The organism is Maricaulis sp. CAU 1757 (genome assembly GCF_054482675.1).
Map to the genome: position 1 here is coordinate 53887 of NZ_JBTLRI010000005.1, position 55271 is coordinate 109157.

The following is a 55271-nucleotide window of genomic DNA, read 5'->3' on the forward strand; positions in this document are numbered from 1 at the left end:
GGCGGTCCGCCGCTGGTCAAGGCTGCCACTGGCGAGGTGATTTCGGCTGAAGACCTGGGTGGTGCCGACGTGCATGCCCGGGTGTCCGGCGTCGCCGACCATTATGCGGCCAATGACGAGCACGCCCTGCACACCGTGCGCCGTATCGTGGCCAATCTGAATTCGACCAAACCGACCGAACTGGACGTGCGCGATCCGCGCGAGCCGAAGCATGACCCCGACGAGCTGGGTGGTGTCATCCCGACCGATACGCGGGCCCCGTTTGATGTTCGCGAAGTCATCGCCCGCATTGTTGATGGTTCGGAGTTCGACGAGTTCAAGAAGCTGTACGGCGAGACGCTGGTGACCGGATTTGCCCGGATTTACGGCATGCCGGTTGGCATTATCGCCAATAACGGCATCCTGTTCTCGGAGAGTGCCCAGAAGGGCGCTCACTTTATCGAGCTGTGCGCCCAGCGAGGTATCCCGCTGGTTTTCCTTCAGAATATCACCGGGTTCATGGTCGGCTCGAAATATGAGGCGGGCGGCATCGCCAAGGACGGCGCCAAGCTGGTGACCGCGGTCTCGACCTATGCCGGGCCTAAATTCACCATCATTATCGGTGGCTCCTATGGTGCGGGTAATTACGGCATGTGCGGTCGCGCCTTTTCGCCGCGCTTCCTGTTCATGTGGCCGAATGCACGCATCTCGGTGATGGGCGGCGAGCAGGCCGCCTCGGTGCTGGCCACGGTCAAGCGCGACGCCATGGAAGCGCGTGGCGAGGACTGGTCGGCGGAGGAAGAGGCCCAGTTCAAGTCGCCGATCCGAGACCGCTATGAGGAAGAGGGCAATCCCTACTTCTCCACGGCGCGGTTGTGGGATGACGGCATCATCGCTCCGTCCGACACCCGGCGCGTGCTCGGCCTGTCCCTGTCGGCGGCGCTTAATGCCCCGATCGAAAAGACCCGGTTCGGGATTTTCCGGATGTAGGGGCGATCCGGGCGGCCGGGCGAGGCGTACAGCAGGTATGTCCCAAGGAGATCCTGCCCATGTTTCGCACCCTGATAGCCGCCGTCCTGGTCCTGGCGGGAGCATCCGCCGTGGCCGCTGAAGAAGCCAAGCATACCGTGGTCGAGCGCGATGGCGCGTTTGAGATCCGCGATTACCAACCGATGATGCTTGCCCAGGTAACGATACCGGGTCCGTTCGACGCGGCCAGCGGCCGCGCTTTCCGGCCCTTGTTCAACTATATTTCCGGTGGCAACAGCGCCCCTCAGGGCGGCTCCGGCGAGATCGCCATGACCACGCCAGTGCTGCAGCAGCGTTCGCAGACCATCGCCATGACCAGCCCGGTGACCCAGCAGGCAAGCGCTGATGGCTGGACAGTGGCCTTCGTCATGCCAGGGCACTTCACCCCGGAAACGCTGCCTGTCCCGAACAATGCCCGCGTGGAAATTGACCGCGAGCCGGCTCGCCGAATGGCCGCGATCCGGTTTTCCGGCCGTCCGGATGCATCGGACTTTGCCCGCCAGGAAGCGCTCTTGCGGGCCGAACTGGACCGGCGTGGTCTGATCGCGCGCGGCGAGCCGGTCTATGCGCGCTACGATGCCCCTTACGTGCCGGGACCCCTGCGCCGAAACGAAGTGATGCTGGAAATCACAGAATAAACCGATGGTTGCCTGATGATACGTGGGGCGGGCTCAAAGTTTCAAGCCGACCCGGCGGGCGAGATTTCAGATGACATCCGGTTAATTCCGGTTAAGGATTGAGGCGTCGCTTTTTGGGAAGGCGAGGGGAGATTCAGTATCCAAAGGGCCGGCCGGGCCATTGCAGCGCTGGGCCAGACCGTACACCTCGACCGGGACCGGCCTTGCAAAGAGGTCCTTTACTCGCGTGTGAGGGGAAGACGCTATGCAAGAGCATTGTTTGTCTAGAACGTTAACCGAGAAGGCCTGTCTTGGGGTAAGGCGGGGTGTACTTCGATGCGGAAGGGGACCGCGTAATGGAAATTCTTGAGTATGTGATGACCTATATCCAGCCGGTCATCGATTTCTTCATGCCAGGCCTGGTGGCCTACGCTGGAGACAGCGCGACCGGATCCGTCAACTGGATGGCTTTGGGAATACAATTGGGCGTCATCGCCCTGGTCCTGGCTCTGCTGATGCGGGAAATGGGGGCCATCCTCATTTTCACCGTGGTCGGGATCATCCTGCATGTCATCGTCGATGTCGTCATGCCGATCGTGCGCGGTGGCGCCGAATTCGACATGGACCTGCTGATGACGCAGTTCACCGACGTGACTTACTATCTCTACCTAGGGGCGCTGGCGATTGGCTACTTCCTGGCGCTGATCCTGCTGTCGATCATCAAGGGTCTGTTTTTCCGCGGCGATTGATCGCGCGGCGATGCATCAAGACTGAAGGGCCGCCGGAGCAATCCGGCGGCCCTTTTTCATTGTTGTGTCCGGCGGCGAAGGCTAAGTCAGGACCAGCCCTCTTCTGAAACGACTGGAGACCAGCCATGTCCGACGCGCCCGTTCTTCTCGATGTAAGCCCGGCCGGCGTGGCCGTAATCACCCTCAATCGGCCCGACAAGCACAATGCGTTCAACGCAGAGGTGATCGAGACCCTGTCCGACATGTTCGAAACCCTGCGCGCCAATACCGACGAGGTGAGGCTGGTCATTCTGCGCGGGGCCGGGCCGAGCTTTTCCGCCGGGGCAGACCTCGAATGGATGAAATCGGCGGCGCATTTCACCGAGGCCGATAATGAGGAAGACGCCATGGCGCTGGCGACCATGTTGCGCCGCCTCTACGAGCTGCCCCAGTTGACCGTGGCGCTTGTTCAGGGCGCGGCCATGGGCGGCGGTGCCGGTCTCCTTGCGGCCTGTGATGTCGGCGTGGTCATGAAGGATGCCAAGATCCGCTTCTCCGAGGTTCGGCTGGGTCTCACCCCGGCCACCATATCGCCCTTCGTGGTGCGGGCCATCGGGCCGAAATGGGCGCGTGCCCTGTTCGCGTCCGGCGAGGGGTTTGACGGAAGTTTCGCCTACCATATCGGGCTGGCCCAGTACGTGGTCGAGAGTGATGAGGAAATGCTGGCCATGGAAGAGCACCTTGCCAAGCTTGCCTTCGCCGCAGCGCCGGGCGCCGTGGCTGACGCCAAGGCGCTGGTCGAGGACGTGGCCGACAAGCCGATCGGGCATTCCCTGTCGGTGCATACGGCGCGCGCGATTGCCAAGCGGCGGTCTTCGGAGGAAGGCAAGGAGGGGCTCGCCGCGTTCCTGGAGCGGCGCAAGCCCAGCTGGGCGGAATAGGACGCTTGCCGGTCGGGTTCGACCCGCGCCGGGCCCTGCACGCCTGGCGGGCTGACCTGCATGCGCGTTTTGTGCGCGGGCCGGTCAGCCAGGGCGTTTTCGAGTTCATTGCCTTTGGCATCAAGCAGGCCTGGGCCTGCCTGTTCGGCGGACTCATGCTGGCCCTGCTGGTGGCCACCTTCCTGTGGTATCCGCCCGACGCCGCGCTGGCCCGCTATGATTTTCTGACGCTGGCCGCCTTCGCCATCCAGGTCGGTCTGATCGCGACGCGGCTGGAAACGTTGGAGGAAGCGAGGGTTATTCTGGTCTTCCACCTGGTCGGCACGGTGATGGAGATCTTCAAGACACAGGCTGGCAGCTGGGTCTATCCCGAGCCGTCCGTTCTGCGGATCGCCGACGTGCCGCTGTTCTCCGGTTTCATGTACGCGGCCGTCGGATCCTATCTGGCGCGTGTCTGGCGCATTTTCGACTTCCGCTTTGACCGTTTCCCGAGCCTGTGGCTGCAGGGCCTGCTGGCGGTACTGGTCTACGTGAATTTCTTCGCCCACCACTACCTGCCGGACATCCGGCTGTTCCTGTTTATCGCCAGCGGGGTCATTTACGGTCGCTGCGTGGTCTGGTTCCGGGCCGACGAAGCGCACCGGCCGATGCCGCTGGTCGTCGGCTTTGTCCTGGTCGCCCTGTTCATCTGGTTCGCCGAGAACCTTGGTACGTTCGCGCGGGCCTGGACCTATCCGGGCCAGGAGGCAGGCTGGCACATGGTCAGCTGGGCCAAGCTTGGCTCGTGGTATCTGCTAATGATCATCAGCTTCGTTCTTGTTGCGGCGGTGCAGAACGGGCGGCTGCGGCGCAAGGACTAGATGAAGCTTGCATATTCCGTCGCGGGCGGGGCTGTGCGATACCCGGTGCGATGCCAGCCACGGGGATGATCATGGCCAAGATCGAAACACTCCTGATTGCCAATCGCGGCGAGATTGCCTGCCGGGTCATCCGGACCGCTCAGAGCATGGGAATCCGCTGTGTTGCGGTGTATTCCGAGGCCGATGCCAGCGCGCCGCACGTGCGCATGGCCGACGAGGCAGTGCTGCTGGGGCCGGCGCCAGCGTCGGAGAGCTATCTGCTGGGCGACAAGATCATTCAGGCGGCCAAGGATACCGGCGCAGACGCGATCCACCCGGGCTATGGATTCCTGTCTGAGAACGCTGCTTTCGCTGAAGCCTGTGCCGAGAATGGTGTCATTTTCGTCGGTCCTTCGGCCAAGGCGATCCGGGCCATGGGTCTGAAGGACCAGGCCAAGGCGCTGATGGAGAAGGCCGGTGTGCCGGTCACGCCGGGCTATCATGGCGACAATCAGGATCCGGCCCTGCTGGCCGAGGCGGCTGGCGCCATCGGTTATCCGGTGTTGATCAAGGCGGTCGCCGGTGGCGGCGGCAAGGGCATGCGCAAGGTCGACAAGGCCGAGGATTTTGCCGCGGCCCTGGACAGCTGCAAGCGGGAATCGTCGAAGAGCTTTGGCGACGACCGGGTGCTTATCGAGAAATTCATTACCAATCCCCGTCATATCGAAGTCCAGGTGTTCGGCGATACCCGTGGCCGGGTGATCCATTTGTTTGAGCGCGATTGCTCGCTGCAGCGCCGGCACCAGAAAGTGATTGAGGAGGCGCCGGCACCCGGCATGACGCCGCAGGTGCGCGCAGCCATGTGTTCAGCTGCCATCAATGCTGCGCGGGCGGTCGATTACGTTGGCGCAGGCACGGTCGAGTTCATCGTCGACGGATCCGGTCCGCTGCGCGAAGATGGGTTTTATTTCATGGAGATGAATACCCGCCTTCAAGTCGAACATCCGGTGACGGAACGGGTCACGGGACTGGATCTCGTGAAGCTGCAGCTGCAGGTCGCGGCCGGAGGCTCGGTGCCCGAGCAGGACCAGATCCACCTGACTGGCCATGCCATGGAAGCCCGTCTCTATGCCGAGGATCCGGCGGGTGGTTTCTTGCCGTCGACGGGTCCGCTGGAGCGTCTCGACCTGCCGGAAACGCGCGGCGCCTGCCGGGTTGATACCGGGGTCGAGGAAGGTGGCGAGGTGTCACTGCACTACGACCCGATGATCGCCAAGCTGATCGCCAGTGGCGAGACGAGGCGCGAGGCCGCGGTCAATCTGGCGGCCATGCTGGACGAGTTGGTGGTGTGGCCGGTCAAGACCAATGCCGGATTCCTGCGCCGCACCGTGCTCAACAAGGATTTTCTCGACGCCAAGCTGACCACCGGATTCATCGAAGAGCGCCTCGACACGTTGGTCCCAGGTGGTCTCGACGTCGCGGCGGCGGGCTTTGCGGCGCTGGCCGGGATCGCGGGGGCGCCGGAGCGGGGCGATGAGCGTGATCCTTTCGCCATTGCCGACGGGTTCCGGATGAATGCGCCGGCCCGCCTTCGCCATGGCTTCGAGCTCAATGGCGAATCGCTCGAGGCGGTGTTGGTGTTCGAGGGCGAGGATGTTCTGGTCACGGCCGGCGACGATAACGTGCGCCTGGACGGCCTCGAAGGCGGGGTCGAAGATGGCGGTGCCTGGTTCCGGGCCAGCGCCGACGGGCACGCGGTGACCGCCGAGGTGGAGCGGCGCGAGGACGGATATCTCGTCTCGTCGCGCGGCGAGACACGTCTGTTTGCCTTCGCCCATCCGGAAGCCGCTGCCGATGCGGCCGAAGCCGGCGGGGTCATCAAGGCGCCGATGCCCGGCAAGGTGCTGGCGGTCAAGGTCAAAGCCGGCGACACGGTGAGCAAGGGCCAGGCCCTGGTTGTGCTCGAGGCGATGAAGATGGAACACGCCCTCCCGGCGCCGCGCGACGGGTTGATTTCCGACGTTTCGGTGAGCGAGGGCGGTCAGGTCGCCGAGGGGGATGTGCTGGTCACCCTCGCGGAGGAAGACGAAGCAGCGGCCTAGGGCGGCAACCCAGGGACATCCCTTTCACCCGAACCAAATTTTCAGATCGAATCACACGGCAACGGTCATTCTGGCCAAATGGTCGAGTGACGAGGGAGACGCGGCCCTGATCAGGATATGCGGGCGACGCGGCGGCTTGGGATCCGTCGGATAATATCCCGTTCTACGCGAAACTGGCACCGGTTTTGCTCTGTTCTGGGGCAAACAGTGGAGGTCGGTTCAATGCGCGACACTTTCATGCAGCGGTTTGCCAGCAGCTGGTCGGACGAGGCGAAGCGGAAGTTTCGCCGAGAGCCGATGGTGGTTCGGCACAACTACCACGAACATCACCTGTTCTCCGACCTTGCCCTGGCCGCGTTGATCGAGCGCCATCCACGTGACCTGATCGACTTCTGCACCATGGGCGATGACGCCACCGACCATGACAGCTGGCGGGCTGGCGACCCCGGTTCGCTGAGCGGCCTGGAGTTGCTGGAAGTGGTGCGCACGGGCAAGCTCTGGATTCATTTGCGCCATGCCATGGACGGGGACGCCGAGTACCGGCCGATCTTCGAGGCAATGCTGGAAGACATGTGCAAGGCCTCGCCGGGTTTCCGGCCGCTGCAGTCTGAGGCGGGAATCTTGATCTCCTCGCCGCGGGCCCAGGTCTTCCTGCACTCCGACGTGTCGGAAACCATGCTCTGGCACATGCGCGGGGTGAAGCGATTTCGCACCTATCCGCCACGCCAGCCCTATCTCAATCCGCTGGACATGGAATCGGTGCTGCACCACGACAAGACCGAGGACATTCCCTTCGACCCGGCTTGGGACAAGGACGCCTTCACGGTCGATCTGCACCCCGGCATGGCGACCAACTGGCCACTACACGGGCCGCACCGGATCGAGAACCAGTCGGATCTCAATGTTTCCGTGCCGTTCGAGATATCAACGCCGGAATCGCGCCGTGCCAATGCGGTGCTGTACACCAATGGCTGGTTGCGCCGGCATTGGGGCTGGCAACCAGAGTCGACGCGCACCGACACGGTCGCAGGGCTCGCCAAGCAGGCCTTCGCCATGGCGCTGAAGGTCAAGCTCAAGCTGTTCGGCGCGACCGAGCGGCCGATGCCAAAGAGTGAGCGCACCTTCGACATCGATCCTGATGCGCCGGACGGATTTGTCGACCGAGCCCACGCCTGATGGCGGCAGTACGGGTGCGACCGGCGCTTTGATGGCGCTGCCGTATCGGCCAGACTGAAGCCATGGCCCTGCATCTCATCAAGCTCTGTGTCGGTATACCCTCGGTCGAGGCGCTGGAAGCCGAGCGCGTCCGCGAATCGGCGGCGCGCAAGGCGGCCGGCGAGCCGGACGTGATGATGCACGTGACGCGCATGATGCCGGCGCGCAAGGACGAAGTGGAAGATGGCGGTTCGCTGTACTGGGTGATCGCCGGTTCCATCCAGGCGCGCTCCGAGATTGTGTCACTCGAACGCGTCGAGGGGCGAGATGGCATCAAGCGATGCGCCATCATCATGAGCCCGGAAGTGATCCGTACCGCGCCATCGCCGCGGCGTCCGTTTCAGGGTTGGCGCTATCTCAAACCGGAAGACGCACCGCGCGACCTGTTCGCACCGGGCGCGGGCGGCGAGGATCTGCCACCGGAACTGCGTGCAAAGCTCATGGAGATCGGGGCCTGGTAGCGCGCTCCCGTAGCTGGCCGTAGGGCGTTAAGACCGTGACCGATCAGCAGAATGGAGGACGAGCAACCAGATCAGTGCTTAGGTGTGATTGATCTAGTCGGCTCGCGACACCTGTATCAATCGCACCTCATAGATTTCCGGCCACAGCTTGCCGGTGACGAAGAGGCGGTCGGTTTCTGGATCCCAGGCGATGCCATTGGCAACGGCGTCGCGTTCGCGTTCGAAGCCAGAGGGCACAAGACCGGACAGGTCGACCAGCCCGGTGACCACGCCGCTTTGCGGATCGATGCGCACGATAATGGGGGTTTGCCAGACATTGGCCCAGATCTCGCCGTTGATCCATTCAAGCTCATTCAGACGGCGCACCGGGCGGCCATTCAGAGTGACATCCAGCGTGCCCGTAAGCTGCAGGGTCTCCGGATCGAGGCGGCGCAGGCGGGCGGTGCCGTCGGACAGGATGAGATGGCTGTCATCACGGGTCAGGCCCCAGCCTTCGCCGGGATAGCTGAAGGTGTCGACCGGCTCGAGGCTATCGGCATCAAACATGAAGCCGGTGCCGGACCGCCAGCTGAGCATGTAGATGATGTCGCCGAAACGGGTCGAGCCCTCGCCGAAATATCGCGGTTCCAGCGCATGCTGACGGACCACCTCGCCGGTCTCGAGGTCGATCTGGCGTAGTGTCGACTCGCCATATTGGCCGGTGCTCTCAAACAGCTGCCCATCGCTGAAGAACAGGCCCTGGGTAAAGGCTTCAGGATCGTGCGGATAAGCGGCCAGAATCTCGGCGCGCCAGCGTTCGGGGACGGCAATCGGCGCGGGGGCGGCCAGTGTGGCAGGTGCCTCGGACGCGGGTTCCGCAGATCCCTGCATAGCGGCTTGCCCAGCATCGGAGGAATTTTCTCCGGGAGCCGGAGCCTGGGCGGAACACGCTGTCAGGGCGAGAAGGGCGAGCAGTATACGCATCATGCCGGTCGCGCCGGCCAGTTGTCGATGAGCCGGGTCTTGCCGATGCGCACCGCGGCCAGTACCCGGGCCGGCCGCTCGATGGCGCCGTCGTCGAGGGGGGCGAGGGTGTCCGCATCGCGGGCCTCGAAATAGTCGACGGCGTCGAACACGCCTTCTGCTTCGCTGTTCGCAGTCTTGGTCGCGCTCGCGACCGGCATGCCGCGGCTGAGCGCGTCGGCAAATGCCTGTCCGATGCGGTTCAGGTGGCTGGCGCGTTCGCGTTCTTCGGCGCCGAGATAGGCGTTTCGCGAGGACAGAGCGAGGCCGTCCTTCTCGCGTATGGTCTCGCCACCGATGATATCGATGCCGTAGTCGAGATCGCGCGCGAGCTGTCGGATCACCTGCAATTGCTGGTAATCCTTCTCGCCGAAGAAGGCCATGTCCGGACGGACCTGGTTGAACAGCTTGGCAACGACGGTCGCTACACCATCGAAGAAGTGGGGACGGCTATCGCTCTCGAGGCCCGCGCTCGGTCCGCCGACACTTACCCGGGTGTCGAAGGCGTCCGGGTACATAATGCTCTCGTCAGGCAGGTAGATGAGGCTGCAATCGGCAGCGGCGAGTTTCTCGACGTCGTCGATCAGGGTGCGCGGATAGGTGTCGAGGTCCTCGCCGGCAGCAAACTGCTTGGGATTGACGAATATTGAAACCACGACACGGTCGCAATGAGCGCGGGCCAGTTTCAGCAGCGCCAGGTGACCGGCATGAAGGGCGCCCATGGTCGGTACGAAGCCCACGCGCAGGCGTTCGTCGCGCCAGCTGCGCAAGCGGGCACGCAGGGCTGAAACCGTCGTGGCATGGGGAATCTGGGCGTTGAGCATGGGGCTTCCGGTCGCGACAAGGATAGTAAATACTCAGCAGCCATGATGCATCGATCTGGCCCGACTCGTTCTACACCGCGTGGCATGAAATTTCTGCCCGTTTTTATCAGCCTGCTCGCCGTGACCGCCTGCGCCTCGGCGCCGGATGCACAGCCGTCCAACCCCTATGCGCTGCCGCTCAGCGCACCGCCGACAGCGCAGATGGACCGGGAAGCCCGCCTGGCGATGCTTACCGGCCGCGAACTGATGCGGCTGGCGCAGGAAGACCCGCTGGCCCTGGACCAAGTCGAGGCCGAGCTGGTCGCGCTTTCGCTGGCGCTTGCAGGAGCACCGGTCGCTGAACCGCAGTCAGCGGCACGTAACGGGGCGGAGTGGCCAGAAGCGCCAACGGCCCTGGAAACCGCACCAAGCGTGATGCACGCGGTACACTTGGCATCCTATCGCAGCGAGGCCATGGCCGCGGCAGGATGGCTGGCGCTGCAAGCGCGATTTGAAGGACTGGCGGGTCTGGAGCCCAGGCTGGAGGCCGCAGATCTGGCCGAGCGAGGACGCTTCCTTCGCCTCAAAGCGGGACCGTTCGATAGCCGTGAGGAGGCGCGCCGGGCCTGTGTGGTCATCGAGGCTGCGGGTGAATACTGCCGCGCGGTTGACTTCACCGGGCGGCGCATGGCGGATAACGGTCCGGGGCAGGGAGATTGAAGACGGACCGGCGCACGGCGCCGGCGGACCGGCCTGCTGTCAGGGGTGAAGCCAGATGACGTCACAGACCAGTTTCCGTTTGCCTTCGCGCCCGCTTGGTCGGGTCGGTGACGGTGTCAAGGCGGCGCACGTCATCGTTGTGGGCAATGAAAAGGGCGGAGCCGGCAAATCGACAGTGGCCATGCACCTTGTGGTGGCCCTGATGCGCATGGGCAAGACGGTCGGGGCTATCGACCTCGACCTGCGCCAGCGCACCTTCGGCCGCTATCTGATGAACCGCCAGCAATGGAGCGAGCGCCACAAGCTGTCTCTGCCATGTCCGATCGAGCTGGCTCTGGCGCCCAGCGCCCAGCGCGATCTCGACCTCGTGGAGGAAGAGGAAACCGAGCGCTTCTCAGAGGCGCTGAGCGATCTCAAGACGCGTTGCGACTTCATCGTCATAGATGCTCCGGGGGCGGACACGCTGTATTCGCGCCTAGCCCATTCCAGCGCCGACACCGTGATCACTCCGGTCAATGACAGTTTTGTCGATTTCGACCTGCTGGCGGAGATTGACCCGGAGACTTACCAGGTTGGCCGGCCCAGCCTGTACAGCGAAATGGTCTGGGAGTGCCGCAAGCGCAAGGCGGCCCTCCACAAGCGCTCGATCGACTGGGTGGTCATGCGCAACCGCATCTCGATGCTGGACGCGCGCAACAAGCGGCGCGTTGGCGAGGGACTGAAAATGCTGTCTCAGCGGATCGGCTTTCGGCTCGCGCCGGGATTTGCCGAACGGGTCATTTACCGCGAGCTGTTTCCGCTCGGCCTGACGCTTCTGGACCTGACCGAAGACGGCTCGACGGTAACCTTCACCATGAGCCATGTCGCGGCGCGCCAGGAATTGCGTGACTTGCTGATTGTCCTCAAACTGCCGGGCCTCGAGGGCGCGGCCATCCCGTTCTGATCATGGCTCCTTTTCTGCTCGGTCTTGTGGTTCTGGCTGTGCTCCTAGGGGCGGCGGCCTGGTTCTCTCGGCAGAAAACAGAGCGGGCCTCGCGCATGGTGCGGATGCTTCTGGGCGGCGGCGCGTTGCTGGCCGGACTGGTCATGGTGTTACGCGGCGCGGCGCCGCTGGGCATTCCCGTCGGGTTGTTCGGTCTGTCAATGCTGGGTCTGAGCGTTGGCCAAGGGCGCGGCGCCCAGCGTGGCGGCAACAAGGAGCACCGAGGCGACCGGGACAGCGGGCGAGCGGTGCCGAGAGAGGGGGCCATGACCGAGCGTGAGGCGCGGGAAATTCTTGGGCTCGGGCCAGAGGCCACGGCTGAGGAAATCCGCCAGGCACATCGCAACCTGATGAAGAAATTGCACCCCGACACGGGAGGCGGCTCGACCGGACTGGCCCGCCAGGTCCAGGAAGCACGCGACGTACTGCTCGGGTCGCTGGACGACTGAGCCCTAATTCAAGGTTGTGCATGTTGCTGACCGAATGTAGGGTGGTTCCGTCTTTCGGAGGGCGCTCTTGGCCCGGCCAACTGACCAGGATTGCGACCTGTTCGGCCGTTCACCCGGTCGCGGGCAAGTCGTGCCTCACAGCGGAGCCGAGCTGGCGGCCCGCCTGCGGCGGATCAGTGACGCGGCGCACGCTTCCGGCCTTGCCCGTACTTCGGCTCTGGTCGAGGTCGCAGCGCTAATGGTTGAGCTGGAGGCGGCGGTGCATCAGTGGACGGGTTCGAGGCGCTGAACCAGACCGCCCGGCAGGCGTGCAAGTCTTCCCTCCATCTCCATTTCGAGCAGGGCTGCGGTGACCAGCCCGCTGGGCAGGCCGGCCTGCCGGGCCAGCTCGTCGGGTGAGACCGGAGTTGGAGACAACAGGTCGGCGACGCGATCCACGGCAGCGGCGCGATCAATGATTGCAAGGTCTGGATCTTTGACGGGGAGCGGTTCCGCCGGAGGGTCGCCCTCCGGCTCGAACCCCAGCCCATCCTCGGTCAGGCCAGGGCGGCGCGGGCGCTGTGCAGGCTGGCGGGGTGCAGCTGCGAGGATGGCCAGGATATCGTCCACAGTCTCGACCAGGTGAGCGCCGTCGCGCAGCAAGCGGTTGGAGCCGCGCGCGCGAGGATCAAGCGGTGAGCCGGGCACAGCCATGACCTCGCGGCCCTGTTCGCCCGCGAGGCGAGCGGTGATCAGCGAACCCGAGCGCATGGCCGCCTCGATGACCAAAGTGGCCAGGCTAAGACCCGAGATCAGGCGGTTTCGGCGCGGGAAGTCACGGGCTGTGGGTATGCTGCCCAGTGGCATTTCGCTGACGAGGAGGCCGGTCTCGCCGATAGCGGCGTGCAGCTCGGCATGCTCGGGTGGATAGATGTAGTCCAGACTGCCGGCGAGGACGGCGACGGTGCCGGTCTCCAGCGCTCCGGCGTGGGCGGCGCCATCCACTCCGCGGGCGAGACCGGAGACCACGGAGACGTCTTCCTGGCCAAGGCCATGTGCCAGTTCACGGGCCAGGCGCATTCCGGCCGCCGAGGCGTTGCGGGCGCCGACCATGGCGCAGCACGGCCGATCCAATAGCTTGAGGTCGCCGCGCGCCAGTAGCACAGGCGGGGGATCGGGTATGGCTGCGAGCCAGGCGGGATAGGCGGGGTCGAGTCCGGTCAGGCAGGCGACGTCACCGGCAGCGAGTTGCTCAAGCTCGGTCTCTATACTGTCTCTGCCGGGAGGGCTGGGCGGCGGCCGCCCGGCACGGGCATAGCGGGCTGGCAGGTCATCCAGAGCATCGGCAGCGGTGCCGTAATGGGCCAGGAGACGGGCAAAGCCGACCGGACCGATGCCGCGGGTGCGGGCCAGGCGCAGCCAGGCGATCCTTTCGCCATAGCCGGGCCCGGCACCACTCATGACGCCGGGTCGGGCGGCGGCGCCGTCGTCTCGCTGTCTTCGGCGGCCTTCTTTTCGGCGCCGATGCGGGGCTCGTTACCGGCGAGGATGCGGGCAATATTGGTCCGGTGGCGCCAGTAGACGAGCGCCGTGAGCACAGCTGCCATGAGGGCGACGTCGAGGCGGCCCATCACAGCGGCGGCGATCGGCGCGCCGAGGGCGGCCACGAGGGCGGCGAGCGAAGACATGCGCAACAGGGCGGCGGTGGCCAGCCAGGTAGCGATGACCACAAGGCCGACCGGCCACATGACAACCAGCATGACGCCGACATAGGTGGCGACGCCCTTGCCGCCCCTGAACTTGAGCCACACCGGGTAGCAATGGCCGATGAAGGCCGCGGCGCCGGCAACCAGGCCGGCCGTGGTACCGAGCAGGGCCCAGAACACGGCCGCAGCGATACCGGCCTTGCCCGCGTCGAGCACGAGGGTAGCGGCGGCCAGGTCCTTGCGGCCGGTGCGAAGCACGTTGGTGGCACCGATATTGCCGGAGCCGATGTCGCGGATGTCGCCGAGTCCGGCCAGACGGGTGAGGACCAGCCCGAAGGGGATGGAGCCGAACAGGTAGCCGCCAATGGCGGCGATGGCGATGTTAAGTGCGAGCATGCCTACACCTTCACGTTGTGCATTGTTGCGCCGCCCACGATGGTTTGCAAGACCCGGCCCTGGAAACGGCGTCCGGCCCAGGCGCTGTTACGGCGCGGCGAGCGGAAACGATCCGGGTCACAGACCCAGGGCGCGTCTCCGTCAACGAGAATGAGATCGGCCGGGGCGCCCTCGCTGATGCGGCCCTGCGGCAGGCCGAGTAGGTCGGCCGGGCCGCTGGTGACCACGCGCAGGGCGTCAAGCAGGTCGAGCTGGCCGTCGTGAACCAGGCCCAGCAGGGCGCCAAGCAGGGTTTCCACGGCCAGTGTGCCGGGCGCGGCCAGGGCAAAGGGTTCACCCTTGTCGTCAAGCGGTGTCGGGCGGTGGTCGGACACCACGGCGTCGATATCGCCGGCGGCGACGGCCTCGACCAGAGCCAGGCGGTCGGCTTCGCTGCGCAAGGGCGGATCCATGCGGAAGGCACTGTCGAGGCCGCCCGCATCGACCTCGTTGAGGCTGAGATGGGCGATCGCCACGGTGGTGGCAATCTCGAGGTCGCGGGCGCGGGCCTGGCGCAGCGCTTCCAGTCCGGCTGCGGTGGACAGGCGGTCGATCATCAGGCGTCCGCCCGAAAGTTCGGCAAGGGCGGCGTCGCGGCCGATGGCGATGCGCTCGGACACGGCGGGCTCGGAGGGCAGCCCGAAGCGGGCGGACCAGTCGCTTTCCAGAGCGACGGCGCCACTCGACAGGTCGGCATCGGCCGGGCGTACCGAAAGCCAGGTATCGAACTGGCTGGTATAGGCGAGCAGGCGACGCATCAGGCGGGCATCTGCGACCGGGCGGTCGCCATTGGCGATATAGGCGGCGCCCGCCTTCACCATGAGGCCGATCTCGGCCATTTGCTCGCCACGCAGGCCGGTCGTGGCAGCGGCCGCGGTCAGCACACGCGGACGCTTGGAGGCGTAGCTCTTGGCCATGCCTGCAAATCCACCGGCATTGTCGAGCGGGCTGTCATCATTGGGGGCGAGTACCAGTGTGCCGATCCCGCCCACGGCCGCGCCGGCGAGCAGGCTTTCGAGGGTCTCACCGTCCGGCGTCAGTCCGGCTTCGCGGGCGCAGCGCAGGTCGATCAGGGCCGGGGCGAGAATGCGGCCGCGAGCATCGATGACCTCGTCAGCGGCGTCGCGATCGATCTCTGCACCGACCTGGACGATGCAGCCATTCTCGACGAGCACCCCACCCGGGGCGTCATGGCCGCTGGCGGGGTCAACCAGGCGGGCATTGATGATAGCCAGGCAGTCACTCATCTCCGGCCTCCCGCCGCAGCGTTTCGCCGATCAGTTCGAGCACCGCCATGCGCACGGCGACACCGTTTTCCACCTGTTCCAGGACAACCGAGCGGTCGGGGTCGTCGGCGAGGCGCGAGTGGATCTCGACGCCGCGATTCATCGGCCCGGGATGCAGGACCAGGCAGTCGGGCGAGGCGGCTTCGAGGCGCTCGTGGGTCAGGCCGAAGAGGTGGAAGAACTCGCGCCCGGACGGCACGAAGCCGCCGTTCATGCGCTCCTTCTGCTGGCGCAGGGCCATGACGGCGTCGCAGTCGGTCAGGGCCTCGTCGAGGTCGTGGAAGACGTCGCAGCCCCACTGGTCGACATCGCTGGGCAAGAGTGTGGGCGGTGCGCACAGGCGGATCTCGGCGCCGAGGATGTTGAGGAGACCGATATTCGAGCGCGCCACGCGGGAGTGCAGGATGTCCCCGACGATCAGGATGCGGCGTCCGCCGACCTCGCCCCAGTGGCGGTGCAGGGTGAAGCTGTCGAGCAGGGCCTGGGTGGGGTGTTCGTGCATGCCGTCACCGGCATTGACCACGGCGAGGCCTGTGCGATCGGCCAGGAAGGCCGGGGCGCCGGTGGCCGAATGGCGCACCACCATGATGTCGGGGCGCATGGCGGCGAGAGTTCGTGCGGTGTCGGTCAGGCTCTCGCCCTTGGAGGCGGAGGAGGAGGCCATGGCGAAATTGACCACGTCGGCGCCGAGCCGCTTGCCGGCCATCTCGAAGGAGCCCTGGGTGCGTGTCGATGGCTCGAAGAACAGATTGAGCACGGTCAGTCCGGCCAAGGCGTCGCTGGTGGCGCCGAATGTGGCATTGTGCTGGCGCCAGTGGGCGGCACGTTCGAAGATGAGCTGGATGTCGACGGGGTTGAGATCGGCCACCGACAAAAGGCGGCGGTGGGGAAAGTCGTAGGAAAATTCCGCGCGGCTCATCCCGTCTCCCGAAGTGTGGCCCTTGATGGTCGGTGGCGGCGGTATAGAGGCGGGGGGCAGGCGAGGCAAGGCTTGTCGTGCGAGGGGTGAAATGATGCGCAAAGAGAACGGGATGACGCGGATCAGGACGATGCGGGACGGAGATGCGCAGGCCGTGCTGGCGGTTTACGGCGCCGGGCTGGCAGGCGGCCATGCCTCCTTCGAGGCGGCGGTGCCGGACTGGGCGGACTTTGACGCGGCAAAACTGCCGGAACCACGCCTGGTGGCGGAACGCGGCGGGGTGGTGGTCGGCTGGGCGGCGCTGTCGCCGGTTTCCTCGCGCTGTGTCTATGGCGGGGTGGCGGAGGTGTCGGTCTATGTCGCGCCGGAGGCGGCGGGGCAGGGCGTGGGTAGGCTGTTGCTGGAAGCGTTGGTAGGGGCTTCGGAGGCGGCCGGCCTTTGGACGCTGACGGCGGGCGTTTTCGCGGAAAACGAGGCGTCTCTCCGATTGCACGCGCGCTGCGGGTTCGAGCGGCTCGGCGTCCGGCGCGGTCTCGGCCGGATGAATTACGGGCCGATGGCGGGGCGCTGGCGGGATGTGGTGCAGCTGGAGCGGCGGAGCACGGTGGTTGGGGTGGATTGAGGTCTGCGTGTGGCTTGAGATTTGATCAGGCAGCGCCACGGCGCGGAGTGAGCCATTGTTTCCTTGCCAGCCAGCGGGCCTCAGACGGTTTTCCGGGTCAAGGGGTATACCCGCGCAGCGGCGCTCCGCGCCCTTGACCCGGAAAACCGTCTGAGGCGAAGTCTCGGCAAGGGAAGAATGGTTGGGTGGGCGCGGTTGCGCCCTTTTTCGTACCCGGTGATGCGCAGCTGCTTGGCCGGTGATCCAAGCCCCCTATCAACCCAGCAGCCAGAGCCAGAACGGGATCGTGACGAAGCAGAACAGGGCGCTGGCGGTGATGTCGCCGGCGGAATAGGGGGCGTCGCCGCCGAGTTGCTGGGCCAGGACATAGGCCGAAGCGGCGCCGGGCGAGGCACCGGTGAGGAGAAGGACGGTAAGTTCCACGCCCTCGATGCCGAAAGACCGGCCAATGGCCCAGAACACCAGGGGCCCGATCATCAGCTTGATAAAGACCGACAGGCCGAGCAGGCGCGGGCGGGCGCGCATGGCGGTGAAGTTGAGGCCGGCGCCGACGGCGAGCAGGATCAGCGGCAGGGCGGCCTGGCCGGTCAGGGCGATGGTATCGGCCAGGATCGGGTGGACCGGAATGTCGGCCAGGTTGACGATGCCGCCGGCGGCCGAGCCGAGGATCAGCGGATTGGTGATGATCCGGTAGCCGATCGAGCGCCATTGCGGGGCGGCGCCGGTGCCCCACACCGACAGCACGGCGACGCATTCGATGTTCACCAGCGGGATCGAGGCGACCATGACCAGGGCGACCAGGACCTCGCCGCGATCGCCGAACAGGGCAATGGCGATGGCCAGGATCAGCAGTCCGTTCCAGCGGCTGGTGGCCTGGAACAGGGAGGTGAAGGTCGGGTCGGGGATGCGCAGCAGGGGTTTGAGTGCCAGGGTCAGGGCCGCCATGCCGACAAATCCGAGCATGGCGGCAGCCATGAAGGGGCCGAGCTCGAGCTGGCTCAGGTCGGCAAAGGCGATGGAGGAGAAGAGAAGGGCCGGGGACAGGCCGAGATAGGCGAGCCGGGAGATCGGACCCCAGCTGGATTCGGGCAACAGTGCCGAGCGGCGCAGCAGCCAGCCAAGGAAGATGACGCCGAAGACCGGGACGAGGGCGGAGATGATGGGGGTCATGGACGCGCCTTTCGCCGGGAGCGCGCTGCAGCGTGGTCCTTCCCCTTGATGGGGAAGGTGCCCCGCGCATGCGGGGCGGATGGGGTGAATCCCGGTGCCAGCCGCGTCCAGCACCGGGATTCACCCGCTCCGTCTCGCCGCTGAAGCGGCGATCCACCTCCCCCATCAAGGGGGAGGACCTGGGGCGGTGCGTCGGTGAGAACCTCGGCCTGGCGGCCTCGGCCCCCATCGGCCCGTCGCGGCGCGCCGGGCCACTTCCCCCGCGGGGCGGGGGAAGGAACGGATAGCGCGCTCTCTGTCGAGGCCTCAGTCACGCTGCATCTCCAGACGGTCCAGCGCGCTCTGCAGGATGTTGGCGGCGGCGTGGGCGTCGATGACCTGCTTGCGCCGATCGCGGCGCATGCCGGCGCTGATCAGGTGCTGCTCGGCTTCGAAGGTGGACAGGCGCTCGTCCTGGAAGGCGATGGGCAGGTCGCGCAGCTTGAGCAGGTTGCGGGCCAGCGCCTTGACCGATTGCACGCGCGGGCCGTCCGAACCGTCCATGTTGAGGGGCAGACCGATGACCAGGGCGACGGCCTTGCGCTCGTCATAAAGGGTGAAAATGCGCTCGGCGTCGGCGGAGAACTTGGCGCGCTGGATGGTTTCGACCGGCGTGGCGAGGCCGCGCGAGGCGCCGCAGGCGGCCACGCCGATGGTCTTGGTGCCCGGATCGAGGGCGAGGAGGGGGCCGGCAGGCAGTTCGGCAAGGTCGCAGATGGGCATGCCCGGGTGTTCGCGCGTGCAGGGATTGCCGTCAAGCTTTCTTGCGCTGCAACAAGGGGATTGCTACTCAACGCGCCACGATTATCCGGAGTGCCTGTCCCATGTCCGTCACCGCCGATGACGTGCGTCGCATCGCCCGTCTTGCCCGCCTTGCCGAACCCACCGAACGCGTCGAGACGCTGGTCGGCGAGCTCAATGGAATCCTCAGCTGGATCGAGCAGTTGAACGAGGTCGATGTCGATGGCGTCGAAGCCATGACCACGCCGGTGAAATTCCCCCTGCCGCAGCGCGCCGACGAGATCACCGATGGCGATTGCCGAGACAAGGTGCTGGCCAATGCGCCGAAGTCCGATGAGGGCTTCTTCGTCGTTCCCAAGAGCGTGGAGTAGGCGGCATGAGCGATCTTCTCAAACTGAGCCTTGCCGATGTCTCGCAGAAGCTGAAGAACCGCGACGTGTCGTCGGTCGAGCTGACCCGTGCGGCACTGGACGCCTGCCAGGCGGCGCAGCCGAAGCTGAACGCCTTCACGGCATTTGACGAGGACAAGTCGATGTCCATGGCCGAGGCGGCCGATGCGCGCCTGGCCAAGGGCGAGGGCGGGGCGCTGGAAGGCGTGCCGCTGGCGATCAAGGACCTGTTCGCCGTCGAGGGCGTCGACACGTCGGCCTCGTCGAACATCCTCAAGGGCTTCAAGCCGACCTATGAGTCAACCGTCACGGCAAAGCTGTGGGAGGCCGGCGGCGTCTTCCTGGCCAAGACCTCGATGGACGAGTTCGCCATGGGCTCGTCGAACGAGACGGCCAATACCGGGCCGGTCAACAACCCGTGGACGCGCAGCGAGGGCGAGATGCTCACCCCGGGCGGCTCCTCGGGCGGTTCGGCGGCGGCGTTGGCGGCCGATCTGTGCTTTGGCTCGACCGGTACCGATACCGGCGGCTCGATCCGCCAGCCGGCGGCGTTCACCGGTACGGTCGGGGTCAAGGCGACCTATGGCCGGACGTCGCGCTGGGGCACGGTGGCCTTTGCCTCCTCGCTCGACCATCCCGGCCCGTTCGGCAAGACGGTCAAGGACAGCGCCATCCTGCTGCAGGCCATGTCGGGGCATGACCCGAAGGACTCGACCTCGCTGCCCAATGACGTGCCGGACTTCGCGGCGGCGTGTGGGCAATCCGTGAAGGGGTTGCGCATCGGCGTGCCCAAGGAATACCGCATGGACGGCATGCCGGCGGAGATCGACGAGGTCTGGCAGCAGGGCATTGACTGGCTCAGGGCGGCCGGCTGCGAGATCGTCGACATCACGCTGCCGCACACCAAGTATGCCCTGCCGGCCTATTACATCGTGGCGCCGGCGGAAGCCTCGTCAAACCTGGCCCGCTATGACGGCATGCGCTTCGGCAACCGGGTTGAAGGCAAGGACCTGACCGAGACCTATGAGCGGACCCGCGGCCAGGGCTTCGGTGACGAGGTGCAGCGGCGCATCATGATCGGCACGTATGTGCTGTCGGCCGGCTATTACGATGCCTATTACCTGCGCGCCCAGAAGGTGCGCACGCGCATCCTGCAGGACTTCGACCAGGCCTTCGAGAAGGTCGACGCCATCCTGACCCCGTCGGCGCCGTCGGCGGCCTTCCCGCTGGGGTCCAAGTCGGACGACCCGATCGCGATGTATCTCAACGACATTTTCACGGTGACGGCGAACCTGGCCGGGGTGCCGGCGATGTCGGTGCCGGCCGGGCTCGACAAGGACGGTCTGCCGCTGGGGCTGCAGGTGATTTCGCGCGCCTTGGACGAGGAGACGATGTTCAAGGTCGGCGCGGCGCTGGAGGACAGCGCGGCCTTCAATCACAAACCGAAAGTCTGGTGGTAGCGTCATGAGCGACCTGTCGCCGCCCCCCAAGCCGGACTGGCTCAACCGCTTTATCGCTCTGGCGGTGGCGTTGATGTGCCTGGTCTTCGGCATACCGGTGGCGGCCTATGGTCTGGTGGCGCTGTGGGCGGCGGCGACGACGCTGCAAGTGCCGACCCTGGGCCACGTGCTGGCGCTGGTGCTTGGGCTGGCGCTGGTCGCCGGGTCTGCGGCGATCGCGTGGCGCACTTTCGTGCCGGCTCCGGGCCGCAGCCGCGGAGACAAGTCTTGAGTGCGGTGCCGCATCCGGCGGTCAAGCTGGCCCGACCGGCCTTCCTGGTCGGGGCGCTGTTGCTGCTGGCCGGAGCCGTGGTCTATCGCGGCCTTGTCGAACTGGAGCCGGTGGCCATCTGGACCATCGCGCTGATGGTGCCGGGCTTGGGCTTCGTGCTGTTCGGCCTGACCGTGACCATGGCCGGCCGCGTCCTGACCGCCGCCATGAATACGCCGGAAGATGAACGTCCCGGATGGGATGATGAGGACGAGGAGGATGAGCACCGGACCTAGGTCCTTCCCCTTGATGGGGAAGGTGGGCCGCGCATGCGGCTCGGATGGGGTGAATCCCGGTGCTGGCCGTGTCGGGCACCGGGGTTCACCCGCTCCGTCTCGCCGCTGAAGCGGCGATCCACCTCCCCCATCAAGGGGGAGGACCTCTGTAGCGACCGTCACAGCCCCACCGGCTGACGTTGTACCAGGCTCTCTCCAACGGAAGGAGGCCGGCATGACTGGGCGCTCGGTTCGGATGGCGCGCAACATGCGCAAGGCGATGACGCCGCAGGAAGTTCGGGTGTGGTGTGCACTCAGGGCGCTGAAGGCCGAGGGGTACAAGTTTCGGCGGCAGGTGCCGCTCGGGCCGTACATTGTCGATTTCGCCTGCTTCGATCCGAAGCTCGTGGTCGAGATCGATGGTGGCCAGCATGGCGAGGATGACCACCGCAGGCGCGACGCGGAGCGCGACCGGTGGCTCAATCGCCGAGGATTTGCCGTTCACCGGGCATGGAATTGCGAGGTGGACGAGAATATCGATGGCGTCCTGGAGGCCATCGGGACGTATTTGAGAGGGAAGGGTCAGTCATGACCGAACACAGCTATCGCCTGCCGGGTGTGACCGGGGACTGGGAAGTCGTGATGGGGCTGGAGATCCATGCCCAGGTGGTGTCGAATGCCAAGCTTTTCTCCGGCGCGGCGACGGCCTTTGGTGCAGCGCCCAATACCCAGGTCTCGCTGGTCGATGCGGCGATGCCGGGCATGCTGCCGGTGATCAACGAGAAAGTGGTCGAGCAGGCGGTGAAGACCGGGCTGGGTCTGAATGCCGAGATCAATCTGTGGTCCCGCTTCGATCGCAAGAACTATTTTTACCCGGACCTGCCGCAGGGCTACCAGATTTCCCAATTCGCCTATCCGATCGTCGGCGAGGGCGAGATCGAGTGCGAGCGCGATGACGGGTCGCGCTTCACCGTGCGCATCGAGCGCCTGCATCTTGAGCAGGACGCCGGCAAGTCGATCCACGATCTCGATCCGAACTCGACCTATGTCGATCTCAACCGCTCGGGCGTGGCGCTGATGGAGATCGTCTCCAAGCCGGACATCCGCTCGCCGGAAGAGGCCTCGGCCTATGTCTCCAAGCTGCGCACCATCCTGCGCTATCTGGGCACGTGCGGCGGCGACATGGAAAAGGGCCAGCTGCGGGCCGATGTGAATGTGTCGGTGTGCAAGCCCGGCGCCTACGAGAAATTCCGCGAGACCGGCGATTTCGGCCATCTCGGCACGCGCTGCGAGATCAAGAACGTCAACTCGCTGCGCTTTATCCGCCAGGCCATCGAGTACGAAGCGCAGCGCCAGATCGACATCCTCGAGGAGGGCGGCAAGATCGACCAGGAAACCCGCCTGTTCGATGCCGGCACCGGCGTGACGCGTTCCATGCGCTCCAAGGAAGAGGCGCATGATTACCGCTACTTCCCCGATCCCGACCTGCTGCCGCTGGAGCTGCAGCAAACCTGGGTCGACGAGATCAGGGCCAATCTGCCCGAACTGCCGGACCAGAAGCGCGAACGTTTCGTGCGCGAGCTCGGCCTTTCGGAATATGACGCCGCCGTGCTGGCGGCCGACAAGGACCGCGCCGCCTATTTCGAGGAAGTGGCCGAGGGCCGCGATGCCAAGCTGGCCTCCAACTGGGTCAATAACGAGCTCTACGGCCGCCTCAACAAGGAAGGCCTGACGATCACCGAGAGCCCGGTCTCCTCGGCCCAGCTCGGCGGCCTGGTGGCGCTGATCGAGGACAAGACGATCTCCGGCAAGATTGCCAAGGACGTGTTCGAGATCCTGTGGGCCGAGGGCGGCGACCCGGCCGAGATCGTGGAAGCCCGCGGTCTCAAGCAGGTCACCGATACCGGCGCTATCGAGAAGGTCGTCGACCAGCTGATCGCCGACAATCCGGAACAGGCGGCCAAGGTCAAGGACAAGCCCAAGACGATGGGCTGGTTCGTCGGCCAGGTGATGAAGGCCATGCAGGGCAAGGCCAATCCGCAGGCCGTGAACGAGATTTTGCGGAAGAAGTTGCTGGGGTAGGGTCCGGGGTATCCTCGCGGTTCCAGATCCAATCGGTGTCATCCCGCATGGATGCCCCGCGAATGCGGGGATGAAGTGCGGGACCCATTACCCCGGTGTCGGTTGATGGTGCGCGCTGGTCGGAGAGCGAGGGTATAGGTCCCGGCCCTTCGGCCCGCCTCCGCGGGCCATGCGGCCGGGATGACACCGTTGGGGCGACAGCAACGCGCGACGGCGCGGAGAGGACCATAGATCTCTTGTCGGCCAGCGGGCCTCAGAGGGTGAAAGCTGTCAAGGGCCCGTAGGGCCGCTACGCGGTTGAAACCCTTGACAGCTTTCACCCTCTGAGGCGTCATCTCGGCAAGAGATGAATGGGCAGGTGCGGGCGCGGTGCGTCCGCATCCTTCGTTTCGGGCTGGCCTACATCCCCGGCTGCGGCACGGCCGGGCTGACCGGCTTGCCCTTGCCCTTCAGCAACGGCGGCCAGTAGCCGTACGTCCCGGCGCGCCACAGCCACTCGACGGGGCCCATGGTGAAGACCGACAGCCAGGCCATCGAGAACACCAGGTTGAAGGCCCACATGCCGGCGACGACGTAGTAGAGCTCGTGGCGGGCCAGTTCGCCGAACCAGCCCAGGCCGACGAACAGGATGAGGGCGATGGCCGAGTGGGCGAGGTAATTGGTCAGGGCCATGCGGCCGACGGCGCCGACGCTGGCCTTGAGCAGGCCGATGAGCGGGCTCTTGCACAGCAGCAGGAAGATGCCGAGCCAGAAGAAGGCCAGAGTGTAGCGTCCGATCTCGTAGGTGCGCAGGGACTCGAAGAAACCGTGTATGGTGTAGCCGCTGTCGATGATGGCGCGGGTTTCCATCCAGTTGACCGGCAGGCCGACGGCCCCGGCGGCGATGGTGAGGATGACCAGGGCGCGCACGCTCCAGCGATTTTGCAGCAGGCCCAGACGGAAGGCGATCATGCCGACCAGCATGGCCCCGAGCGGATCGAGGATGGAAAACATCACGAACATGATGACCGGGATGCCGAACCGTTCGCCCATATTGGCCCCGACCAGGCTGGCCCAGCCCGCGTGGGCGTCCAGCGCCTCGGCGATGGCCGCCTCGTTCGGCTCGATGAAGGCGATCTTGTCCGGCCAGGTCTCCAGCAGCTCGACCTGCTCCTCGTCGAGCTCGCCGCCCTCGGCCTGCAGGCTGATGGCGGCCTCGTAGGCCGCGCCCATGCCGGCGAACTTCATGCCGCCGGCGAAATTGAAGCCGGAAATGATCAGCGAGATCAGCACCGCCCAGACCACCAGGCCGCGAATTTTCGAGCCGTAGAAAACCACCAGCAGCAGGCCGGCCACGCCATAGGCGAACAGGATGTCGCCGCCCCAGGCGAGGAGGGCGATGTCGACGATGCCGAGCAGCATCAGGAGCAGCATGCGGCGGGCATACATCTTGGCCCCCATGAGGCCGAGATTCTTCGCCTGCATGCGGTCGAGCAGGAGCACGAAGCCGGCCCCGAACAGCATCGAGAACAGGGTCCGCATCGAGCCCTCGAAGAAAGTCTGGGTGATGAACCAGGTGGTGTGTTCGGCGGGACTGGGTTCGCCAAGCGCCGCCGGGTTGAAATAGGCCGCGAAAGGCAGGCCCATGGCGACGATGTTCATCAGCAGGATGCCGAACAGGGCGAAGCCGCGCACGATGTCGAGGCTGTCGAGACGGTCTGCGCGCCCGGTTGGCGCCAGTGTGGACGGGTTCATGACATGTCCTCCCCTTCAGGTAGTATACCTCAGCCCGCTCGCTTCGGACAAGAACCCGTCCGTCCGCCGGGGGATATCAAATCGAGAAACTCCGCGTGAACTCTCCTCGCCGATGCGCGTTGCAAGCGGACCAACCCCAGCCGTGAGATGCGCCATGACCGACGTCGCGACCTTCACCCTTGAACGCTATATCGAAGCCGATCCGGAGACCGTTTTCGCGGCCTGGACGGAAGCCGCGAAAGCCCGGGGCTGGCTGTTCACCTCGCCGGGGCGCGAAGCGGTGCGCTGTGACATCGACGCCCGGGTCGGCGGACGCTTCATCATCGTCGACCGGGCCGAGGACGGCGACCAGTTCCACGTTGGCGAGTTTCTCGAATTCAACGCGCCGACGCGGCTCAAATTCCGTTATCGGGAAGGGCGTTCCGAAAGCAGCAGTCTGGAGCGGTCGAGCCAGGCCGTGGTCACCTGCATCCCCTTCCGCACGGGCTGCCAGCTGACCTTCGTGCACCGTGCCGATGAGGGCGCTCGAGAGGAGGGCGAAGCCGCGCGGCGGCTCTGGGAGCGCCAGCTCGACATGCTGGCGGCCCGCCTTGGCAGTTACGTGGCCGGTCCGGATGTCGAGCCATTTGACGGTGGCATGGCCGAAGTCTGAACCTCCGGTAGCCGGCGAGCGTGCCCCGGACTGTTTCATGACGCTGACCGGGTGACGAGAAGCGTCCGCTTTCAAGCGGCGGATGCGGCCTCGTGACTGGCGGTCCGGAACTGCTCGAATACTGCACAGGCCGCCCGCTGACAGGCCCTGAACCCGTCAGCATCCAGGCTGTCGATGGCCGGGCCGAGGCGGTGCCAGTTCCGGCGGTCATGTTCGCCGGGGGCCATGTAGGCGGCGGCGTCCAGAAAGCCCGCCGCGGCCAGCTGGCGCCCGAGGATGGCGCCGCCCATCTTCGAGCCGAGATACACATAGCTGGCCCCGAGGGCGGCCCCGGGCCGGATGGGGTCGGGCGGCGTGGTGGCCCGCGGCGCTACAAGAGCGGCGAGCTGGTTGAGGCGAAACAGGCCGGCGGCAGGGAGGGCGAAGGCGTCCGAGTAGACGCGATCCGCGCTTTCATGGTCGAAGCCCGACCAGGCATGCCAGTGCATGCGGAGGACGTGATCGACATCGCGCCGACTGGCCCGGCCGGCGGCCATGCGGGCGAACGGCGGGGCATGGTGCAGCGCCTCGTGCACCTCGGCGGTGGCCTGGCGCAGGGCGAGGAGGCGCGTGGTCCGCATCAGGCCAGCTCGCACGGCAGGAGGTGGGCCAGACAGCCTTCCCCTTGATCGGATCGGATGCTCATCACCCCACCCATCACGCCAGCCAGTTTGTTGGCAACAGAAAACTCCAGCCTGGCGTCTTCCCGTCAGGCCAGGGATGGACCACCCGCCCGAGGTATAACGGGTTGAAACCTCAAGGCGTCGGGGGTTTTGTCGGGAACAAGAGACAGTTCGGCCGTCGGCAGATCGCCTCGAGGCGCCGGCCGGTGTCAGTCGAACAGGCCGATCTCGCGCAGGCGCTGGTTGAGGAAGTCATTCGCCCGCATCGGCTCGGGATACTTGTCCGGATTGTCCGGCCCGGCACAGCCCGGCAGCGTCTCGATCATGTAGTCGGGCCGGTAATGCAGGAAGAAGGGCATGGAATAGCGCGAATGCTCGGTGCGGGCGCCGGCCGGGTTGACGACGCGGTGCTGGGTCGAGGGCAGGACGTCATTGGTCGAGCGCGCCAGCATGTCACCCATATTGACCACCAGGCAGCCGGGCGGCGGGTTCATGTCGACCCATTCGCCGCTGCGGGTCTTCACCTGGAGGCCGGGTTCCTCGGCGCCGAGCAATAGCGTGATGGTGTTGATGTCGCCATGCGCCTCGGCGCGGATGGAGCCGCCCGTATCGCCCTTGACCGGCGGGTAGTGGAGCAGGCGCATCACCGAATTGCCGTCCTTCACCGTGTCGTCGAAGAAGGTCTCCTCGAGGCCGAGGTCGAGGGCGATGGCGCGCAATACCTTGACGCCGAGGCGGTCGAATGCGGTGTACAGGCCGTGCACGACGGGGCGCCAGTCGTCGACTTCGTCGGGCACCAGGTTGGGCGCCATGTCCTGCTCGTACTTGTGGCCGGCCGGCAGATCGCGGCCGACATGCCAGAACTCCTTGAGGTCGACGTGTGACGCGTCCTTGGCGATCTCCTTGCCGAAGGGCGTGTAGCCGCGCGCGCCGCCACCGCCGGGGATGAAGTATTTCATCTTGGCGTCTTCCGGCAGAGCGAAGAATTCCTCGGCCTTGCCGTAAGCGCGGCGGATCAGGTCCTCGTCGAGCCCGTGGTCGGAGATGGCGGCGAAGCCGTACTCGCGGAAGCTGCGGCCGAGCTCGCGGGCGAAGCGCTGCTTGTCGGTCGCCTGCAGCTTCATCGACACCGGTTCGAAACGGGAAAGGGTCGGGTCCTGGGACATTCTTCTGGGCCTGTATCTGGTCTGGCGTGGGGAATAGGCCCTGAGGCCAGTCCTGCCAAGAGGACATTGTGTACACACGCGGCCGTGATCGCAGCGCAGACTTGATCGTCGCGGGCGGGGACCCAATTGTCACGGGTCTAGCAAGGGAGACCCGGCGGCATGGCTGATCCGATAGAACTTTATTACTGGCCCACTCCGAACGGATGGAAAGTGTCCATCGCACTCGAGGAGATGGGGCTGCCCTATGTTCTCAAGCCGGTGAATATCGGCAGTGGCGAACAGTTCACTGCGGAATTCCTGGCCATCAGCCCGAACGGTCGCATGCCGGCCATTATCGATCCGGACGGACCGGGCGGGCAGCCTGTGTCCATCTTCGAGAGCGGCGCGATCCTGCAATATCTCGGTCGCAAGAGCGGGCAGTTCTATCCGCAGGATGATGAGCGGGCGCGCATTGCCGTCGAGGAATGGCTGTTCTGGCAGGTCGGCGGGCTCGGACCGATGGCGGGACAGGCGCATCATTTCCGGTCCTATGCCAAGAAGATCGAACCGGATGAGAGCAAGCTGGAATACGGGGCCAACCGCTACACCAACGAAGTCAATCGCCTGTATGGCGTGGTCGAGCGGGTGCTGGGTCATGGCCGGGATTTCGTGGCCGGCGAGTACTCGATCGCCGACATGGCTATCTGGCCGTGGATCCTGCCGGAAGGCCAGGGCCAGGACATGGAGGAATTCCCGCGCCTCAGCGCCTGGCACGAGCGCATCAAGGCCCGACCGGCGGTCAAGCGCGGCCGCGATCTGGGCCGCGAGCTGCGGGCCCGGCTCGACGAGGACAGCGAGGACGCGAAGAAGGCGCGGGCCCTGTTGTTCGGCCAGCGGGCGCACAAGGGCTGAAGCCTGGATGGCGCCCGCGCTCGCCTGAGACGGGCAATGGCTTGCCAGCATCGCGCGAACACGGTTTGGTCCGGGTCGGAGACGATCTGGCATGGCCGATATCAGTGACATGGGGGACCGGGACGCGGCAGCGCGGCGCTTCTGGGGTGGTGAGCTGACCGCTCGCGAGCGGGCCCGGCTGGCCCGTGTCGAAGCCTTGCGCGCCGACACTGTCTCACCCTTCGAGGCGCCGCTGCTTCGGTTGTTTCCCTGGCTGGTCTGGCGCGCCGTGTTCAAGGGATTCCAGCTGGTCTGGCTGGCGACAGCGCTGATTGTCGCTGGGTGGTATGCGCTGGGTTGGCTGGGCCAGGTCGGCGGTTTGCGCGCCGTTGCAGAATTGCCGCCGGGCGAAGGTGACCGTCTGCAACAAGCGCTCCAGGCCAGCCTTCCGGCCGGGGTGGATGCCTATGACGTGTGGCGCTTGCGGCTCGAGGCGGCACTCGATGGCGAGGTGGTTTCTGCCGACGGGGTCAGCACCTGGCGCCGGGCGGACATGGATGCATTCCGCTCCTGGGCGGCGCTGGGTCCCGATCTGATCGGCCGCGAACGACTGGCCCTGGCGCAGTTGGCAGAGGGTGGTGATCCCGCTCCGGTCGATGCCCGCCTGCGGGCCGGTGCGCTGTGGCACCGCACTGCGTTACTGGACGAGCATTACCGGGCCAGCCTGGCGGCAGGTCGGGCGCGGGAGCTGGAGCCGCCGGAGCTGGTCTTCGCGCCGCCGGAGCTCGTCCAACGATACCAGGACAACCTGTTTTCCGCCTCGGTGGCAGAGCAGGGTGTGACCGATTTCTTTCGCGGTGATCATCGCGGCCAACTTGAACTGTCTGCCTTTCCCGGCGTGATGACCGACCGGGCGCGGGTCGGGCGACTGTATGGCGGGCCGCGGCACCTCGTAATCCAGGCCTGCTCGCTGGCACCGGCGCGCTTTGCCGGCTGTGCCAGCGGCATCGTGCCGCGCGAGGCTCCCGACCGGCTGCGCCTGGCGCTGGCAGTTCTGGAAACCGGCCTGGCTGATCTGCCCGGCACGTCTGACGACATGCGCGAGGGGGCGGAAATCCTGCAGGCGGCGCGCACGGCGGGGCAGCTGGCGCCGGGGCTGGAATCGCAGCTTCTGGGCCTGGTGGACCGCCTGCTGCCACCCGAGCGCGTGCTCGACCATCTGGCGGAGGGGAACGCCCGGCTCGATTTCATCTTTGCGGCGCCGCAACGGGCCCGGGCTGTCCTGGTGCCCATGGCGCTGACCGGCGAGGACGCTGTGGCACTGGCCGAAGTGCTGCGCGATGCGGCGCGCGTCCGCGATGCCATGCGGCCGCTTCTCGCGGTGCGCATTCTCAGTGCCGCCGGGTCGGCCGAGCAATTGCGTCAGCTGACCGGGCTGAGCACTCTGGCCGGGATCCGGACCTTGGCCATTCTGGAACAGCTGGGGCCGTCCGCACTGGTCCCGGTCATGCCGGCGCCGAGTGTGCGCGATTGGCCGCCAGTACCGCGTGGACTGGTGCTGGCACTGGCGGCGGCCTGCCTGGTTCTGCTGTTGACCCTGGTGCGCCTCGTGACTCCGTCCGAGATGCGCAAGGCCAGTCGCTTGAATACATTGGACGCTTGGGTCTCGCATTCATTACTTGGTAGGAAAATCTAACGGATTTAAATACTTAAGGCGTATTATTCCTGATTTCCCTTAACCTTAATGCAATCCTCTTTGCTCAGGATCACATCCGTTCGAAGGCATTCGGACTGGATGGTGGTGCGGATGACAGATCAGAAGATCGGGTCCGCCAGTGTAGAGTAGAAGGGAAGAATCCCATGGCATTCACGGACGTAGAAACGGCCCAGGCGCATGACGCCGCCAACACCGAGCCCAACGGCGAAGACCTGTGCAAGCTGGGCATCCTGTATTCCACGGGCCAGGGCGGCGAGATCGACTATGTCGAAGCGCACAAATGGTTCAATCTGGCGGCCCTGATGGGTTCGGACACCGCGAAATACTATCGCGCCGAAATCTCCGACCAGATGTCGACCTCCCAGGTCGCCGCGGCCCAGCGCGCCGCGCGCGAATGGCTGTCGACCCGCCACTAGGCAACGCTCTCACCAGACAGTCCGCAATGCCGGCGCCGCGCTGACGCGCGCCGGCAGGCGGGACGGCGATGGCAGGGGATGGCTGTCGCGGGGGTTGAGGGGGTTCCAGAAATTGTGGTGCGGACGCGAGCGGCGGCGGCCCGTTCGTGTAACGCTGGAACGCCAGGTCGGGCCTGCGCGCGAAAGCGCGGGCTGAGCCATTGACCCCTTGTCAGCCAGCGGGCCTCATTCGCTTCCGCCGGTCAAGGGCGCCTCTGTCGCCGCTGCGCGGGCATGCCCCTTGACCGGCGGAAGCGAATGAGGCGGGGACTCGGCAAGGGATGAATGGGCAGGTGGGGCGCTGATGGCGCCCTATTCTTTGTCCAGGTTTCAGGGCCTCACGGGTGCGCCCGGCGCGGTCCGGTTTGCTCCTGGCCAAGCGTGCACCTAGTTCGTGATGGCGTCGGCGATGGCGTAGGAGAACGCCTGGTCGAGCGGGATGATGCCGGTCACGTACTGTTCCACGAAGACATTGATCTCGGCCACTGTGGAGCGCGGCACGAAGACGATGTCGTGGCGGCGGATCTGGATGGTGTCGCTGCCGGCGCGGCCGGCCAGGGCATCGCGCAGATTGACCGTCCGCATCATCAGGTCGCCGCCGGGCTGGCGGCGCAGCACGACCACTTCGCCGCGGGCAGCGGTGTCGCGGAAGCCGCCGGCCAGCATGACGGCTTCCAGCGTGCCGACCGGGCCGGTGATCTCGACCAGGCCAGGCGTGTTGACCTGGCCACCGACCAGGATGTTCTGGGTCGCCAGCTCGCCGCGTCGCACCTCGACGATGGGCGAGACCAGCACGTTGCGCGCATAGGCGTCGGCAACCTGGTTGGCGATCTCGACATCGGTTTTTGCGGCCACCATGAGGTTGGGCAGGAGGGGCAGTGCGACCCGGCCGTCCGGACCGATTGTCACGGTGCGAGACAGCTCGGGAGCCGAGTGCACGGTCACGTCAATGCTGTCGCCCGGGTAGAAGCGATAGGCCGGATCGGTGTCCTGCCAGGCGGCAAAGCGCGTATCGGTCCAGGCCTGGTGCGTGGCCGGGCCAGCACCGCTGGCGCAAGCCGTGGTGGCGAGCAGGGCGGCGAGGCACAGGCCGGGGCGGAGTACGGGCATGACTGGTCCTTCGGGATCGACTGTCAGGACCGTAGTTTTGAGCCCCCATGGATAAGAAAAAATTAAGCGGAAAGCGGCTCTTATGCAGGCATGACTCGCGCGTCTCATGATTCCGGCCGATCCCCTGACCGGCCGACCGGGCCCGGCCTGCCGCACAGGCGGGAGCTGGACCTGTTTGACGTGGTCGCGCTGGGCTGGCTGGAGCGCGGCCTTATCGCGCTGGTTTTCGCCGTGATTTTCGCCATCGGCGTGGTTGCCAGCCTGACCCTCCTGAAGCCGAGTTATGAAGCCGAGACTCGCCTCCTGGTACTGCTTGACGAGGACCCGACGCCGTCAACGGCGGGACTGGGCGGGGCCTTCATGCTCGACCAGGTGATGCAGTCGGAAAGCCAGCTCCTCGGTTCGGCGGCCGTACGCCAGCTGGCGCTGGAGACGCTGGGCGCCGAGGCGATCCTGGGCGAGCCGGTCACGGGCAGCGGCCGGACGGCGGCGCTGAAAGCCCTGCGTGGCGGTTTCTCGGTCGGACGTGAACCGCAGTCCTCGGTCCTTACAGCTACGTTCACGAGCGCAGATGCCGAACGCTCTGCGCTTGTGCTCAATGCCCTGGTCAATGCCTATCTGGCCTATCGCGAGCAGATCCTGATCGAGACCGGGGTCACCGGTCTGGGTGAGCGGCGGATACGCGCCGACGCGGCTGTCCAGGACAGCCAGGCGGCCCTGGATGCCTTCCTGCGCCGGCATGACCTCTCGAATTTCGAGACCGAGAAAGCGACCATGGAAAACCTGGTCGGCGGGCTTACCGACCGGCTCGATGCCGCCCGGGCCAGCCGAGACGCGGCGCTGGCCGGCGCGTCGGCGCTGCGCGAGCGGCTCAACCAGATTCCCGCGAACATCGAGCTTTATGTCGAGAATGGCGTGTCCGGCGTTTTGCTGGAGCGCCGGGCCGAACGGGCCAGCCTGCTGTCGCGTTACCAGCCGGGCGCGCCGGCCGTGGCGGCGGTGGAGCGCGAGATCGAGGCGCTGGAGAACTTCATCGCCACCGGCGCGGCAGATGGTGAAGGTCAGCGGCGCACAGGCGCCAATCCCGTGCGCCAGACGCTGGAGTCGGAACTGGCGACGCGCGAGGCCGATGCCGGCGCGGCGGCGGCTCTGGCCGCCTCTCTGGAAACCCAACTGCGTGACAGTCGTACCGAGGTGACACGTCTGCGCAGCCTGGAGTCGGAATACACGCTGCTGGCCCAGGATGTGGCGGCGGCAGAGACGGCGGCGGCGGAACTGGCGGCCCTCGAAGCCTCGGCTTCGTCGCGCCGGGCACCCGGGCTGGGCTCGGCCGATGCGGTGCGGGTGATTGACCGGGCGACACCGCCGCTGGACGGTTCGTCGATGAAAAAGATCGGACTGGTCGCGTCCTTCATTCTGGCGGCTGGCATTGCGGCGCTTGTCGGTCTGCTCCGGGGCTATTGGCGGGTTTATGTGGCCGAGGATGCCCTGGCCCGGCCGCGCGGCCTGTCGGCGCGTACGGACAATGTTGAAATCCTGCATCCGAACAGGCGGTCCGCACCGCTCGAGGATGAGCGTGATCCCTACGACGGATTGCCGGTTCTGGCCCGCATCGGCGACCGGACAGCGTAAGCGCGCTGTTAACCCCGTGCGCGGCAAGGTGGGGCCGAATGTGACATTCGGCCGGACCGCCCAGAACCATGAACCTGACGCAAGAACTCCATCATCTCATTGACGGCCTTGAGCCGATTGCCCGGCCCGGTGGCCAGGGGCGAGCCCTCATGGTGATGGGCGCGAGCCCGGGGGCTGGCGCTTCGACCGTGGCCCGCGAACTGGCCCGGCTGGCGGCGCAGCGCTCGCGACGGGGTGTCTGGCTCTATGACCTGGACCTTCCGGGCAATGCCCAGGCCAAGGCGGCACGGGTAACCGGTCCGGCCTATGATGCCAGCTTCGGACGTCCACCATTCTGGAGCCTGAAGACAACCGGCAAGCCGGCCCGGATCGTGGCCCGCCAGTCGGTCGTGAGGAATTTGTTTGTCACCGAGCTGCAAGCCTCGACCCAGTCGGTACGCGAAGCCGGCCTGCATGCGGCGCCGGATTACTGGGACGCGGTTCGTCAGTCGATCGACCTCGCCATTGTTGACGCGCCAGGCCAGTCCAAGGCGGTGATGCCGCTGGTTACGGATCTGGACGGGGTGATCCTGGTCGCCGATGCGCGCCTGCAGCGCACGGACGGGTTGGCCGCTCGCCGCGCCGCCATCGAGGCGCGCGGCGGTGTCGTCGCCGGTGTCATCGTCAATCGCGCGGGCGGGATGCGGAGCGCCGCGTGAGTGTCGTGGCCGCCCCCGAGCCGGCCTTCCTGACCGCCTGGCGGCAGGCGCCGGCACTGGGCTTTGTCGGGCGCATCGAATGGGCGGCTGCGGCGGCCTTCCTCTTCCTGTTTTCCCAGGGTCTGATCGGGCCGCTCTTCGCCAGCGCCGAGGGAGCCGAGGATTCGGCCATCCTGCGCCTGATGTGGTTGCCGGTTTACGCCGTCACGCTGGTGCTTGCTATGGCGCGACCTGGCGCCTTTCTGCGCACCCTGGTGCAGAACCCGCTCCTGCTCGGCCTGGTCGGCCTGACCCTGGCGTCGACCGCCTGGTCGCTGGATCCGGACACCACGCTGAGGCGCGCCTTCGCCCTGGTGATGACGACGCTGTTTGGCTTGTGGCTGGCTTCGCGCTGGCCCTGGCGCAAGCTGATCCTGCTGTTCGCCACGGCCTTCGGCCTGCTCGCCCTGGCCAGTTTCGTGTTTGCCCTCGCCTTGCCGTCGATCGGTATCGATCATGGCGTACACGCGGGCGCCTGGAAGGGCGTGTGGTGGGAGAAGAACACGCTGGGCGCAATGATGGGACGCGGGGCCGTGGCCTGCCTGGCGGCGATGATCATTGATCCGAAGCGGCGCATGCTGTGGCTCGGCGCGACCCTGGCCTGTGCGGCGCTGGTCCTGCTGTCGACCTCCAAGACCGGCCTGTTGTCGCTGGTTCTGGGCATGGGCGGGATCATGGGGATCGCCATGTGCCGGCGCGGTTTCGGTTTTGCCAGCCTGATGCTGTTTGCTCTGCTGACCTTCGGGCTGATGGTGACCCTGATCGCGCTGATCGCGCCGGTCGAGGCGCTGGAAGCGCTGGGCCGTGATGCGACCCTGACCGGTCGAACCGATATCTGGGTGGCGCTCGCCGAACAGATCCGCCAGGCGCCGTGGACAGGCTATGGCTATATGGCGTTCTGGACCGTGGATAACGGACCGGTTTTCTGGGTCCGCCAGGCGACCAGCTGGCCGGTCCCGACAGCGCACAATGGCTGGCTGGAAACGGCGCTGGCGATCGGCCTGCCCGGCGTGGTGCTGATGGCGCTGGTCTTTGTCCGGGCCCTGCTGCGCGCGACGGGACGCCTGTTTCGTGGCGCCGAGACCTACTGGGCGCTGCCCTTCCTGGCCATGCTGGCCCTGGTATCGATCTCGGAGAGCAATCTCCTGCTGCAGAACTCCATCACCTGGGTGCTGTTCGTGGCCACTGCGGCAAAGCTCGCCGACAGGCGGGCGCGGGGCGCCGAGCCGGGCTGAGGGGCTGGTTCAGGCCGCCGCCGCCGGACCGTAGAATCTGGGCTCGAAACGATCCATCCACAACACCTTGCCAAGCCCCTGTGCCGCGCGGTCGATTAGGGCCGCCGCGCGGTTTGCTCCGAGCAGCAAGGCGGGCAGGCTGGCCAGACCGTAGAGGCCTAGTTGCGCAACGCCGATGATCATCCAGGCCAGGACGGACAGGTGGGGGTGACGGGCATATTGCCAGGCGCTCTGCGTGGCGCCTTGTCCGAAGGCGAAACTGCGGGCCAGCAGGTAGGTCCAGCGGGTGCGGTGTTGATCAACCGTTTCCACGGCATGGGCATCTGCCGACCAGGCAAAACGGGCCTCCTGGCGGGCCAGCTCGGCGAAGAAGGCGTCATCCTCACCACCGGTGGCATTGAGGCGCGGGTCGAAGGGCGCCGCGTCGAGCGCGAAGGCCTGACGGTCGACCAGGGAATTGCCGCAGCCATAAGGCGCGTCCAGCGTGCTGTCCTCAGCCGGGCCGGGACGCGAATAGACACGACGGGCGAGGGCGCCACGCAGGCCGGAAGCCTCGCCGGCATCACCGAGCAGAGGCCCGAAGACGACGCTCGCGCCGCGCTCGTCCGCCGTTGACAGCAGGGCAGCCAGCCAGCCAGGGCTGGCGATCTCGTCATCATCCAGAAAGGCCACGTGGCGGCCGCCGGCGCGGGCCCAGCCGGCATTGCGGGCATTGGCCACGCCGGGCTCGGACGCGTGCACGTAATGGATCGGGCACAGGCTCGTGGCCGCGGCGAGCTCCACGGCCTGGCGGGCGCTGGCGGCCGGGTCATTGTCGACGATGATAATCTCGTCCGGCAGGCGCGACTGGGCAAGCAGGCTGTCGAGCGCCCGGCGCAGGCCGTCGGCACGGCGGAAGGTGGGCAGGATGACCGAGACGGTCATGCCTCGGCTCCGATCGTGGCCATGGCGTCGCGCACCGTCATGACCCGTGCCCCGCTGGCTTCGACCGCCCGGCACACGCGCTCGAACTGGGCCGGCGTGCAGCCCCATTCGGTCGGCTGCGCCTGGATGTCATGGGTGTAGTAGACCAGCCAGCCCGGGTGACCGATCAGGCTGTGCGCCGCCTCGATGGCGCGCTCGATGCCGGCTTCGCCACCGTCGATCGGTACCGCGCGCAGCAGATTGCGGTCGGTACGAGCCCGGTTGATGCCGGCATGGACGCCGCGCAAGGTCCAGAAGTGCTCGCCGAGGGCCCGCTTGGCCGCCGGGCTGGCTTCGCCATAGGGGAAGGCAAAGCTGTCGAGTGCCTGGTCCAGCCCCATAGCTTCGAGGGCGCGGGCATTGCGCGCCACGTCGGCCATGACGTCGCTGGTGCGCACCCTGGCGGCGTCGAGATGGCCATAGGTGTGGCAGCCGATCTCGTGGCCGCGCGTGGTCAGGTGCTGCAGGTCGCCGGCGTCGAACATGCGGCCGTGATGGGTCTCGCCGCCGGCATAGGCGGCCGAGGCGTAATAGGTGCCGGTCCAGCCGCGCCGTTCCAGCGCGACGGCCCCGACCGTGGCGGCGGACTTGGGAAAATCGTCGAAGGTGAAGGAGACGATGGCGTGGTCGAGGGCGACATCGAGTTCGGCCCGAGCGGCGAAGCGCACCCAGCGTCGGTTGAGCGCCGACGCCAGCGATCCGGCCGGGATATAGGGCTGGTTCATCGGATCATCTCCGCCGTCCAGCTGGCGCGCCACAGCTTGAGCCCGGCCGTGCGCAGGCGAACGGGCAGGGCGGCATTGCGGGCGAAGGCGGCCCACAGGCCGCGCAGGCGCGCCTGCATCGGGATGAAGGCGAGCGAGCGGGCGGCGCGCGCCAGCGGCAGGCGCGCCAGTTCCGGGTTGCGCTCGATCAGGCGCTGGTAGTTGACCGCCCCGTCGCGGAATTTGGCGAGCAGCGTGTCGACATCCTGCAAGCCGCCATGGCGGGCCGGGTTGTCGAGATGGACGAGGTCGAAGCGTCGCGCCGCGCGGACGGCCCAGTCGACATCCTCGAAGCCCCAGCCCTGATAACCTTCGTCGAACGGCACCACACGCATCACCGAGCGCCGGACGAGGAGATTGCTGGAGCACACCGCGGTCGGGCCGATCTCGGTGCGCCGGGCCGCGTCGTGCTGGTCACTGGTGCGCGCCAGGGCGGCATGCAGCCACAGGCGGGGGTCACTTGGCCAGTCGGTGTGGTAGCCGCCAAAAGCGGCATCGAAATCATCGTTCTCGATGCGGTCGCGATAGCGCTCGAAGAAGGTCTCGTCGGTCGGCTGCATGTCCGCGTCCAGATAGAGCAGCCATTCGCCACGGGCGCGCTCGGCGAGCAAATTGCGGCCGGCCGAACGGCCCCGATTGCGCAGCGATGTGAGCAGGCGCACCGGCGTGTCGAGGCGGCCGAGCAGACGCGACAGGCGGCCATTGAGCTTGGGGTCGGGCTCGCCGTCATCGTGCAGTACGATCTCGATGTCGCGGCGACCGGCATTGAGCCGGTCGAGCGTGCGCAGCAGCGGTTCCGGATCATCGCAATAGAACGGAACGAGCACCGAGATCAGGCGCGGCGTCGGGTCCGTGCTGGCGGTATTGGTGGCTTCGCGCACCGAGTTGTCTGTCGTCATCATCATGTGTGTCTCAGGCCTCCACCGGTCTCAGCAAGCTGCGCGCCGCGCTGATCCATGACCGGCATCCGGCAATATCCAGCAAAAGGGCTGATATCCCGTAAACCGTTGCTCCCGTTAGGGTTTTGGTAACAAGGTCAAGGCTGGTCCAGGGCGATTCCGGCAACAGAATCACAGCCATGGCCATGATCAGTGTGGCCAGGGCGGCCTTGGTCCAGTCGATCCAGGGCAGGGGCAGGACGAAATAGCGCCGCCCGATGACAGCGCAAACGGCGAGCGACAGGCCGTAGGCGATGACGGTGGACAGGGCCGCGCCGACAATGCCGAACAGGGGCAGGAAGACGAGGTTGAGGCCCAGGTTGAGGGCCGCGGCGCCGAACATGATGGCGGCCATCACTCCGGTGCGCCGTTTCAGGGTGAAGGCCTCGTGGAAATAATAGGTCATCATGCCGTTCATCAGGCCGGACAGGGCGATCCAGGGCAGGATGGTGGCGGCTTCGGCGCGGACACTCTCGCCGATCAGGACATGGGTCAGCGGTCCGGCGATCAGGGCCAGCCCGGCGGCGGCCGGGAAGGCGACGAGGCCCATCAGTCCGGCGGCGCGGCGGGCCACGTCCTGCGCTGCAGCCACCCCTTCATGCTCGAGCGCCTTGATGGTGAGTGGCCAGACGGCGGCCCCGAACCAGATGAAGATGATGTCGAGCAGGCGGTCGGCGAGGCCGTAACCGGCCGCATACATGCCGACGGCGCCCTGTCCGAGGAAGGCGGCGATCAGGAAGCGGTCGCCGACCGACAGGAGATGTTCGAAGATCAGCGACATCGAGATCGGGGCGCCATAGCGCGCAAAGGCGCGGGCGCGCGCTGGCTGGCGCCGGCCGCCACGACTGCGGCGCAGCATCACCGGCAGGTCCACGACAAGCAGCGAGGCCGCCGCGACAGCGGTTCCGGCGAACACGCCCGCGGCCCCCAGATCGGTGGTCAGAACGAGGGTGATGCCGACGGTGAAGCCGAGCATGAGATAGCCCGCTTCCAGGGCCGAGTAGCGGGCGACCCGGCCGGCGGCCCGGTGCGTCTCCATGCCGATCTGGGCGGCGGCGCGCAGGATCATCGAAACCAGGGCGAAACTGAAGGCGGCCTTGAGCGGCGCGTCCAGCGGCACCAGGACCAGGGCGAGCCCGGCAAGAGCGACCAGAAGTGCGGCAAAGATGGCGTAGAGGCCGTAGGCGGTGGCCAGGTGTTCGCGCTCGCGCCGGCGCTGTACCGCGCGCGCATGGAAGCGGGCTACGGCGGCTTCCAGCCAGGTGAAGGTGAGGATGTTGGCCAGGGAAAGCGTTGCCAGGACAAGGGCGTACTGGCCGTAGGACTCGGCCGGCATGATACGGGTCAGGATGGCGACCGAGCCGAACCCGACCACCGCCTGTGCCGCCTGCACGGGCAGATACCCCAATAGATGCCGTCCAAGCATGAAACGCTCCGTTCGCCTGCGAGGCGAGCCATGCAAGTCGAATGCCGCGCGGCACGCGATCCGCACGCGATGTCAGTCTCCAGACATCGCATCGCTTCGTTCACCGGCTGCTAATGCGTTGGGTGTAAGCAGGCTTGCAACCAGACGTATGAATGCGGGGGCGCAGGACCGGGTGATGAGAGAGTGGACGGCAAGGCTGGAAACGCCGAGTGCGCTGGCGCAGGCAGAGCGGGACGCGTGGGAGATCTTCCGGAGCGAAGATTCGGCGCTCGACAGTCCCTATTTCAGCCTGGACTTCGCCGAGTGCTGCGAGCAGGCGCGCAATGACACCCGGATCCTGGTGATGAGGCAGGGCGGCGCGGTGCGTGGTTTCCTTCCGCTGCAGGCCGGCCGCTTTGGTTATACCCGTCCGCTGGCCGGGCCGCTGGGTGATGTGCACGGTGTCATCGCGGAGCCGGGGTGCCGAATTGACCTTCAGGCCTGCCTGGCGGCGGCCCGCATCCCGGTGTTCGAGTTTCACAGTGCCCTGGCCATGCAAGCCGCCTTCCAGCCCCTCGTCCACGCGCGTGAAGGCGGCTGGATGATGGATCTACGCGGCGGCTATGAGGCCTGGCTGGACTCCCGCCGGGCGGTCAGCTCGAAGATCGTGCGCAATATAAGATCGAAGTATCGCAAGCTGGAAACGCTCGAGGGCGAGGCCGTGTTCACCATGGAGGACAGGGCTCCGGACGTGTTGCCGGCGATGCTCGGCTGGAAGCGCGAGCAGTATGCGCGGACCGGCGTGTTCGACGTGTTCTCGGTTCGCTGGACACGGCGGCTGATGGAGGCTGTTCTCGCGCGCCGCGGGCCGGGTCTGAACGGCGTGGCCTCGAGCCTGCGCGTCAATGGCGAGCTGGCGGCGGTGCATGTGGGCATGAGAAGCGAGCGCTCCGTACAATACTGGTTTCCGGCCTACAGCCCGGCCCATGCCCATGTCTCGCCCGGCCTCCTTCTGCTGGTGGAGACGGCCCGCTGGGCGGCGCAACTGGGCTGCACCACGATCGAGCTGGGCAAGGGCGATTATGCGTTCAAGAAGGACCTGGCCTCCTACCAGGTGGCGCTCGGCAGCGGCTATTGGGCGGCGCCCTGTGCCCTCGGCATGGCGCGGCGGGCCGGCGACGTGCTGGCAAGCCGGGCCGAGACCGCGCCGCTGGGCCGGGCCGCGCACTGGCCGGCCAAGGCCCTGCGCAAGCTGGACCGCATCGCCGGTTTCCACGCCGCATGACCGGGCCCAGCCGCCGCGCCGTGCTGGCTGCGGGGGCCGGCGGTTCACTGGCCCTGCTGGCCGGGGCGGGTGGCGCGCAGGCCCGCCTTAGCAAGCTGGACCTGTGGGACAATTCGCGCGGCACCCAGCTGCGCGGCGCGGTGATCAGTCAGCGCCGGGTCTACCGCGACATTGACGGTCCGGAATTTCTCGGCCCCGGGCCGGCCGGCTCGCCGGTCTCGGACCAGGCCCTGCGCCTGCTCGCCCGCTCCGGGGCCAACCTCCTTGTCCTGTCCCACCCCGGCATTTGCCGGGTCGCCGCGCCCTATCAGGTTGACGCGGCCATGGAGGCGCATCTGGACGACCTCGTGGAGCGTGCCGGACGGGCCGGCCTGTTCGTCGTCATCGGCTTTCGCTCGGGCCCCGGGCGCAGTGATTTCACCTTCCACCGGGACAGCGCGGGCAGCTGGTTTCCGGCCTCCATGATCGACGAGCATGTCTGGCAATCGGAGGCGGCCCAGGACGGCTGGGAGACCATGTGGCGCCGGGTGGCCCGGCGCTATCGCGGCCACGCCCATGTCGCCGGCTATCTGCTGATGGTGGAACCGAACGCCAACCAGGTGGCGCGGGGACCGGACGGTGGGGATCTGGAGGAATGGGACCCGCAGCGCCTCGCCGAGCGGGTTGCCGACACGCCGGCTGACTGGCCGCGCCTGGCCCGGCGGCTGGCCCGGGCGGTGCGCGAGGAGGACGGCGAGACGCCGCTCCTGGTCAGCCCGGACGGCTATGCCAGCCAGCGCTTCGCCGGCCTGCTCGACCTGCAGGCCGTGCCCGGACAGGTGCTGGCGCTGCATGACTATGCACCGCGCGACTACACGCACCAGGATCCAGACGGGCACATCGGCTTCGCCCCGTGGCAGGCGGCCTATGTGCCGCCGGCTCACACGCCGTGGATGATGGGGGAGTTCGGGGTGTCGCGCTGGGCGCCGCGCGCCGCGGATTATCTGAGCCAGCGTATTTCATCGCTGGAGGCGGCGGGCGCCGGCTGGGCGGTCTTCCGCTGGGATACGGGCTGGCGGGTCTACGAGGACAGCGAGAACCGGTTCAATCCGCTTTACGGCGATCAGCCGGGGGCCGACGCGCCGGACGCCTATTCGCCCTTGCTGGCAGCTTTGCGTGTGGCGTGGCGGGCCAATCGGCACGTGCCGCCCGGACGTTTGCGGCGTTGATCAGCGGATATTGACGCGGTCGCCCATGAGCGCCGGAAGCGTGCGCAGCATGATCCACAGGTCGAACCAGAAGCCGGACCGGGAGATGTATTCCAGGTCGAGACGGATGCGCTCGCGTGCGGCTTCCGGGGTGTGCAGGGGGCCGCGCGAACCGTTGATCTGAGCCCAGCCGGTGAGGCCCGGCTTGACCCGGTGACGGTGGGCATATTCAGCGACCAGGCGGGAGGTCTCGGTGCCGCCGGTCCGCATGTTCGGCGCGTGCGGGCGCGGACCGACGAGCGACATTTCGCCGGTCAGCACGTTCCACAGCTGAGGCAGTTCGTCGAGACTTGTCTTGCGCAGGAAGTGACCGAGGCGGGTGACCCGGGGGTCATCGAATTCGACCTGCCGGACCGGGGCGTCGGCCTCCTGTTCGCGGTGCCGCATGGTGCGGAATTTGCGCACCTTGATCGGCCGGCCATTGAAGCCGTCGCGGATCTGGCTGAACAGGACCGGGCCGCGGCTGTCGAGGCGCACTGCGAGAGCGATGAGGGCCATCACAGGTGCCGCCGCAACCAGCATCAGGCTGGCCAGAACAAGATCCTGCAGGCGCTTGGCGATCAGCCGGGCGACGGGCTGCTCATAGCCCGATACACGTGCCGAACGCACGCCGACAATGTCCTCCAGCGAGGTCCCTTCCGGGTCGAACTGCTCCAGATCGAGCAGCAGGCAGACCGTGTGCGGCAGGGCGCGCAGCCGGGCAAGCAGGCTGCGGACGCGGGCTTCCGCTTTCGGGGTCACGGTCAGGATAATGCGGTCGACCTCGGGCAATAGCGGCCACGCGAACAGATCGTCGGTGGTCCCCAGATAGGGGGTGCCGGCCAGGGCCATCGGAGCGCGCGCCTTGCGGTCGTCGAAGATTCCGACAACGTTGACGGTGCCGGAGCCCTGATTGGCTGTGATCAGCTTGGCCGCATTGGGCGTGGCGCCGACCAGGACGACATTGCGGGCCAGCCGGCCGGCCTTCGACCAGTGGCGGATGAAACCGGCATAGATGGTCTGGAGCAGGGCCAGGGCGCCGACGGCGGTGACAGCGAATGTCGCGCTCAGGGCGGCCATGTCCGGAGCGGCAAGCCGGGCCAGGCCGATGGCGGCGGCGCCGGCCAGACCGGTGGCGATGAAGGCCCGGACAACCCGGAAGGCGGCGATTTCCCGCGGCGCGATGCGGTACAGGCCGACCATGGCCATGAGGCCGGGTGCGAGCACGGCAAAGGCCAGCATGGGTATCATTTCACCGGCGCTGAGCCGCAAGGGATCACCGTTCGAAACGGCGAGGAGGCCAGCGACAGTCAGCACCAGTATGGTGGCCAGATCCACGGTGCGCAGGCTGTGGCCGAGGGCCCGGCGGTCGAGGCGATGGCTGGGGGCCCGGTCGCGGGCCCGGATGTGGGCGCGCGCCAGAGCGGCCGCATCGGCGCGGCTGGCCTCGCTGATATTACTGCTGTCATTGGCCGGTCCGTAGCTGACCGGTCGCATGGACTTGAGCTGATCCATGGCCTTCCCCTGAAACTTGCCGCCAGAATAGGCAGAGGAGGCAAAACAATTGGTTGAAAGGCTTGGTTAGCAGCGGGTTTACGCCCGGCGGGAGCGGTGTCGAGCGGTAATTCCTGAGCACGGTCTCTGGTCTTCCGGGCGCGTGCGGACTAAGACGCCACCACATCCGCCCCGACCTGCCGCTACCGGACGTTCCCGATGATCAAGACCTCCTTGGCCGCCTTTGCCGATCGTATCGCCTCCAATGTCCGTGGCGAGGGCGAAATTCCGGCCCTGACACCATCGCGCATCCGCATCGAATTGCTGGCCGGCCTGACCGTGGCGCTGGCCCTGGTCCCGGAAGCGGTGGCCTTTGCCTTCGTGGCCGGCGTGCCGCCGCTGGCCGGGCTCTACGCCGCCTTCATCGTGTGCCTGATCACCGCCCTGTTCGGCGGTCGCCGCGGCATGATTTCCGGTGCCACCGGCGCGCTGGCGGTCGTCATGGTGCATCTGGTGGCCGAGCACGGCATCGAATACCTGTTCGCCACCGTGGTGCTGATGGGCATCATCCAGGTCACCGTCGGGGTGCTCAAGCTGGGCAAGTTCATCCGCATGGTGCCGCACCCGGTCATGCTGGGCTTCGTCAACGGCCTGGCCATCGTCATCTTCCTGGCCCAGCTGGAACAGTTCAAGGTCGCCGATCCCGTCACCGGAGAGCATGTCTGGATGACCGGTTTCCCGCTTGTCCTGACGCTCGGCCTGGTCGCCCTGACCATGGCGCTGATCTGGATCGTGCCCAAATTCACCAAGCTCGTCCCGGCGCCCCTCGTGGCGATCGGCGTGGTGGCCGCGCTGGTCATCGGTCTCGGCCTGCCGGTGCCGCGGGTCGGCGATCTGGCCTCGATCGAGGGTGGCCTGCCGCAATTCCACATCCCGATGGTGCCGCTCAATCTTGAGACGCTGCAGATCATCCTGCCCTACGCCTTCATCCTCGCCGCCATCGGCCTGATCGAGAGCCTTCTGACCCTGAACCTGGTCGGCGAGATCACCGGGCGACGCGGCGGTGCCTCGCGCGAATGCGTGGCCCAGGGCGCGGCCAATGTGGTGACCGGATTCTTCGGCGGCATGGGCGGCTGCGCCATGATCGGCCAGTCGATGATCAACGTGAAATCCGGCGGCCGCCTGCGCCTGTCGGGTGTCACGGCGGCGCTGATGCTGCTGTTCTTCATCCTGGTCGGCTCGGCGGCCATCGAGCAGATCCCGCTGGCCGCCCTGGTCGGGGTGATGTTCATGGTGGTGATCGGCACCTTCGCCTGGCAGAGCCTGCAGATCCTCGCCCGCATCCCCAAGTCGGACGCTTTCGTGATCCTGCTGGTGACCGCGGTGACGGTCTATGCCGACCTCGCCATCGCCGTCATTGTCGGTGTCATCGTGTCGGCCCTGGTCTATGCCTGGAACGCCGCTTCGCGCATCCATGCGCGCACCTCCACCGACGAGACCGGCCGCAAGGTCTACCGCCTGGAAGGCCCGCTCTTCTTCGGCTCGGCGACCGGGTTCAGCGAATTGTTCGATGTCGAGAATGATCCGGACCGCATCGTCGTCGACTTCGCCGACAGCCGCGTCGTCGACCAGTCGGCGCTGCAGGCCATCGAGGACCTCGCGGCCAAGTACGAGACCGCCGGCAAGCGGGTCGAACTCAAGCATCTCAGCCGTGATTGCCACCGCCTGCTGAGCAAGGCCGGCCAGCTCATGGTCGACAGCGATGACGACCCGGAATACGGGCTGGCGGTGAATTACGGGGTTCGGCTTGGGCGCATGGGCGGGGCGCACTAGGCGTTCGTTTCAATTGCTTCGTGGTTGTCATCCCGGATGAATGCCCCGCGAAGGCGGGGCGCAAGTCCGGGACCCATCCTCCCGGTGTCTGCCGTGAGGCGAGCTGTGGCAGCAGCGAGGGTATAGGTCCCGGCCCTCCGGCCCGCCTGCGCGGGCCATCCGGCCGGGATGACACGCGTTGTTCCTGAGGTGCTCAAGGCGCGGAGAGGGCCATTGATCTCTTGTCAGCCAGCGGGCCTCAGAGGGTCAAAGCTGTCAAGGGCCCGCAGGGCCGCTACGCGGTTGAAACCCTTGACAGCTTTGACCCTCTGAGGCGGGCTCTCGGCAAGAGGTGAATGGGCTGGTGCGGGCGCTGCGGGCACCCGCCTTGGGACGGGTTAGTGCCCGGCCTCACGCCGTGCGCTTCCAGCGAGCATTCCAGAAAACGGGGATGAAATTCTCTTTATCCCCGCTTTTTCTCGTGCGAACCCATTTAATTTCAAGAGCTTGTGATTTTTCTGCGGCGAAATATCCGCCGGGGGTCTGTCCGGGGGGATAACCGGGCAGGGTCGGAGATGTGTGGAGGCGCGGATGCGGGGGATGGGACACTTGGCGCCGGAGGTCATGGGGACCGGGGGCGCGTCCAATCGGTTGGCGATTTTGAGCCGAGGGGTTTCAAGGCCCCGCCATGAAGGCGGGGAAAACAGGGGTTGCGGTGGAGATTTCGCCGCAAAGGCCACATCTCACATTTCCGTAATTTTGCCGCCATGCCGGGGTCAGCCTATGGTCGCGCCGAAGCAAGAGACTCCAAGGGGGAGACCATGACCCGATTTTTCGCGGCACTGACCGCAACGACCATGCTCGCATCGGTGCCCGCGCTGGCTCAGGATGATGCTGAAGAGGCCGGCTGGGATGTCGCCAATCCGCCGCTGGAGACGCGGTCGATCGAGATCAATGTCACCGAGGGCACCTGGATGTCGCTCGATGTCAGCCCGGACGGGCAGACCATCGCCTTCGACATGCTGGGTGACATCTACACGATGTCGATCTCGGGCGGGGCGGCGACCAATATCTCGTCGGGCCTGCCCTGGGAGATCCAGCCGCGCTTTTCCCCGGACGGGTCGCAGATTGCCTTCACGTCGGACCGTGCCGGCGGTGACAATGTATGGATCATGGATGTCGACGGCTCCAATCGCCGGCAGCTGACCGAGGAGAGCTTCCGCCTGCTGAACAATCCGACCTGGCACCCGTCGGGCGATTACATCGCGGCGCGCAAGCATTTCACCACGCAGCGCTCGGCCGGAACCGGCGAGATCTGGCTCTATCACGTGCTGGGCGGCAATGGCATCGCGCTGGTGGAACGGCCCAACGAGGATTTCCAGAAGGAGCTGGGCGAGCCGATCTTCGCGCCGGACGGGACGGGCGTCTACTACACCCAGAACATTACCCCGGGTAACACCTTCATCTACGCGCAGGACTCCAATACCGACCTGTTCAACATCAGGCGCTACGACCTGGAGACGGGCGAGACCTCGACCGTGGTCTCCGGGGCCGGCGGGGCGGTGCGCCCTGCGCCGTCGCCGGACGGGCGCTACATGGCCTTCGTGCGCCGTGACCGCATCCGGTCGGGGCTGTGGATCAAGGACCTGGAGAGCGGCGAGGAGCGCCGCATCGTCGAGACCGTCGACCAGGACATGCAGGAGACCTGGGGCGTCACCGGTCTCTATCCCAACATGGACTGGACGCCGGACAGCAGCTCCATCGTGTACTGGGCCGATGGCGGCATCCACCGCGTCGACGTGGCCTCGGGCGAGGTGACGGCGATCCCCTTCCAGATCAGCGATACGCGCGATGTCATCGACCCGCCGCGGCCGCAGATCGAGGTCGCACCGGCCAGCTTCGAGACGCGCATGCCGCGCTTCGCCACGGCCTCGCCGGACGGCAGCCAGATCGTCTTCGAGAGCCTCGGCCAGTTGTGGATCCGCGATGCCGATGGCGGCGAGGCGCGGCGCCTGACGCGCGGCGAGGGCCGCCGCGAAGTCTTCCCGACCTGGTCGGCAGACGGGCGGACCATCGCCTTCGTGGCCTGGGATGACGAGGAACTGGGCTCGATCCGCACCATTTCCGCCCGTGGCGGGCGTGAGCGTGTGGTTACCGAGCAGCCGGGGCATTACCGGCATCCGCGGTTCTCGCCGGACGGGACACATATCGTGTTCGAGAAGGCCGGCGGCGGTTTCCTGACCGCGCCGGAATGGTCGGAGACGACCGGTGTCTACGTCGTGCCGGCCGAGGGCGGCGCGGCGGAGCGTGTCGTCGAGCGTGGCTCGCTGCCGCATTTCGGGGCCTCGAGCGACCGCGTCTTCTTCACGCGCGGCGGCGACGGCGCCCGTCTAGTCTCGGTTGACCTGGACGGGTCTGACGAGCGCACGCATGTGACCGGCGAGATGGTGACGGAATACCAGGTGGCGCCGGACGGGCGGCATGTCGCCTTCCGGCAGAATTACGATGTCTTCGTGATGCCGCTGCTGCCGGGGCCGCAATCGGTGGCCGGTGGCGCCAGCGGCTCGGCCCTGCCGACGGTCGAGGTGTCGGGCAATGGCGGCACCTATTTCCACTGGTCTGACGGCGGCGAACAGCTCAACTGGTCGATGGGACCGGTGGTCTATTCTGCGGCGCTGGCCGATATCCGGCCGGACCCAACAGGTGAGCGGGAGTACACGCCGCCGACCTCCGGCATCGACATTTCGATGTCTGTCGAGGCGGACCGGCCGAGCGGCTATACGGCGCTGACCGGGGCTCGCCTGATCACCATGGCCGGCGAGGATGGCGGTGTCATCGAGAACGGCACCATCCTGATCAATGGCAACCGTATCGAGGCGATCGGGGCCGATATCGCCGTGCCGGAGGGCGCGCGCACGGTGGATGTCAGCGGGCATACCATCGTGCCGGGCTTCATCGATGCGCACGCGCACGGACCGCAGGGCACCGGAGACGTGATCCCGGAGGCCAACTGGAACGCCATCGCCCATCTGGCGCTGGGCGTGACCACGATCCATGACCCGTCGAACCGGGCCAGCCAGATCTTTGCCGCTGGCGAGTACCAGCGGGCCGGGCTGTATCTGGGGCCGCGCATCTTCTCGACCGGCGAGATCGTGTATGGCGCCCGGGCGCCCTCGGTCTATGCCGAGATCAACGATATCGACGATGCGCGAGAGCACGTCTTCCGGCTGGCGGCGCAGGGGGCGCACTCGATCAAGAACTACAACCAGCCGCGCCGTGACCAGCGCCAGCAGGTGGTTGCCGCGTCGATGGAAGCGGGCCTGGCCGTGGTCGCCGAGGGCGGTTCCAACTACCACATGGACATGGCCATGGTGGCCGACGGCAATACCTCGATCGAGCATAACCTGCCGCAGGCGGTGATCTATGAGGACGTGCTGCAGATGTACTCGCAGACCGAGGTCGCCTACGTGCCGACGATCACGGTGACCTATGGCGGCCTGGCCGGGGATCCGTACTGGCGCCAGGCGACCAATGTGTGGGAGCACCCGATCCTGTCGCAGCACGTGCCGCCGCGTGTGTTGCAGGCCGGCTCGGTGCGGCGCACCACAGCGCCGGAGGCGGACTTCGTCGACGACGACAATGCCCGCGAGGCGCACAAGCTGTACCGCCGCGGCGTCGACGTGGCGATCGGGGCGCACGGCCAGCAGCAGGGCCTGGCGGCGCACTGGGAGATGTGGTCCTTCGCGCGCGGCGGGTTTTCGCCACTGGAAGCGCTGGAGACGGCGACGGTGATGCCGGCGCGGCATCTCGGCTTTGACCGCGATCTGGGCACGCTGGAGGCCGGCAAGCTGGCCGACCTGGTGGTGCTGCGCGAGAACCCGCTGGAGGATATCGGGCACACCGACGAGATCGAGTATGTGATGCTCAACGGTCGGCTGTACGACCCGATGACGATGGAAGAAGTGGTCACCGGGGACGCCCTGGCGCCGCAATACTTCTGGGAGTAGGTACCCGCCTGACCCGGCAAATAAAAAGCCCCGGACCGCTGGTCCGGGGCTTTTCCATGTGCGCTGTGAAGCGCCCTAGTTGAGGTCGGCGCGGAAGGACACGCCGATGATGCGGGGCTCGTTGACGAAGCCGGTATTGTTGTTGAAGTCGATGCCGCCGACGAGGTTTTCCTCGTCGGTGATGTTGCGCACGAACAGCGCCGCCTCGTAGTCGAAGCCGTGTCGCGACGAACCGGCATAGCCGGCCCGCAGGCCGCCCTCGAAATTGCCGTCGGAGTAGAATTCGGCCGACTCGTAGAGGAAGAGGTTGGTGCGACCCTGGTAGAACCAGTCGGTGAACACGAACCATTCGCCGCCATTGGCGGCCGGCACGGAATAGCGCGCCGTCAGTGACAGGATCAGGTCGGGCGCCTGCGGGAAGGGATTGCCATCGACTTCGGCGAAGCCGTCGAAGTCGACATCCGGGTCGAGCACGGTGCACTGGGCGCAGGTGCCCACTTCAAGCGTGTCGTCGCGCAGCTCGGTTTCGTTCCACGACACACCGGCGGTGACGTAGAGATTGTCGGAGACCAGCCATTCACTGTCGATCTCGACACCGTAGCCGACGCCGCGATCGGCATTGACCAGCTGGACCAGATTGCCGCCGCCGCCGACAGCGGAGAGCTGCAGGTCATCGACCTCGTAATAGAAGGCGGTGGCATTGAAGCGGGCACGGCCGTCAAGCGGCTCGGACTTGTAGCCCAGCTCCCAGGACAGCGAGGTCTCGCTGTCGGCCACGGAGGGCTGGCCGAAGAAGGCGATGTCCCGGCCCTGGATGGAGGGGCCGCGGAAGCCGCGAGCCACGCGGCCGAACACGGCCTGGCGGTCGTCGAGGTCGTAATAGGCCGAGATGTCCCAGGAGATCTGCTCGTCGGACACGTTGACCGGGCTGACCGGCAGCGGCGAGGCCAGGGCGACGAGGTCCTTCTCGTCGTGGGTGAAGCGGATGCCGGCGGACAGTTCGAGCCGGTCCGTGGCCTGGTGACTGGCCTGGCCGAAGACGGCCCACATGCGGTTTGTGTGCTGCACCGTGGTCGGCGGCGGGAAACCACCATTCGGGCCGAGCGTGGTGATCTCGAACTCGCTGTCGAACCAGTAGAAGCCGGCCTGGTAGCTGGTCGGACCGTCAGTGTCGGTGGCGATGCGCAATTCCTGGGTGAACTGGTCGAGATCGTCGATGCCGTCCTGGGTTTCCGACTGGAAGGGAATGAAGCCCGGACCGGTCGGATTGCCGCCGTCGATATCGCCGAGCGAATAGCCTTCGGCATTCTCGGTGCCGGTGATCGAGGTCACGGTATAGCCGTCGCCGAAATATTCGAGGCGGGCGCTGGCGCCCCAGCTGTCATAGCCCTGCGGGTTGTTGAACGTCGAATTGTAGAACACCCGGTCCCGATCGAAATTGCCGTTCAGGGCATTGCTGCCCGGGGTCAGGATGTTGGCCCGGAACATGGCCGAAGTGCCGGTCAGGGAGCGGCTGTGGACATTGAACATGGCCTGGAAGTCACTGGTCGGGGTGAACAGGAGCTGGGCCCGGCCGGCGTATTCCTCGAAGCCACCCATGGCGTCGTCAATGCCGAGATAGGCGTTGTCGATCCAGTCCTCGCGGTTCTGCATGAGGACCGAGACCCGGGCCGACAGGAGATCGTCGATCAGGCCGCCACCGAAGGCCGCTTCGACATTGGTGGTGCCGAGTTCGGCCAGCTGCACGCTGACATGGCCGTCCGTGTCCTGGCTCGGACGCACGCTGTCGAACTTGATGGTGCCGGCCGTGGTGTTGCGGCCGAACAGGGTGCCTTGCGGACCGCGCGCGATTTCCACCTGCTGGATGTCGAAGAGCGGGAAGCTCTTCAGGATCACGTTCTCCATGACGATGTCATCCATGATGATGGAGACCGGCTGGGAGGCGGCAAGGTCAAAGTCGGTATTGCCGAGACCGCGGATGTAGAAGCGCGGTGCAACGCGGCCGTTGGAGCTCTCCGCGTAGAGGCTTGGGACGCGGGCGGCGAGGGACCGGATGTCGGCCCCCGACTCGGTGATGGCGGCGAGTTCCTCACCGCTGGTCGTGGTCACCGAATTGGCAATGTCCTGGATGTTCTCGGCGCGCCGTGTCGTGGTGACGATGATGGTCTCGATCTGGCCGGGCGTGCGGTCAGCTGCGGCGTCTTGGGCGAGGCCCGGCGCCGTCGCCAGGACGGTCAGGCTGGTGGAGGCCAGAAGGCCGGTCAGGATGGTAGCTCGGGTCATGGGGGCGCGCCTCGGCTCTGAACACTGCTGGAGATCATCCGGGAGCCAACTCGTTCGGTCATCCCGGCCCGGTTGGCCTCGTCGGTTATCGGAAATCACTGCCGCTGAACAGTGGAAGCCGCCCCTGGCGCACGAAAACCCAGCCAGATGTGGCCGATTGGCCACCTCACCGATGGGGTGTGTGTCCAGGCCCGGGCGGTCAAACGGCCTTAGGTGGCCATCGCCGGATGGGCAAAATCTGTAGTTGCTGATGCTTGGTCAAACCAAGTGAACGGCTGGGGCTCATAGAATATTACCGGCCTGGTGGGCGCCCAAGCTGCCGAATTCACACCCCCTTTACCATAAAGGTCGATGTTTGGGTTCTACTTGAACCGCCCCGGGGACTCCCATGACCGACGCCGCACCGATGAAAGTGCTTCATGTTGAGGACAGTATTGCCGATGCCCTCCTGGTCAAACGGTCGCTCAGTGCAAGTCTGGGGGATGGCGTTGAAGTGCGCCGGGTTGAACGCATCGAGCTGGCCGAGCCGCTGCTGACCACCGAAAGCTTCGATTCCATTCTGCTCGACCTGGGCATGCCGGACTCGCTGGGTGTCGAGCGCGACATCGAACGCCTGAAAAGCTGGCAGGACATCCCGGTCGTGGTGCTGACCGGTCACGACGCTGCTGAAGTGGCCCCGACGGCGCTGGCCGCTGGCAGCGATGATGTCCTGTCCAAGTCGGCGCCGACGCTCAGCACGCTGTCCCTGTCCCTGTTCAAGACCATTGAGCGGGCCCAGGCGAGCGCGTTGCGGCTGGCCCAGCTGGAAGAGGTCGAGGCGTTCTTCCGCGGCTTCATGCAGAACTCGACAGACGCGCTGGTGGTGCATCTGCGGGGTGGCCGGGTGCTGGCCCGCAATGCGCCGGCAACGCGCCTGTGGACAGCGAACAATATCGAAGACTACCGCGACAGCTTCGACGCCGCCGGCCTGACCGGTGAGGATTTCACCATGGCGCTGTGCTTCGGCGAAGACGGCGAGACCGAGGAATTCCATGAAGTGCGGGTGACCGCCGTCAATGTCGATCGCAAGGACGTGTTTGTTTCGATCATTCGCGACGTCACCCTGCACTGGAAACGCACGCGCGACGTGGTCCGCACCATGAGCGCCTCCATCGACACGCCGCAGCCGATCCGCAAGATCGCCTGATGTCGGCGCCCGGGCCAGGGCAGGCAGACGCGGACCGTGCGGAAACCCTTGCCGCGGCCGTGCGGCACGACCTGATTGCCCCATTGGGGCAGATATCGGTGCTGTCCGAATTCATGCTCGATCATGTGGCGCCCGATCAGCGCAATGACGCCGAGCCGCTGGTGCGCGCCGTCAGTGGCACGGCCGATGAAGTCGCGCGCAAGCTGTCCCGACTGCTCGATCTTCTGGCGCTCGACGGGCCGCCGCCGGAGATCGGGCGCGCGGATATCGGAGCGCTGGCGATGGCTGTGCTGGCCGACGAATTTCCCGAGATCGAAGTCAGGCTGGAGGGCCCGCCTGCCGTGCTGGCCACTGACCCGGAAGGGCTGCAGCTGGCGATCCGGGAGATCGCCGCCAATGCCGCGCGTTGGGGCCAGGCAGACGGCGCGTGCCGGCTGGCGCTGAGCGTCGAGACAGACGACTCCGAGATCCGCCTGTGGCTGGAAGATTCCGGGCAGGGTGTGCCGGAAGCGTTTCGCGAAAGCATGTTCAACCTGTTCCGCCGCCTGCATGCGGAGGAAGCCGGCGCCTCGGCCGGGGCCGGGCTCACGATTGCCCGCCAGGCCTTGGCGCGAAGCGGCGCCAGCCTGCGCTGCGTTGCGCCGAAAGGCGGTGGCTGCGCCATGCTCATCACCTGGTCTGCCGCGTCAGTCTGAGACCGGGTCGCTCCAGACCTCGTGCTTGTGCATCACGCGCTTGAACAGCGGCGAGGCGAGATGGCCGGCCAGCCAGGTCTGCAGGTTCGGCAGGGCGAGCCCGTCGAACCAGTCCCGATCGGTGGCGGCAAACTGTCGGACGAAGGGAAAGATGGCGGCATCCGCCAGGCTCATCCGGGCTCCGAACAGCTGCCCCCCGGACGCCAGTTGCGCATCGAGCCCCTCGAGGAAGTGCCGGCCGGCCGCGCGGTGTTCCAGCGGGTCCACATCGTTATAACGGGTGGCGTATTTGTAGCGGTCCAGATGGTGTTTGAAGTCACCGTCACAGCGGGCGATGAGTGGCCACATGCTGTCCCCGGGGGCCAGCCAGCGATCCGGATCGTTGCGCGTCAGGGCCCAGCGCATGATGTCGAGACTTTCCTCCAGCACCGCGCCGTCGGGCAGGACCAGCACCGGGACCGTGCCCTTTGGTGAGACTTCCAGCATGGCCTGCGGCTTGTCTCGCAGCAGGACCTCGCGGTGCTCGACCAGCGTGTCGCTGACCGCCAAGGCCAGGCGCGCCCGCATGGCGTAGGGGCAGCGGCGAAAGCTGTACAGGACGGGCCGGGCCGCGCTCACGTGCCGGTTTCCGGGCGTTGGCCGAGATGGCGCAGGCCACGCGCCCGTGCCAGGGCTTCCTGGCGTTCGCGCTCGGCATAGCGCGCCTGGTCATCGTTCGAGCGCGTGTCCTTGCAGTGCGGACAGCACACTCCGGCAATGAAGTCCGGCCCGGCACGTTCCTCGCTGCTGACCGGTTCGCGGCAGGCGTGGCAGGTCTCGTAGCTGCCGGTCTCCAGCCCGTGCCGCACCGCGACGCGGCGGTCGAAGACGAAGCATTCTCCGCGCCACAGGCTGTCGGCTTCCGGCACGGTTTCCAGATACTTCAGGATGCCGCCCTTGAGGTGGTAGACGTCATCAATGCCTTCGTCGCGGACGAAGGCGGTGGCCTTCTCGCAGCGGATGCCGCCGGTGCAATACATGGCGATGCGAGCATCAGGCCGGGTCTTCCGGAACTCGCGAAACCAGTCGGGGAAGTCACGAAAACTCAGAGTCTTCGGATCGACGGCGCCTTCGAACTGGCCGATGCGCACCTCGTAATCATTGCGGGTATCGATGGTGACCACGTCGGGCGCGCTGATCAGGTCATTCCAGTCTTCCGGTTCGACATAGGTGCCGACCCGGTTGGCGGGGTCCAGACCGTCGATGCCAAGGGTGACGATCTCGCGCTTGAGGCGCACCTTCATGCGCAGGAAAGGCTGGCTGTCGGCCCAGCTCTCCTTGTGCTCGAGATCGGAGCAGCCGGGCAGGGCGCGCAGGGTTTCCAGCGCGTCTCGCAGGGCCTTCTCGGGCGCAGCAATGGTACCGTTGATGCCTTCCGGCGCGAGCAGCAGCGTGCCGCAGGCCCCGGCGTCGTCGCAGACGGACTGGAGACGGGCCCGCAAGGTCGCATCGGCGGGCAGGGGCGTGAACTTGTAGAGGGCGGCGATCAGGTAGCGCGACATGGCAGGGGTCCGGCGGTGTCAGGTCCGGGCGCTATAGCAGATCGGCCCGCATAGCGGCAGCACGGCGCTGCACCTGGAAGGTCGACAACGCCTAGCGGCGGCGCGCCTTGCCGGGCAGGAAGAGGTAGAAGCGGCTGCCCACATCGGGCTCCGACTCCACCCAGATGCGGCCGCCGTGCAGGTCGGCAATGCGTTTGCAGAAGGCCAGACCGATGCCGGAACCCTCATAGCGGTCGGCCCCGTGCAATCGCTCGAACACGGCAAAGATGCGCGTGAAGTGTTCCGGCTTGATGCCGATACCGTTGTCGGCGACGCAGATCAGTACACCGTCCTCGCTGCGCACGGCGGAGACCAGCACTTCCGGTGCGGCATCACCCCGATACTTGATGGCGTTGGCAACCAGGTTCTGCATGGCCCGGGTCAGCAGGAAGGGGTCGGCCTGGATGGCGGTGCCAAGCTGCCAGCGCACTATGGCGCCACTT

Annotated in this window: 53 protein-coding genes (2 of these 53 only partly in view); 32 read left to right on the forward strand and 21 right to left on the reverse strand. The window is 66.5% G+C overall.

Translation table 11 applies throughout. From position 1 onward, the window contains the following. The 8 genes from ACXYMR_RS12865 to ACXYMR_RS12900 form a co-directional block, all read left to right on the forward strand. A protein-coding gene (locus tag ACXYMR_RS12865) for a carboxyl transferase domain-containing protein (RefSeq protein ID WP_458943289.1) crosses the window boundary here: on the forward strand, window positions 1-969 show its 3' portion. The gene continues 639 nt to the left of window position 1, outside the view; only the last 969 of its 1608 coding nucleotides appear in the window; the start codon falls outside the window, past its left edge; its stop codon occupies window positions 967-969. A gap of 59 nt (window positions 970-1028) precedes the next feature. Beyond that, window positions 1029-1646 (forward strand): SOUL family heme-binding protein, encoded by a 618-nt coding sequence (locus tag ACXYMR_RS12870; RefSeq protein ID WP_458943291.1) that lies wholly within the window; start codon window positions 1029-1031, stop codon window positions 1644-1646. Between the two features lie 335 nt (window positions 1647-1981). Next, window positions 1982-2374, forward strand: a complete 393-nt coding sequence (locus ACXYMR_RS12875) for a hypothetical protein (protein WP_458943292.1) — start codon at window positions 1982-1984, stop codon at window positions 2372-2374. Between the two features lie 125 nt (window positions 2375-2499). After that, window positions 2500-3294, forward strand: coding sequence for an enoyl-CoA hydratase-related protein (locus tag ACXYMR_RS12880; RefSeq protein WP_458943293.1), 795 nt, complete (start codon window positions 2500-2502; stop codon window positions 3292-3294). A 71-nt stretch (window positions 3295-3365) separates the two neighbouring features. Next, window positions 3366-4154, forward strand: coding sequence for a DUF817 domain-containing protein (locus ACXYMR_RS12885; protein ID WP_458943458.1), 789 nt, complete (start codon window positions 3366-3368; stop codon window positions 4152-4154). A gap of 71 nt (window positions 4155-4225) precedes the next feature. Continuing rightward, complete coding sequence (locus ACXYMR_RS12890; RefSeq protein ID WP_458943294.1) at window positions 4226-6235, forward strand: acetyl/propionyl/methylcrotonyl-CoA carboxylase subunit alpha; 2010 nt, start codon at window positions 4226-4228, stop codon at window positions 6233-6235. A gap of 222 nt (window positions 6236-6457) precedes the next feature. Beyond that, window positions 6458-7411, forward strand: coding sequence for a hypothetical protein (locus ACXYMR_RS12895; RefSeq protein WP_458943295.1), 954 nt, complete (start codon window positions 6458-6460; stop codon window positions 7409-7411). A gap of 62 nt (window positions 7412-7473) precedes the next feature. Next, window positions 7474-7911, forward strand: coding sequence for a DUF1489 family protein (locus tag ACXYMR_RS12900; RefSeq protein ID WP_458943296.1), 438 nt, complete (start codon window positions 7474-7476; stop codon window positions 7909-7911). A 93-nt stretch (window positions 7912-8004) separates the two neighbouring features. On the opposite strand, the gene ACXYMR_RS12905 is transcribed toward ACXYMR_RS12900, so the two are convergent. Then, the gene (locus ACXYMR_RS12905) at window positions 8005-8877 is read right to left on the reverse strand and encodes a glutaminyl-peptide cyclotransferase (protein WP_458943297.1); all 873 of its coding nucleotides are present in this window, start codon (window positions 8875-8877) and stop codon (window positions 8005-8007) included. Next, entirely contained in the window at window positions 8874-9737 is an 864-nt protein-coding gene (gene panC, locus ACXYMR_RS12910) for a pantoate--beta-alanine ligase (RefSeq protein ID WP_458943298.1), read from the reverse strand. The genes ACXYMR_RS12905 and panC overlap by 4 nt, the downstream gene beginning before the upstream one ends. Window positions 9738-9821: 84 nt before the next feature. Here panC and ACXYMR_RS12915 point away from each other — a divergent pair, with 84 nt between their 5' ends. The 4 genes from ACXYMR_RS12915 to ACXYMR_RS12930 all read left to right on the forward strand — a co-directional run bounded on the left by ACXYMR_RS12915 (window position 9822) and on the right by ACXYMR_RS12930 (window position 12156). Then, entirely contained in the window at window positions 9822-10436 is a 615-nt protein-coding gene (locus ACXYMR_RS12915) for an SPOR domain-containing protein (RefSeq protein ID WP_458943299.1), read from the forward strand. A 55-nt stretch (window positions 10437-10491) separates the two neighbouring features. Further along, a complete protein-coding gene (locus ACXYMR_RS12920; protein WP_458943300.1) occupies window positions 10492-11379 on the forward strand; it encodes a division plane positioning ATPase MipZ in 888 nt (295 codons plus the stop codon). Window positions 11380-11474: 95 nt separating this feature from the next. Next, complete coding sequence (locus ACXYMR_RS12925) at window positions 11475-11867, forward strand: J domain-containing protein (protein ID WP_458943301.1); 393 nt, start codon at window positions 11475-11477, stop codon at window positions 11865-11867. A 67-nt stretch (window positions 11868-11934) separates the two neighbouring features. Beyond that, on the forward strand, window positions 11935-12156 hold the full coding sequence (locus ACXYMR_RS12930) for a hypothetical protein (protein ID WP_458943302.1): 222 nt from the start codon (window positions 11935-11937) through the stop codon (window positions 12154-12156). Here ACXYMR_RS12930 and dprA read toward each other — a convergent pair. From dprA to ACXYMR_RS12950, 4 genes are read right to left on the reverse strand one after another with little or no spacing between them, the layout of a single operon-like run. Continuing rightward, entirely contained in the window at window positions 12132-13307 is a 1176-nt protein-coding gene (gene dprA / locus ACXYMR_RS12935) for a DNA-processing protein DprA (protein WP_458943303.1), read from the reverse strand. The two genes, ACXYMR_RS12930 and dprA, sit on opposite strands and share 25 nt — an antisense overlap. Beyond that, window positions 13304-13948, reverse strand: coding sequence for a glycerol-3-phosphate 1-O-acyltransferase PlsY (plsY, locus tag ACXYMR_RS12940; protein WP_458943304.1), 645 nt, complete (start codon window positions 13946-13948; stop codon window positions 13304-13306). Before plsY ends, dprA begins: the two co-directional genes overlap by 4 nt. 2 nt (window positions 13949-13950) lie before the next feature. After that, on the reverse strand, window positions 13951-15234 hold the full coding sequence (locus ACXYMR_RS12945; RefSeq protein ID WP_458943305.1) for a dihydroorotase: 1284 nt from the start codon (window positions 15232-15234) through the stop codon (window positions 13951-13953). Further along, window positions 15227-16192, reverse strand: a complete 966-nt coding sequence (locus ACXYMR_RS12950) for an aspartate carbamoyltransferase catalytic subunit (RefSeq protein WP_458943306.1) — start codon at window positions 16190-16192, stop codon at window positions 15227-15229. The genes ACXYMR_RS12945 and ACXYMR_RS12950 overlap by 8 nt, the downstream gene beginning before the upstream one ends. Before the next feature lie 112 nt (window positions 16193-16304). On the opposite strand from ACXYMR_RS12950, the gene ACXYMR_RS12955 reads away from it, so the two are divergent. Beyond that, complete coding sequence (locus tag ACXYMR_RS12955; RefSeq protein WP_458943307.1) at window positions 16305-16814, forward strand: GNAT family N-acetyltransferase; 510 nt, start codon at window positions 16305-16307, stop codon at window positions 16812-16814. A gap of 255 nt (window positions 16815-17069) precedes the next feature. Here ACXYMR_RS12955 and ACXYMR_RS12960 read toward each other — a convergent pair whose 3' ends face one another. Next, complete coding sequence (locus tag ACXYMR_RS12960; protein ID WP_458943308.1) at window positions 17070-17984, reverse strand: AEC family transporter; 915 nt, start codon at window positions 17982-17984, stop codon at window positions 17070-17072. Window positions 17985-18290: 306 nt separating this feature from the next. Further along, the gene (gene ruvX, locus ACXYMR_RS12965) at window positions 18291-18746 is read right to left on the reverse strand and encodes a Holliday junction resolvase RuvX (protein ID WP_458943309.1); all 456 of its coding nucleotides are present in this window, start codon (window positions 18744-18746) and stop codon (window positions 18291-18293) included. A gap of 101 nt (window positions 18747-18847) precedes the next feature. On the opposite strand from ruvX, the gene gatC reads away from it, so the two are divergent. The 6 genes from gatC (at window position 18848) to gatB (ending at window position 23220) form a co-directional block, all read left to right on the forward strand. Next, window positions 18848-19135: an Asp-tRNA(Asn)/Glu-tRNA(Gln) amidotransferase subunit GatC gene (gene gatC / locus ACXYMR_RS12970; protein ID WP_458943310.1), complete on the forward strand. Its 288-nt coding sequence runs from the start codon at window positions 18848-18850 to the stop codon at window positions 19133-19135. A gap of 5 nt (window positions 19136-19140) precedes the next feature. Further along, on the forward strand, window positions 19141-20613 hold the full coding sequence (gatA, locus tag ACXYMR_RS12975) for an Asp-tRNA(Asn)/Glu-tRNA(Gln) amidotransferase subunit GatA (protein ID WP_458943311.1): 1473 nt from the start codon (window positions 19141-19143) through the stop codon (window positions 20611-20613). A gap of 4 nt (window positions 20614-20617) precedes the next feature. Further along, entirely contained in the window at window positions 20618-20884 is a 267-nt protein-coding gene (locus ACXYMR_RS12980) for a hypothetical protein (protein ID WP_458943312.1), read from the forward strand. Further along, window positions 20881-21159, forward strand: coding sequence for a hypothetical protein (locus tag ACXYMR_RS12985; RefSeq protein ID WP_458943313.1), 279 nt, complete (start codon window positions 20881-20883; stop codon window positions 21157-21159). Before ACXYMR_RS12980 ends, ACXYMR_RS12985 begins: the two co-directional genes overlap by 4 nt. Before the next feature lie 214 nt (window positions 21160-21373). Then, window positions 21374-21730: an endonuclease domain-containing protein gene (locus tag ACXYMR_RS12990; RefSeq protein ID WP_458943314.1), complete on the forward strand. Its 357-nt coding sequence runs from the start codon at window positions 21374-21376 to the stop codon at window positions 21728-21730. After that, the gene (gene gatB, locus ACXYMR_RS12995) at window positions 21727-23220 is read left to right on the forward strand and encodes an Asp-tRNA(Asn)/Glu-tRNA(Gln) amidotransferase subunit GatB (protein WP_458943315.1); all 1494 of its coding nucleotides are present in this window, start codon (window positions 21727-21729) and stop codon (window positions 23218-23220) included. The genes ACXYMR_RS12990 and gatB overlap by 4 nt, the downstream gene beginning before the upstream one ends. A 399-nt stretch (window positions 23221-23619) precedes the next feature. Here gatB and ACXYMR_RS13000 read toward each other — a convergent pair whose 3' ends face one another. Beyond that, the gene (locus ACXYMR_RS13000) at window positions 23620-24954 is read right to left on the reverse strand and encodes a DUF418 domain-containing protein (RefSeq protein WP_458943316.1); all 1335 of its coding nucleotides are present in this window, start codon (window positions 24952-24954) and stop codon (window positions 23620-23622) included. 154 nt (window positions 24955-25108) lie between these two features. Here ACXYMR_RS13000 and ACXYMR_RS13005 point away from each other — a divergent pair, with 154 nt between their 5' ends. Continuing rightward, window positions 25109-25606, forward strand: coding sequence for an SRPBCC family protein (locus ACXYMR_RS13005; protein WP_458943317.1), 498 nt, complete (start codon window positions 25109-25111; stop codon window positions 25604-25606). Window positions 25607-25677: 71 nt separating this feature from the next. On the opposite strand, the gene ACXYMR_RS13010 is transcribed toward ACXYMR_RS13005, so the two are convergent. Further along, window positions 25678-26226, reverse strand: a complete 549-nt coding sequence (locus tag ACXYMR_RS13010; RefSeq protein WP_458943318.1) for a heme oxygenase-like domain-containing protein — start codon at window positions 26224-26226, stop codon at window positions 25678-25680. Window positions 26227-26477: 251 nt separating this feature from the next. Next, complete coding sequence (locus tag ACXYMR_RS13015) at window positions 26478-27434, reverse strand: isopenicillin N synthase family dioxygenase (protein ID WP_458943319.1); 957 nt, start codon at window positions 27432-27434, stop codon at window positions 26478-26480. Between the two features lie 159 nt (window positions 27435-27593). On the opposite strand from ACXYMR_RS13015, the gene ACXYMR_RS13020 reads away from it, so the two are divergent. The 3 genes from ACXYMR_RS13020 to ACXYMR_RS13030 all read left to right on the forward strand — a co-directional run bounded on the left by ACXYMR_RS13020 (window position 27594) and on the right by ACXYMR_RS13030 (window position 30437). After that, window positions 27594-28325, forward strand: a complete 732-nt coding sequence (locus ACXYMR_RS13020) for a glutathione S-transferase N-terminal domain-containing protein (protein WP_458943321.1) — start codon at window positions 27594-27596, stop codon at window positions 28323-28325. A 91-nt stretch (window positions 28326-28416) separates the two neighbouring features. Continuing rightward, window positions 28417-30000 (forward strand): hypothetical protein, encoded by a 1584-nt coding sequence (locus ACXYMR_RS13025; RefSeq protein WP_458943322.1) that lies wholly within the window; start codon window positions 28417-28419, stop codon window positions 29998-30000. A 164-nt stretch (window positions 30001-30164) separates the two neighbouring features. Continuing rightward, window positions 30165-30437, forward strand: a complete 273-nt coding sequence (locus ACXYMR_RS13030; RefSeq protein ID WP_458943323.1) for a hypothetical protein — start codon at window positions 30165-30167, stop codon at window positions 30435-30437. A gap of 426 nt (window positions 30438-30863) precedes the next feature. On the opposite strand, the gene ACXYMR_RS13035 is transcribed toward ACXYMR_RS13030, so the two are convergent. After that, window positions 30864-31586, reverse strand: coding sequence for a polysaccharide biosynthesis/export family protein (locus tag ACXYMR_RS13035; RefSeq protein ID WP_458943324.1), 723 nt, complete (start codon window positions 31584-31586; stop codon window positions 30864-30866). A 90-nt stretch (window positions 31587-31676) separates the two neighbouring features. Between ACXYMR_RS13035 and ACXYMR_RS13040 the strand changes: the two genes are divergently transcribed. The 3 genes from ACXYMR_RS13040 to ACXYMR_RS13050 all read left to right on the forward strand — a co-directional run bounded on the left by ACXYMR_RS13040 (window position 31677) and on the right by ACXYMR_RS13050 (window position 35190). Then, window positions 31677-33218 carry a GumC family protein gene (locus ACXYMR_RS13040; protein ID WP_458943325.1) on the forward strand — a complete coding sequence of 514 codons (1542 nt, stop codon included), beginning with the start codon at window positions 31677-31679 and terminating at the stop codon, window positions 33216-33218. A 68-nt stretch (window positions 33219-33286) separates the two neighbouring features. Next, window positions 33287-33916: a P-loop NTPase family protein gene (locus ACXYMR_RS13045; protein WP_458943326.1), complete on the forward strand. Its 630-nt coding sequence runs from the start codon at window positions 33287-33289 to the stop codon at window positions 33914-33916. Then, on the forward strand, window positions 33913-35190 hold the full coding sequence (locus ACXYMR_RS13050; protein WP_458943327.1) for an O-antigen ligase family protein: 1278 nt from the start codon (window positions 33913-33915) through the stop codon (window positions 35188-35190). The genes ACXYMR_RS13045 and ACXYMR_RS13050 overlap by 4 nt, the downstream gene beginning before the upstream one ends. Before the next feature lie 9 nt (window positions 35191-35199). Here the strand turns inward: ACXYMR_RS13050 and ACXYMR_RS13055 are convergent, their stop codons facing one another. The 4 genes from ACXYMR_RS13055 to ACXYMR_RS13070 are packed head-to-tail and all read right to left on the reverse strand — an operon-like array spanning window position 35200 to window position 39281. Further along, on the reverse strand, window positions 35200-36114 hold the full coding sequence (locus ACXYMR_RS13055; RefSeq protein ID WP_458943328.1) for a glycosyltransferase family 2 protein: 915 nt from the start codon (window positions 36112-36114) through the stop codon (window positions 35200-35202). Further along, window positions 36111-36878: a polysaccharide deacetylase family protein gene (locus tag ACXYMR_RS13060; protein ID WP_458943329.1), complete on the reverse strand. Its 768-nt coding sequence runs from the start codon at window positions 36876-36878 to the stop codon at window positions 36111-36113. The genes ACXYMR_RS13055 and ACXYMR_RS13060 overlap by 4 nt, the downstream gene beginning before the upstream one ends. Then, the gene (locus ACXYMR_RS13065) at window positions 36875-37822 is read right to left on the reverse strand and encodes a glycosyltransferase family 2 protein (protein WP_458943331.1); all 948 of its coding nucleotides are present in this window, start codon (window positions 37820-37822) and stop codon (window positions 36875-36877) included. Before ACXYMR_RS13065 ends, ACXYMR_RS13060 begins: the two co-directional genes overlap by 4 nt. Window positions 37823-37829: 7 nt before the next feature. Further along, a complete protein-coding gene (locus tag ACXYMR_RS13070; protein WP_458943332.1) occupies window positions 37830-39281 on the reverse strand; it encodes an oligosaccharide flippase family protein in 1452 nt (483 codons plus the stop codon). Window positions 39282-39456: 175 nt separating this feature from the next. Here ACXYMR_RS13070 and ACXYMR_RS13075 point away from each other — a divergent pair, with 175 nt between their 5' ends. Together ACXYMR_RS13075 and ACXYMR_RS13080 are read left to right on the forward strand one after the other, a co-directional pair. Next, complete coding sequence (locus tag ACXYMR_RS13075; RefSeq protein ID WP_458943333.1) at window positions 39457-40545, forward strand: GNAT family N-acetyltransferase; 1089 nt, start codon at window positions 39457-39459, stop codon at window positions 40543-40545. Continuing rightward, the gene (locus ACXYMR_RS13080; RefSeq protein WP_458943334.1) at window positions 40542-41753 is read left to right on the forward strand and encodes a glycoside hydrolase family 5 protein; all 1212 of its coding nucleotides are present in this window, start codon (window positions 40542-40544) and stop codon (window positions 41751-41753) included. The genes ACXYMR_RS13075 and ACXYMR_RS13080 overlap by 4 nt, the downstream gene beginning before the upstream one ends. Here the strand turns inward: ACXYMR_RS13080 and ACXYMR_RS13085 are convergent, their stop codons facing one another. Continuing rightward, window positions 41754-43286 carry an exopolysaccharide biosynthesis polyprenyl glycosylphosphotransferase gene (locus tag ACXYMR_RS13085; RefSeq protein WP_458943335.1) on the reverse strand — a complete coding sequence of 511 codons (1533 nt, stop codon included), beginning with the start codon at window positions 43284-43286 and terminating at the stop codon, window positions 41754-41756. It lies immediately after the preceding gene. Between the two features lie 198 nt (window positions 43287-43484). On the opposite strand from ACXYMR_RS13085, the gene ACXYMR_RS13090 reads away from it, so the two are divergent. After that, complete coding sequence (locus tag ACXYMR_RS13090; RefSeq protein WP_458943336.1) at window positions 43485-45098, forward strand: SulP family inorganic anion transporter; 1614 nt, start codon at window positions 43485-43487, stop codon at window positions 45096-45098. A gap of 800 nt (window positions 45099-45898) precedes the next feature. Next, window positions 45899-49084 (forward strand): amidohydrolase family protein, encoded by a 3186-nt coding sequence (locus tag ACXYMR_RS13095; protein ID WP_458943337.1) that lies wholly within the window; start codon window positions 45899-45901, stop codon window positions 49082-49084. 75 nt (window positions 49085-49159) lie between these two features. Here ACXYMR_RS13095 and ACXYMR_RS13100 read toward each other — a convergent pair whose 3' ends face one another. After that, window positions 49160-51367, reverse strand: coding sequence for a TonB-dependent receptor (locus ACXYMR_RS13100; protein ID WP_458943338.1), 2208 nt, complete (start codon window positions 51365-51367; stop codon window positions 49160-49162). A 388-nt stretch (window positions 51368-51755) separates the two neighbouring features. Here ACXYMR_RS13100 and ACXYMR_RS13105 point away from each other — a divergent pair, with 388 nt between their 5' ends. Continuing rightward, entirely contained in the window at window positions 51756-52553 is a 798-nt protein-coding gene (locus ACXYMR_RS13105; protein WP_458943339.1) for a response regulator, read from the forward strand. Further along, the gene (locus ACXYMR_RS13110; RefSeq protein ID WP_458943340.1) at window positions 52553-53248 is read left to right on the forward strand and encodes a sensor histidine kinase; all 696 of its coding nucleotides are present in this window, start codon (window positions 52553-52555) and stop codon (window positions 53246-53248) included. The genes ACXYMR_RS13105 and ACXYMR_RS13110 overlap by 1 nt, the downstream gene beginning before the upstream one ends. Here the strand turns inward: ACXYMR_RS13110 and ACXYMR_RS13115 are convergent. The 3 genes from ACXYMR_RS13115 to ACXYMR_RS13125 form a co-directional block, all read right to left on the reverse strand. Then, the gene (locus ACXYMR_RS13115) at window positions 53240-53866 is read right to left on the reverse strand and encodes a glutathione S-transferase (RefSeq protein WP_458943341.1); all 627 of its coding nucleotides are present in this window, start codon (window positions 53864-53866) and stop codon (window positions 53240-53242) included. The genes ACXYMR_RS13110 and ACXYMR_RS13115 overlap by 9 nt on opposite strands. Then, a complete protein-coding gene (gene trhO / locus ACXYMR_RS13120; protein ID WP_458943342.1) occupies window positions 53863-54789 on the reverse strand; it encodes an oxygen-dependent tRNA uridine(34) hydroxylase TrhO in 927 nt (308 codons plus the stop codon). Before trhO ends, ACXYMR_RS13115 begins: the two co-directional genes overlap by 4 nt. A gap of 91 nt (window positions 54790-54880) precedes the next feature. Continuing rightward, window positions 54881-55271: the 3' portion of a sensor histidine kinase gene (locus tag ACXYMR_RS13125; protein WP_458943343.1), read on the reverse strand. The gene runs 1256 nt beyond the window's last position; 391 of the gene's 1647 nt are visible here — the last part of the coding sequence; the start codon falls outside the window, past its right edge — the gene reads right to left on this strand; the stop codon is at window positions 54881-54883.

What these genes read in the sequence shown, in the direction of transcription:
- ACXYMR_RS12870 (WP_458943291.1), top strand. Translation starts at nt 1,029, where the DNA reads ATGTTTCGCACCCTGATAGCCGCCGTCCTGGTCCTGGCGGGAGCATCC.
- ACXYMR_RS12875 (WP_458943292.1), top strand. Translation starts at nt 1,982, where the DNA reads ATGGAAATTCTTGAGTATGTGATGACCTATATCCAGCCGGTCATCGAT.
- ACXYMR_RS12880 (WP_458943293.1), top strand. Translation starts at nt 2,500, where the DNA reads ATGTCCGACGCGCCCGTTCTTCTCGATGTAAGCCCGGCCGGCGTGGCC.
- ACXYMR_RS12890 (WP_458943294.1), top strand. Translation starts at nt 4,226, where the DNA reads ATGGCCAAGATCGAAACACTCCTGATTGCCAATCGCGGCGAGATTGCC.
- ACXYMR_RS12895 (WP_458943295.1), top strand. Translation starts at nt 6,458, where the DNA reads ATGCGCGACACTTTCATGCAGCGGTTTGCCAGCAGCTGGTCGGACGAG.
- ACXYMR_RS12900 (WP_458943296.1), top strand. Translation starts at nt 7,474, where the DNA reads ATGGCCCTGCATCTCATCAAGCTCTGTGTCGGTATACCCTCGGTCGAG.
- ACXYMR_RS12905 (WP_458943297.1), bottom strand. Translation starts at nt 8,877, where the DNA reads ATGATGCGTATACTGCTCGCCCTTCTCGCCCTGACAGCGTGTTCCGCC.
- panC (WP_458943298.1), bottom strand. Translation starts at nt 9,737, where the DNA reads ATGCTCAACGCCCAGATTCCCCATGCCACGACGGTTTCAGCCCTGCGT.
- ACXYMR_RS12915 (WP_458943299.1), top strand. Translation starts at nt 9,822, where the DNA reads ATGAAATTTCTGCCCGTTTTTATCAGCCTGCTCGCCGTGACCGCCTGC.
- ACXYMR_RS12920 (WP_458943300.1), top strand. Translation starts at nt 10,492, where the DNA reads ATGACGTCACAGACCAGTTTCCGTTTGCCTTCGCGCCCGCTTGGTCGG.
- ACXYMR_RS12925 (WP_458943301.1), top strand. Translation starts at nt 11,475, where the DNA reads ATGGTGCGGATGCTTCTGGGCGGCGGCGCGTTGCTGGCCGGACTGGTC.
- dprA (WP_458943303.1), bottom strand. Translation starts at nt 13,307, where the DNA reads ATGAGTGGTGCCGGGCCCGGCTATGGCGAAAGGATCGCCTGGCTGCGC.
- plsY (WP_458943304.1), bottom strand. Translation starts at nt 13,948, where the DNA reads ATGCTCGCACTTAACATCGCCATCGCCGCCATTGGCGGCTACCTGTTC.
- ACXYMR_RS12945 (WP_458943305.1), bottom strand. Translation starts at nt 15,234, where the DNA reads ATGAGTGACTGCCTGGCTATCATCAATGCCCGCCTGGTTGACCCCGCC.
- ACXYMR_RS12950 (WP_458943306.1), bottom strand. Translation starts at nt 16,192, where the DNA reads ATGAGCCGCGCGGAATTTTCCTACGACTTTCCCCACCGCCGCCTTTTG.
- ACXYMR_RS12955 (WP_458943307.1), top strand. Translation starts at nt 16,305, where the DNA reads ATGACGCGGATCAGGACGATGCGGGACGGAGATGCGCAGGCCGTGCTG.
- ACXYMR_RS12960 (WP_458943308.1), bottom strand. Translation starts at nt 17,984, where the DNA reads ATGACCCCCATCATCTCCGCCCTCGTCCCGGTCTTCGGCGTCATCTTC.
- ruvX (WP_458943309.1), bottom strand. Translation starts at nt 18,746, where the DNA reads ATGCCCATCTGCGACCTTGCCGAACTGCCTGCCGGCCCCCTCCTCGCC.
- gatC (WP_458943310.1), top strand. Translation starts at nt 18,848, where the DNA reads ATGTCCGTCACCGCCGATGACGTGCGTCGCATCGCCCGTCTTGCCCGC.
- gatA (WP_458943311.1), top strand. Translation starts at nt 19,141, where the DNA reads ATGAGCGATCTTCTCAAACTGAGCCTTGCCGATGTCTCGCAGAAGCTG.
- ACXYMR_RS12980 (WP_458943312.1), top strand. Translation starts at nt 20,618, where the DNA reads ATGAGCGACCTGTCGCCGCCCCCCAAGCCGGACTGGCTCAACCGCTTT.
- ACXYMR_RS12990 (WP_458943314.1), top strand. Translation starts at nt 21,374, where the DNA reads ATGACTGGGCGCTCGGTTCGGATGGCGCGCAACATGCGCAAGGCGATG.
- gatB (WP_458943315.1), top strand. Translation starts at nt 21,727, where the DNA reads ATGACCGAACACAGCTATCGCCTGCCGGGTGTGACCGGGGACTGGGAA.
- ACXYMR_RS13000 (WP_458943316.1), bottom strand. Translation starts at nt 24,954, where the DNA reads ATGAACCCGTCCACACTGGCGCCAACCGGGCGCGCAGACCGTCTCGAC.
- ACXYMR_RS13005 (WP_458943317.1), top strand. Translation starts at nt 25,109, where the DNA reads ATGACCGACGTCGCGACCTTCACCCTTGAACGCTATATCGAAGCCGAT.
- ACXYMR_RS13010 (WP_458943318.1), bottom strand. Translation starts at nt 26,226, where the DNA reads ATGCGGACCACGCGCCTCCTCGCCCTGCGCCAGGCCACCGCCGAGGTG.
- ACXYMR_RS13015 (WP_458943319.1), bottom strand. Translation starts at nt 27,434, where the DNA reads ATGTCCCAGGACCCGACCCTTTCCCGTTTCGAACCGGTGTCGATGAAG.
- ACXYMR_RS13020 (WP_458943321.1), top strand. Translation starts at nt 27,594, where the DNA reads ATGGCTGATCCGATAGAACTTTATTACTGGCCCACTCCGAACGGATGG.
- ACXYMR_RS13025 (WP_458943322.1), top strand. Translation starts at nt 28,417, where the DNA reads ATGGCCGATATCAGTGACATGGGGGACCGGGACGCGGCAGCGCGGCGC.
- ACXYMR_RS13030 (WP_458943323.1), top strand. Translation starts at nt 30,165, where the DNA reads ATGGCATTCACGGACGTAGAAACGGCCCAGGCGCATGACGCCGCCAAC.
- ACXYMR_RS13035 (WP_458943324.1), bottom strand. Translation starts at nt 31,586, where the DNA reads ATGCCCGTACTCCGCCCCGGCCTGTGCCTCGCCGCCCTGCTCGCCACC.
- ACXYMR_RS13040 (WP_458943325.1), top strand. Translation starts at nt 31,677, where the DNA reads ATGACTCGCGCGTCTCATGATTCCGGCCGATCCCCTGACCGGCCGACC.
- ACXYMR_RS13045 (WP_458943326.1), top strand. Translation starts at nt 33,287, where the DNA reads ATGAACCTGACGCAAGAACTCCATCATCTCATTGACGGCCTTGAGCCG.
- ACXYMR_RS13055 (WP_458943328.1), bottom strand. Translation starts at nt 36,114, where the DNA reads ATGACCGTCTCGGTCATCCTGCCCACCTTCCGCCGTGCCGACGGCCTG.
- ACXYMR_RS13060 (WP_458943329.1), bottom strand. Translation starts at nt 36,878, where the DNA reads ATGAACCAGCCCTATATCCCGGCCGGATCGCTGGCGTCGGCGCTCAAC.
- ACXYMR_RS13065 (WP_458943331.1), bottom strand. Translation starts at nt 37,822, where the DNA reads ATGATGATGACGACAGACAACTCGGTGCGCGAAGCCACCAATACCGCC.
- ACXYMR_RS13070 (WP_458943332.1), bottom strand. Translation starts at nt 39,281, where the DNA reads ATGCTTGGACGGCATCTATTGGGGTATCTGCCCGTGCAGGCGGCACAG.
- ACXYMR_RS13075 (WP_458943333.1), top strand. Translation starts at nt 39,457, where the DNA reads ATGAGAGAGTGGACGGCAAGGCTGGAAACGCCGAGTGCGCTGGCGCAG.
- ACXYMR_RS13080 (WP_458943334.1), top strand. Translation starts at nt 40,542, where the DNA reads ATGACCGGGCCCAGCCGCCGCGCCGTGCTGGCTGCGGGGGCCGGCGGT.
- ACXYMR_RS13085 (WP_458943335.1), bottom strand. Translation starts at nt 43,286, where the DNA reads ATGGATCAGCTCAAGTCCATGCGACCGGTCAGCTACGGACCGGCCAAT.
- ACXYMR_RS13090 (WP_458943336.1), top strand. Translation starts at nt 43,485, where the DNA reads ATGATCAAGACCTCCTTGGCCGCCTTTGCCGATCGTATCGCCTCCAAT.
- ACXYMR_RS13095 (WP_458943337.1), top strand. Translation starts at nt 45,899, where the DNA reads ATGACCCGATTTTTCGCGGCACTGACCGCAACGACCATGCTCGCATCG.
- ACXYMR_RS13100 (WP_458943338.1), bottom strand. Translation starts at nt 51,367, where the DNA reads ATGACCCGAGCTACCATCCTGACCGGCCTTCTGGCCTCCACCAGCCTG.
- ACXYMR_RS13105 (WP_458943339.1), top strand. Translation starts at nt 51,756, where the DNA reads ATGACCGACGCCGCACCGATGAAAGTGCTTCATGTTGAGGACAGTATT.
- ACXYMR_RS13110 (WP_458943340.1), top strand. Translation starts at nt 52,553, where the DNA reads ATGTCGGCGCCCGGGCCAGGGCAGGCAGACGCGGACCGTGCGGAAACC.
- trhO (WP_458943342.1), bottom strand. Translation starts at nt 54,789, where the DNA reads ATGTCGCGCTACCTGATCGCCGCCCTCTACAAGTTCACGCCCCTGCCC.